Here is a 52214-nt window from a genome sequence, read left to right as displayed (position 1 = left end):
CCGCGCGCCCGTGCAGCGCTGGGCCGACCACCAGATCCACAATCGCCGCGTGCGCGCCGTGCTGGGGTTAACCGGACCTGCGCTTGTCACACTTGGCGGGATAGTTTTACTCGCCCTGACCGTCTAATCTGACACAATCGTCAGGATTTGGTTTTTTTTGCCTTCCTAACGATCCGCCTTGCTGCTGGGTGGAAACTCCCGTAAGCTCGTTGCTGGGATGGCGTATCGTGTGGGAAGTGACGAGTGAGTGTACTTTTCACCGGCGCCGCATTCGGCAGGTTTTGAGCTGGATGCGCGCAGGAAGAAGAGAGGAGGCAGGGCCGGATTTCGGTACCCTGCATTCGATCGGAAGTTCTTCAGGGCGGCGGTAATCCGATGCAGGGTTAAGCGCCAACAGTGCGTAGCAATCACGTTCAAATTCGGTCGGAGCGACATTGTGCGTCAGGCAGGGGACGCGCAACCTGTCTCAGTTCGCCCGGCCAAAAGTTGACTAGTCCGCCGTTCGGCGGTTGTACGGAGTTTGTCGGTTCATGATGCGCAAAGGGTCTTTTTCTTCCTCGTCTGCTCCCCGTCCGCCGATGGCGACGGAACGTCTGAGCGGCGCGGTCACGTGGTTCTCGGCCACCAAGGGTTTTGGCTTTATTAAGCCGACCGATGGCTCGGAAGACGTGTTCGTTCACGTGTCGGTGGTTCAGCGCGCCGGTCTGGAGCAGCTCAAGGAAGGGGCCACGGTTTCCTGTGAAGTCGCCCCCGGCAAGAAGGGCCGCCAAGTCACGCGCATGCTGGAAGTCGACGACTCCACGGCCGTTGAAAATCCGCAGGGCGAACCGCCCCGCAGCCCGCGCCCGCCGCGTGGCGATAGCTATGGGGATCGCGGCGGCTTCGGCGGCGGCTTTGACCGTGGGGATCGCGGCGGCTTCGGCGGCGGTTATGACCGTGGCGACCGCGGCGGCTTCGGCGGCGGTTTCGACCGTGGGGATCGCGGTGGTTTCGGTGGCGGCGGTTTCGACCGTGGCGGCCCGGCTGGCGAACCCGGCGAAGGCACCGTGAAGTGGTTTAATGCCACCAAGGGCTTCGGCTTCATCACCCCGGATTCGGGCGGGAAGGATGTGTTCCTGCACGCTTCCGTGCTGCGCCGCGCCGGTCTTGTCGATGTGCAGCCGGGTCAGCGCGTCCGCTTCTCCTCGATTGAACGCGACAAAGGCCCGGAAGCCCGCACCCTGGAACTGGATGGCGAAGCCCCGGCTCCCAGCGGCGATTCCTACTAAACTCCGTCTGTATCACGCGCTGTAGGACTGAATAGTCTTTCAGGGCGTGCTAAGGTTAGACCCTGCCGATACTGATCGGCAGGGTTTTTCTTTTTCCGCGGATTGCCCATGCTGCCCCGTTTGAAGCGCCGATCCTTGCTGACTGCCGGTCTTGCCGCCGGGACACTGGCTTTTCTACCGCGCGGGGCCGCAGCCCAAACCGACGCTGCGCCGCTGACCGACGGGCCGGAACTCTACCCGGGCGAACGGGCGCTGGCGGAGGCCGCCGCTAAGGAAGGCGTCGTCATCTCCGCCAATACCGCCCTCGGCTGGGCCAATTGGGGCGCGGTGGGGCGCGCGTTCGGGCAGCGTTACCCCGATGTGCCGCTGGTCTATTCCGACCTTGGCTCGACTGCGACCGTCACCCAGCTTGACCGGCTGCGGGAGCGCCCGCCCGCCGATACGGCCTATTTCTACTCCCTGGTCGCGCTCGATGCCGCCAGCCGGGGGCTGCTGGCGCCGCACCGCCCGGTCAACCTCGATCGGTTGCCCGGGGCGGCCAAGGATGCCGAAGGCCTGTGGGTCGGCGTGCATACCTTGCCGATTGCCTTCGTCGTCAACCGCAAGCTGGTGAAGACCCTACCGCGCACCTGGGCCGATCTGCGCAAGCCGGAGTTTAAGGGCGCGATCACCTACCCCGACCCGCAGACGACCACCGTGGGCCTGACCCTGGCCTTTGCCGCTAATATCGCGGCGGGCGGCAGTCTCGATTCGGTGCGGCCGGGGATCGAGTATTTCACCGCGCTGCATAAGACCGGCAACGTCCAGCGCATCGACCCCGGCTCCGCCCAAACGCGCTTTCTGCGCGGTGAAATCCCCGTGTGGATTACCTTTGAGGCCGATGGGCTGCGCGTGAAACATCTCGACGGGATGGACGAAGCCGAGATCATCCTGCCCGCCGACGGCACCGCCAGCGCCGCCTATACACTCTCGCTGGTCAAAAACGCCCGCAATGCGCCGGGCGGCAAACTATGGATGAATTTTGCGCTGACCGAAACGGCCCAGCGCCTGTTCGCCGAAGGGTTCGTCCGCCCAATCCTGCCGAACCTCACCCTGCCCCCCGACCTCGCCCCCCGCTTCGCGCCGCTGCCGCCGCGCAGCGACATCGTCGATAGCCTGCGGGCGACGCTGCGCAAGGCGGATATTGACCGGGCGTGGCCGAAGTTGTGAAGAGCGACCATCAGGGGCTTTGCCCCTGAGCCCCAGCCAAGGGCCCCGTCCCTTGGCAATCCCGTTTCTGCTTGAAAGACTTTCAGGCTTCTCATCAGAAACCCGGTTTCTTAAGGGGCGGTTGCCCCTTAAGCGGAGTGCGGAGGCAGCGCCTCTGCCCTCCTCACCCCGCCAGAAGCTCCCACACGCTGCCGTCCATCGGCGCGCGCTCAATCTGCGCGCGGTGCCAGAGGGCGTAGAACAGCAGCGACCAGAGGGCGAAACCGGCGTGCTTTTCCTTGGAGTGCGCCAGGGCGGCCACGCGCTCCGGTCGGGCGATTTCGGCAAGGCACGGTTGGCGGGCGAGCAGCGGGCCAAGGCGCGCGCCTTCGGCGGTCAACCAAGCCCCAACGGGAACGGTGAAGCCCTTCTTGCGGCCCAAAGCGTCGGCCTGCGGTAGGCGCTTTTCCAGCAGGCGGCGCAGGATCCATTTGCCCTTGCCGTCGCGGACTTTCAGCGTATCGGGCAGGCGGAACCCGGCGGCGACAACGGCGGGATCAAGGAAGGGTGTGCGCCCTTCCATCCCGTTGCGCATCAGGCAGCGGTCGAGCTTGGTCAGCAGATCATGGGGCAGCCAATCGGTGCAATCGACCGCCTGGGCGGTTTGCAGGCGGGTGCGCCCCTGAGTTGCCGCGTGGATTTCCGCCGTGGCGATGCCGTCGCGCCACGCGCCGCCCTCGTTGCGCAGCACCCCCAGCCGGGCGAAGGTGCCCTTGCCGCGCAGCACTTTTCCGCCCAACCACCAGGGCCGCATCACCGACCGGTAGCGCCCGTAGCCGCCGAAAATCTCGTCCCCACCCTCGCCGGTCAGCACGACTTTTAGCGACTGCCGGGCGGTTTGCGCCAGCAGGAAGGTCGGCAGCGTCGCGTAATCGGCGGCGGGATCGTCCATCGCCACCGCCACGCGCGGCAACAGCGCCCAAAATTCGCGCGCGCCGAACCCAACCTCGTTGAACTCCGCCCCGCAGGCGGCGGCGACCGCGCGGGCGGCGGCGCGTTCGTCGGCGGCGGCCCCGTCAAATCCCACGGTGAAGCATTGGACCGGGCCGGGATGCACGTCGCGCATATAGCTCAGCACCAGCGCCGAATCGATGCCGCCCGACAGGAACAGGCCGTAGGGCACGTCGGACCGGCAATGGACGCGCACGCTGTCGGCCAAGGCCTGATCCAACCGGTCGAGCGCGGTTGCCTCGTCGATCGTCTCCGGCCCGCCGTCGGGCAGCGCGGCACGGCGGTTGCGCTCGGTAACGCGGCCATCGACGGCGACGAGGGTTTCGCCGGGCAGCAGGCGGAACACGCCCTCGAACATCGTTTCGGCGCCTGTGGTGAACTGCATTTGCAGCAGCTCATCGCGGGCGCGGGGGTTGAGGCGCGGGGCGATCCAACCGCTGGCGAACAGCGCCTGCGGTTCGGAGGCGAAGATCAGCCCCTCCGCCACTTCGGCATAATACAGCGGCTTAATGCCGAACGGGTCGCGCGTCAGGACCAGCCGCCCATCGGCGGCGGCGATGGCCAGCGCGTACATGCCGCGCAACCGATCAGCATAGGCGAGGCCTTGGCGGCGGAAGAGGTGCAGCGGCGGTTCGCAGTCGCTGGTCGTGGTGAAGGTGACCTGCCCGGCCAAATCGGCGCGCAGTTCGATATAATTATAAACCTCGCCATTGCCGATCAGCGTGTTGCCCGCCGGATCGTGAAACGGCTGATCGCCGGTTTGCAGGTCGATGATCGACAGGCGGCGGTGCGCCAGGGCGACCGCCCCTTGCAGGTGAATGCCTTCGCCATCAGGGCCGCGATGGGCCAGCGCGTCGATCATCCGTTGCACAATGGCCCGGTCAGCCGGGGCACCGCCCCGCCGCATGATCCCCGCAATGCCGCACATCAGCCTCTACCCTCCGGTGCTATCCGGTCGAAAAAATCACGATAGCGCGCGACGACGGCGGCTTTCGAGAAATTCCGCTGTAAGCTTTCGAACCCCGCCGCCGCCAGATCGCGGCCCGCATCGGCGGAGTGCAGCGTTTCGCGCACCGCCGCCGCCAGCGCCCCGGCATCCTCGACCGGCACGAGACGGCCAGAAACCTTGTCCACGATCAATGACGCCGGACCTGCCGACGCCGCCGCGATCACCGGGCAGCGCTGCGCCCAGCCTTCCAGCACGACATTGCCAAGCGGCTCGTGACGGGAGGGGACCAGCAGCGCATCGACCGAAGCTAGCAGCGCCGGTCCATCCGACCGCCAGCCGAGAAACCGCACGCGGTCCGCCACGCCCAGGCGGTCGGCTTGCGCCTTCAGCGTCGCGTCCTCCGGCCCTTCCCCGGCAATCAACAGGGTCGCATCGGGAATCGACGGCAGGGCTTCGAGCGCCACATCGAAGGCTTTATTCGTGTGCAGCCGCCCCAGCATCAGCAGCAGCGGCCCGGCGCGATCGGTCAGCGCTTCGCGCGGCAGCGGTGCAGCATTCTGCGGTTCGACGAAATTCGGCAGATAGATTACGCGATCCGCTGGGAACCCTTGGTCGCGCAGCCAGCGGCAAATATCCTCGGTATTACCGACCAGATAATCGCAGCGGCGATAGTATTTCGGATCGTAATAGCCGCCCAGGCGCGCCACCAAGCGAGTGCGCGCCGTGGGACGGGCAAAGCGCGTCGCGCGGTTCATCCAGGTCAGCAGAATATCGGCCTCGCGCGCCAACCGGGCGAGGCCGCGCCCGGTCGAAAGATCGAAGAAACCGCCGAACGGCAGGGTTTCCACGGTAACGCCGCCCTGGCGCAACCGCGCTTCCCGCGCCGTGTCGGGCCGAATCACCAGACGTTGATCGACCCCGGCTTCGGTGAAGGCGATCGCGAGCCGCTCGAAAAACGCCTCCGCCCCGCCGTGCTTGGCCCCGGCCATCGCTTGCAGCAACCGCATTAGCCGTGCCCCAATAGGGTTTCGATTTCGGCAGCGGCTTGATCCCAGCCCCAATTTCCTTGGTCCGCCAAGGCTGCACGGTGTTGGGCGGACCAGAGCGCATCGTCCCGCAACAGATCGAGCGCCCGCGCCGCCATCGCGGTATCATCTTGGGCGACGAAGCCGGTCTGCCCGTCGCGCACCCGCTCCGCCAGCGACCCGATGGGCCGGACCACGGCGGGCAGGCCGAGCGCCTGGGCTTCGGCCACCGCGAGGCAGAAGGTTTCGCCCACATCCCCGGCATAGAACATCAGCCGGGCGGCTTTCAGCACCGGGATCAGTTCCGCACGCGGCAGCGGGTCGCGGCGGATCACGCCCTTGTCGGCAAGACTATCGGCCTTCGCCAAAGCCGCTTCGATGGCCACCCGGTGCCGGTCAGCACCGCCGCGATAGGTACCGAGTCCGGCGTGGATCAGAAACCGCGCTTCGGGCATGACGGGGTGAATGCGCGTCGCCCATAGGTCGAGCAGGGCTTCCAGCCCGCGCAAGGGATTGGAGGTGAAAACCGCTACCGGCGCGGGCGGCGGACGTTCGGTTTTATCGGCGCGGAACACTTCCGGCAGCCCATAGGGCACGATCTTCCGCCCGCCTGACGGCGCCCACGCCGGATAGGTGCTGGCGTGATAGACCCCGGAAAACACGATCACCGGCTTGGTCCGCCACAAGGGCCACAGGTAGCGCGGCTTCAGCAGATAACCCGCCGGATTGTGAATCCAGAACATCCGGCGTTTCGCCTGCGGGCAGGCGGCGATCAGATGATGGGAGCGATTGGCGATGTAAAGATCGGCCCCGTCCGGGATGCCCCCGGCAATCGGCTGCCAGTGAACGCCGCGTACCGTTACGGGGGCGGAACAGCGGGTCAGCGCCGTCACCACATGCCCGCGCGCGGCTAAGGCTTCGGCCAAGCCGACAACCGCAGCCTCTGCCCCGCCGAGGGGGCCGGTATCGGGGCTGGTGCCATCGAAAGACACGCCATCGTCGGTGATCAGAATCTGCGCCATCAGCGGCCCCGTGCCAGCAGGTTTTCGGCAGCGGCCAAGGCGCGCGCCACGGGCAAATCATCCATCATATGTTCGACGAAACCGGGGTCCTGCTTCAGCCGCTCCCAATGGGCCGGATAGGGCCGGTCGGTCGCTACAGAGGCCGTCGGCCCGAGGCCGGACCAGGGGCCGTAGAGATCGGGCGGGCTGGGGCCGAACAGCCCGAGCGTCGGCACCCCAGCGGCAGCGGCCAAGTGCATCAACCCGCTGTCATTGCCGATATACAGCCGGGCCGCTTCCAGCACGGCGCCAACCCGGCGTAGATCACCGAGCGCAAAGCCATCTTCCGCTTCCGGCAGGGCCGCGAACAACGGATCGGCAGCAGGACGTTCGGCAGGCGCGCCAACCAATAGCACCCGCGCCCCCGCCAAGGCCCCGCCCGGCTGGATCAGGGCCCGCGCCAGTTCGGCGAAGCGCTCCAGCGGCCATTGTTTGCCGATGAAATTGGCGGTCGGACCGAGCACCAGCAGCGGCCGGTGGTCGGGCTTCAGCCACGTCTGAACCGCCTGTCGGCTTTCCTCGCCGATCCACAGGCGCGGGGCGGGAATAGGATCGAAACCGAAGCATGCGGCAAGTTGTTCGACCCGGTGACCGTGCGTCCCCGGCGTTCCCCAGCGCTGCACCCGGCCCGCGCGCAGGCAATAGCCGATCAGGGAGCCGCGCAGGTCGATCACCCGGTCCCAGCGACGGCCAACCACGCGCTTCCACAGGGAAAACCAATGGCCGCCACGCTTCTGCTTGGGCATCGGAATAAACTCATCCAGCCCCGGAACATCGGCAAATAGGCTTGCCGCGACCGGTCCGCCCGCCACCGTCACCCGCGCGCCGGGATGCGCCGCCAGCAGCGCGCCGAGCACGCCGGTGGACAGAACCGCATCGCCGAGACGGGTGGCGGTGATGAACAAAATCCGCATGATCCTGCGGTGTATAGGGCTTCCCGGCCTAGGCGTCCAGAATCCCGTCAAGCCCCCGGCGCAGCCCGAAGAAGCTCCGGACCTTGCGAATGGCCAGCAGCGTTCCGGCGACATAGGGCGCGGCGGAGGTGCCCGCATCGTGCCGGATCGTCAGCCGTTCGCCTGCCAGACCGAAATGGGTTTCGCAGGACAGCACATAGGATGGCAGCCTTACAGAATGCACGGGGACGGATCCGATGACGGCGCCGCGCGCTTCCTGCGGCCCCAAAATATCGGCGACGGGTTTGGCCGTCGGCGGCAGTTGCCGGGCATTGTCGAGCGCTTCCGCCAGCTCGCGCGCCGTGCCGCTCGGCACATCCGGCTTCTGCGGTCCGGCATAATCGATGATCTCGACATCGCCGACATATTGCGCCGCCATCAGCGAAAAGCGCTTGAGCAGCATCGCGGTGACGGAGAAATTCCCAGCGGCGGCCACCCCGAGCGACCGGGCGCGGGCCATCGCGTCGATCTCGAAATAATCTTGCGCCGTTAGGCCGGAGGTGCCGATCACCGCCGATACCCCCGCATTCAGCGCGGCGGACACATGGGCGCGCACGGCTTGCGGCTTGGTGTAATCGACCAGCACATCGGCCCCGGCGTCCAACGCCTCCGTCACCGTCGCGCGGATGGTGACGCCGAGAGGATCGGGCAAACCGGCTACCGTTCCCGCGTCCTGCCCGCAGATGCCGCGCGCCACCGCGCCCGTCAGCACCAGATCGGGGGCGGCATGGATCGCCTGGATAAGCTCCCGGCCGACCCAACCGCTCGCCCCGGCCACGATCACCCGCAGCGGTGTCCCCTCAGTCTTGCCCATGATCCAGCCTCTCCTCTGCTTCCGCCAAATCGGCGGGGGTGTTGATGTTGAAAAACAGCGGCGCTTCGTCGGCCGAAAAAGCAAGGGGCACAGCCCCCACCGCGCGCAAAGCCCCAGCGAGCGACCAGCGCCCCGCTGCCAAAAAATCGGCGATCACAGGCGCCAGACCGCGCCGCCAGACCGCACAGGCAGGTTGCCAGCCGTCCGGTGTGACCGCCACCGCCGCCGCCCGATCCCCCAGCGCGGCCAGCAGCCGTTCGCCAAGATCGCGGGGCAGAAACGGTGTATCGGCGGGTACCGTCAGCACAGCGTCGACCCCCTCAGCCTCGGCCCGGCGCAACACCGACCATACCCCCACCAGCGGCCCTTCCCCCGGCGCGGCCAGATCGGGGACCAGCGGTCCATAGTCGGCAAGACGGGGATCGGCGGCATTGATCCAGATCGGCGCGGCACAACGATCTGTTACATGCGCAATCAGCGGCCGCCCGCCCAGCAGGCGCAAGGGTTTATCCCCACCGATCCGCACCCCTGCCCCGCCTGCCAGAATGACCGTGGCGATCCGCATCCGTCTGACGATTCCCTCTGTTCCTGCGCTCAAGCGTGCCTATATTAGACGCATGCTTGACGCCGTTCACCAAGCCCCCGCCCCTTTGATCGACCCGTTCGGGCGCGCGATCACCTACTTGCGCATTTCCGTAACAGATCGCTGCGACTTCCGCTGCGTCTATTGCATGGCGGAAGATATGAGCTTTCTGCCGAAAGCCGATCTGCTGACCCTGGAGGAATTGGAGCGGCTGGCGGGCAGCTTCATCGCCCTCGGCACCCGCAAGATTCGCCTGACGGGCGGCGAGCCGCTGGTGCGGCGGAATGTGATGCAGTTGATCGACCGCTTGGGCGCGCAGATCGGCCAAGGGCTGGACGAATTGACCCTGACCACCAACGGCTCGCAGTTGGTGAAATATGCCGAAGGTCTGGCCAAGGCCGGGGTGAAGCGCATCAATGTCTCGCTCGATACGCTCGACGCGGATAAATTCACCGCCCTCACGCGCTGGGGCAAGCTCGGCCCGGTGCTTGAAGGGATCGCGGCGGCAAAGGCGGCGGGCATCGCGGTTAAGATCAATGCCGTCGCCCTCAAAGGCGTGAACGAGGATGAATTCGACCGGATGATCGCCTGGTGCGGCGCCGAAGGCTTCGATCTGGTCTTCATCGAAGTTATGCCGATGGGCGAGATCGGCGGCGAGATGCGCCTGGATCAATATTTACCGCTCAGCCGTGTCCGCGCCGATCTGATGGACCGCTGGACGCTGACCGAGACCGATTATCGCACCGGCGGCCCGGCGCGCTATTGGCGCGTAGGCGAAACCGGGCAGCGCTTGGGGTTCATCACCCCGCTGACGCATAATTTTTGCGAAAGCTGCAACCGCGTGCGCCTGACCTGCACCGGCACGCTCTACATGTGCCTGGGGCAGGAGGATGCCGCCGACCTGCGCGCCCCCTTGCGCGATGGGCGCGACGACGCCGGGGTACAACAGGCCGTGCGCGCGGCCATCGCCCGCAAGCCCAAGGGTCATGATTTCATCATCGACCGCGATCATACTGCCCCCGCCGTGCCCCGGCATATGAGCGTGACGGGCGGCTGAGAGTTTTCATGACCTTTCCTCCGTCCGACCCAAGCCAGCTCCGGCTTGCCTTCGTCGCTTCTGATGCCGACCCGGCGCAGGACGCGCTCGCCCGCCTGACCGAAAAATACGGTCAGGCCGACCCGTGGGACGCCGATGTCGTCGTCGCCCTCGGCGGCGATGGGCTGATGCTGGAAACCCTGCACAGTAACCTTGACCGCAATATCCCGATCTATGGGATGAACCGCGGCTCCATCGGCTTTCTGCTGAACGAGTATCACGACAGCAAACTGCGCCAGCGGATTGCCAGCGCCCAGCAGGTGACCCTGCACCCGTTGCGCATGCGGACGATCCGGCGCGACGGCAGCACGCGCGACGCGCTGGCAATTAACGAAGTCTCCCTGCTGCGGCAAACGCGCCAAGCAGCCAAGCTCCGCGTTTCCATCGATGGGGTCGAACGGCTGCCGGAGTTGATTTGCGACGGGCTGCTGATCGCCACCCCGGCCGGAAGCACCGCCTATAATCTCTCGGCGCATGGCCCGATCGTGCCGCTGGGTGCGGGCGTGCTGGCCTTGACCCCGATCAGCCCCTTCCGGCCCCGGCGCTGGCGCGGCGCGCTGCTGCCCCATACCGCCGCCGTTACCTTCGAGATTCTAGAAGCCGATAAGCGGCCCGTCAGCGCGGTTGCCGATTACACCGAAGTGCGCGACGTGGTGAAGGTGGAGGTGCGGGAAGACCGCAGCCTCGGCCTGACCCTGCTGTTCGACCCGGATCACACGCTGGAAGAGCGCATCCTGAAGGAACAGTTTCTGCCATAGCCGCCGTGCAGCTTTGGAATTGGTCGCAGTCGCAGTGCCATGCCAGGATAGGCGCATGTGTGACAAATTGACCGATCCGGCCCAACCCGGACATCCCATCCGCGCCCAATGACCGCGCCCCGCCCCGCGCCAAGCCGGTCCGAGATTATCAAGCGCAGCAGCCTGACCCTCGCCTTGGGCACGATGGGCGGCATTCTCTTTTATCAATTGCACTTTCCGCTGGCTTTCATGATCGGCGCGCTGGTCGCGGTGACGATTGCCGCCGTCGCCGGGGCAAATGTGCGGGCGATGCCGAAGCTGCGGGTGGCGATGGTCTCTATCCTTGGGGTGATGCTGGGCAGCGCTTTCCGCCCCGATATTATCCAGCATCTCGGCGCTTGGACGGTTTCGCTGATCTGGCTGGTCCCGTTGATTGCCGTCACCGTCTGGCTGGGCAAGCTGGTGATGCAGCGCTGGGCCAAGCTCGATGCCGTTACCTCGTATTTCGCCTCGGTCCCCGGCGGGCTGATGGAAATGACGATGATCGGTGGCGCGGAGGGCGGCGATGAAAAGCGCCTGTCGATGCTGCACGCCTTGCGCATCGTCATCGTCGTGCTGATCCTGCCTTTCTGGTTCCGCTTCACTACCGGCTATATCAGCCCGAGCATCAGCCTTTCGTTCAGCAGTTGGCCGCCGATGGTCGATCTTGTGATCCTCGGCGTTTGCGCGCTGTGCGGCTATCCGTTCGCCCGCCTCTGCCGCCTGCCCGCGCCGCAGTTGACCGGGGCGATGCTGCTGTCGGCTGCGGCGCACCTCAGCGGTCTGACCCAATCCAGCCCGCCCGCGCTGTTGGTGGCGACGGCGCAAACGATCATCGGCGCCAGCCTGGGGGCGCGCTTTCGCAATACCCCCGTGCGCTTCTTCGCCCGGACCTTCGGCATTGCTTTTGTGTTGACCCTGGTAATGGTAGCGATCTGCGTTGCCGTCGCCGGGATCGTTCATTGGATGACCGGGCTGCCGTTCAATTCCGCCTTACTGGCCTTCGCCCCCGGTGGCCTTGCGGAAATGAGCCTGATCGCCCTGTACCTCGGCGGCGATACCGCCTATGTCGCAGCCCATCACATCGTGCGCATCACGATGGTGGTCATGCTGGTGCCGCCATCCTATAAGCTGCTGAAACGGCTGTTCCCACGGTGGTTGGAGCGGCCTGCGTCGCAGTAGAGGCCCTTCCGATGAACCTATCGCCCACCCGCCCGCCGCTGTGGCTCTTGATCGCCTGGGGGATCGCCGCGCTCGTCCTGGTTCTGCGCGCCGGTCTCTATCCGGCCGCCATGACGGGCGACGAGATTTGGTTTACCGAAAGCGCCTATCAGTTTATCGCCACCGGCACGCCGAAGCGGCTGATCCACCCCGATCTCGTCGGCAGCGCCACCGCCGATTTTCTGCCGCCGGTAATCATGCTGCTGCAAGCGGCGTCCCTGGCCGTTTTTGGGGTTTCGGCGCAAGCCGTGGGCCTGCCGAGCGTGGTGCTGATGCTGCTCGCCTCCACCCTGGTTTATACCGTCGCCCGCCGCGCGGGGGCTGGGCCAACGGCGGCAGGCTTGGCGGCGCTCAGCGTCTTCGCCGCGCAGACGATTTTACGCGGCGCCCTCTATGTCCGTTACGAAGGTGCCGTGCTGGCGGCCTTTTTCGGCTTTCTCGCCCTGGTGCCGGTGCCGGGGACTTTAGCCGCCGTGGGACGCGGCGCCCTGGTCGGCATCGCTGGGCTGGCCTATTACCCGACGGCGCCCTTCGTGGGGCTTGCCGCCCTCTTGATCGAAACCGGCGCGCTGCGGGTGTTTCCCACCCGCCCCAGCCTGCGGACCCTGCCGGGAACTGCGCTGGGCTTTCTAATCGCCGCCGCGCCCTTCCTCCTCTATGTCGGACGCTATCCGCAGGAATTCGCCGCGCAAATTCTGTCGAACGGTGCGCAGAACTATGGGACCGCCGAACTGCTGCACCGCTTCGCCGATGCCGCCTTCTGGCAGGGCCAGCGCGAAACCCTGCCGGAAACTCTGGCGTTGATCCTGGGCCTCGTCGGAACGCTGCTGCTGCCGGGGAAACGCGCTTGGGCCGGGGCCATTGCTCTGGTCGCCCTGCCCGCGCTGATCTTCCCGTTCAATCCAAGGTTACTCGGCGTGGCGGTCGCGCTGCTGCTATGCCTTATCGCTGTCTGGGCCAGTCAGCCCGGCCCGTTGAAACGGCTCGCCCACCTCGGCCTCGCAGCGGGAACCCTGGGCGGGGTCGCCATGCTGGCGCTGATGGGCACGGTCGGTCTGCTGCAAGCCGATGGGCGCGATGGCGCCGCCCTCGGCCCGCTGTTGAAACCCTATCTAACCGCGCCGGGGCCGATTGCCGCCGATCAACGCGCCTGGCTGGCCCTGCGGCGGGATTTCCCGGAGCGGGAATTCTTGCACGCGCTCCCCTCCTGGGCGCCGCCACAGGTCAGCGTGTTCGAACCCGCCGCCCTGCGCGATCCCAATTTCCGCGTGACCTATGCCTTAGTGCAGACGGAGATCGCCGAGGCCACGCTCGCCCGCGCCCCTGCGCTGGCCCATGCCCGCGCCGACGGCCGCTTGGTCCCTCTCGCCCGGCTGGTGCTGCCGGTGCGCCCACTGCCGTTAGCCAAGGCCGTGCCCTTCGACCTCACGCTCTACGGGCCACCGCGCTAAACGGTCAGGGAAACAGCTTTCCCAGAGCTGAAGGACGCCGTAACCGCGCCGCCGGTGGAAGTATAACCGGTCACGCTGGGGGTCTCGATCGCGCCGGCATCCTCGCTCGACACATAGTCGCGCCAATCGATCACCCCGTCGCCATTGGTATCTAAGAGTTCTTCCAGCGGGGTCAGCGTGTCAGAAGATGAACTGCTGGAAGCGGAAGGTCCGGTTGGTCCGCCCCCCCCGGCAGGGCGCGCGCCGCCGCTCTGTTCTTGCGCCGCCAGAACGGTGCGGGCGGACCCAGCGTCTAAGGCCTGTCCCGCCCGGCCACCGCTCGCCCCAGTTTGGGCTGCGCCTGCGGTGACGGGGGCCGACGCCTCGTCTGCCGACGCCGCTGCCCCGGCTACCGGGGTGACCGGCCGAACCGCAGATACGCCCGACAGGCTACCGAGTGCAGAAACCATTCGTCCCCCCCGTCACGGTAAACGCATTACCTCTTCCGTGATACGGGCGGCGTGATCGGTCCCTGCGCGGCAGATTCTAATTTTTAGGCGAGGGTCGAAATCATCTGCCCCGCCGGGGTTGCTTCCGGCGCGGCGCGCGACAGAGCGGAATAGCCGATAATGCGATTGGCGGGCGCTTGCTCCGCCTGCGCTGGCGAAACCCATCCACGAACCGGCGCTTCAGACTGCACGGGGGGCGTCGAGGGGCTTTCCGTCGCCGCCGCCAGCACCGCCTGAAACCCGCCCCAGCTCAGCGGGGCACCCGCCGAACGGTTTAGGGTGGGTTGAGAAACCCCGGCGTTGGAGGCATCAGCCCCCGGTTGGCGCAGTCCTGCAATCGGCGGCACTGGCGCGGTCGGCGCCAGATCGGCGCGGGCCGGGATGGATTGAACGGGGGAGAAAGCCCCCAGTGGGTTGAGTGGCAGAACCATCTGTCCCTCCTTCCATATCGGACCGAGAGGGGCGAAAAGAAAACCGCCCCCTTTCAAGGCGCAAAGGGGGCGGTCTTCCCCCAAAGGCATCGGCCCCTGGGAGACAGTATCGAAGCGAAATGCGGAAAAATTACGGTCAGGCGACCAGGGAGGTCGTACTGTCGTTTTTCGACGACGTATTCGTATTGCTCGACTGGAAGTCGAGGCTATTCACCACGCCATCGCCGTTAACATCGAGGTTGGTGAACAGATCGGCCACCGCCTTGGTGAACGCATCCGCCGTATCGTCAGTTTCGGAGGCTTCGGTCGACGTCGCGTCCTTCAGGAAGGAGGTAAACTCCTGCTCCGTCAGATCGCCATCGCCGTTGCTGTCGGCTTTTTCCAACAGTTTCAGCAGCGCTTGCGTGCTTTCTTCCTGGGCCGATAGCAGCGTGGAGGCGGTATCGGGGGAGAATTTACCGCCCTTGGGCGGCGGCGGGGCGGCTTCGAACTCGGCCTGGCTAACGGACCCGTCGCCATCCGTATCGAGCTGCGAAACAATATCCGCCGCACTCGGCGGGGTCTTACCGGAAACGCCCTGCGGCCCGTCCTTGGGGGCGTTGGCGGCAAGATCGGCTTCGATCTCGCTCGTATCCAACTTACCGTCGCCATTGGCGTCGGCCCGGCTGAAAATATCCTTGCGGCTGGGCGGCTGAAACGCGGATACGCTATAGCCGCCGCTTCCAATGCTGGAAACCATGGGTCTACCTCAGAAAATGGGATGATGGGGCCGACTTTCTGTCGGTACTTCTAGTACGGCCCCCCACGGCAGACCCTGCGTCGCGTAATACCGTCATTTTCAAATGTCTTGATCTCAAGTGATCAAGACAGCCCTCAAACGGCGGGCGGGTTTCGCTGAAACCCTTGCCTTCCGCGCTAAAAAGCGCGCGGCGCAGTCGCGCCGGTCCAAGCCTGCGGTACCACCCTCAGGCTTGGTCTTAGCGCGGATGCGGCGGCGGGGGCGGCATGGGGCCGCGCCCGAATTCGGCCAGAACCTTGCGGCCTTCCGGCGATAGTTTTTCGGCGGCCGCGACGACGCTGTCCAAGCGCTCCCGCCCCAACGATTGAAAATGCAGTTCCATCGCCTCGAAAACCGCCCGAAACGCCGCCGGGTCGAAGGGGTCGGACTGCAAAGCCTCGACCGAGCGCCGACGCAAAACGTCGATTGCTTCGAAATCTTTCCGCACCTTGCCGTCCGGCCCATCCAAGACGGTGCGCAGGATGGCCTGATCGCGTGTGGATAGGGTGGCAAGCTGCTTTTCGAACTGCTCCCCAAACGGGGGCCCAAAGGGCGGCTTCATCGGCGGGCGTAAGCCACCGCCGACCAGCACGCCACCGAGGAAAAGATTCCCGGCCAGCGAGGCAATAAGGGAGATTTTTAGCCAAGGGCGCATTCTGCGAAACTCCAGCGGGGCCGCTCAGCCCGGTTTTTTAGAGGTAGCCGAACCAGCCGGACAAAAGTTCGGCATGGCCGGGGGTCAGGGCTGCCAATAGCGGCAGGCTGCCGGGCGCCTCGGTTCCAGGGGTCAGGGCATAGCCGGTCATCAGCCCCAGCAGCAGGCTAGCGGCCAGCGCGGCGGCGGGCAGCAGCCAAGGGCGGCGCGGCAATGGCGCCCGCATCGGCACGATCCGTTCGGCGGTGGCGATGATCCGCGCCTCAAGCGCGCTTGTATCGGGCGTCGGCGGGGCGGCGTTCCGTAACAAGGCGCCAAGCGTGTCTTTGGATGGATCCGTCATTCTGCTTCCCCCTCCTCTAGCCAAGATAAAAGATGCGTGCGAAGCGTGCGGCGCGCCCGGACCAGCAGCGCTTCTAACGCCGAGACCGAAACGCCGAGATGCTCCGCCACCACCGCGTTACTCAACCCTTCCTGATAGGTCAGCACAACGGCGGCCCGCTGCCGGTCGGGCAGCGCGGCGATGGCAGCGGCGACCTGCCGGTCGCGCGCTTGGGTTTCAAGACCGGCATCCGCCATCGGGCTTGGGTCGGGGGGGTCGAAATCCTCCGCCCAAGGCACCGTTGGTTTCGGGCGCCGCAACCGGTCGAGACAGAGATTGGTGCAGATCGTGTAGATCCAGGTTTCCGGCTGGCCGCGCGTGGCATCCCACAGCGCCGCCTTGGTCCAGACCTTCAGCAGGGCTTCCTGAACCACCTCCTCGGCATCGGCTTGATTGCCGAGCAGCCGGGTGGCAAGGCGCGTCAGCCGGGGCGTCTGCTCCGCCACCAACTCACGGAATGCCCGCGCGTCCCCCTCGGCAATCCGGGCGAACCGCTGCGCTGCCGCCGACCCGGCGGGATGCTCTGGCCGCGCGTCGGATTTCCCGAAACGCGGCCAGGCTCGGCCAAACGCCGAAAGAACCATTCAGAACCAGCCTCTCTCATCGACCGTCTGCCCTTCTTTACGGGCGGTGGTCGGCAAAACCTGCGCAGGGATCGGCAATTTTTTCCGATCCCGGCCGAGAGGCGTGCAAGCTTTAGGCAGACTGGATAAAGCTGGCGATGCGCGGGGCGATCTGTTCGCGGAACTTGCGGCCATTGAATACGCCGTAATGGCCAACACCCTGTTGCACATAGTCGATCCGCCGATCCGACGGAATGCCGGAGCACAGAATATGCGCCGCCTGGGTCTGGCCCGGGCCGCAAATATCGTCGTCGGCGCCTTCCACCGTCATCAACGCCGTCTTTTCGATGGCCGAGGGGGTGATCAGCATGTCCCGATATTTGAACTTGCCTAGCGGCAGATCGTAGTTCTGGAACACCGCCTTCAGGGTTTGCAGGTAGAAATCCGCCGGCATATCCATAACCGTCAGATATTCCTTATAGAATTTCTTGGTCGAGGCGACGCTTTCGCCGTCGCCCTTCACCAGATTGCGGAACATATCGAGATGGGCGCGCACGTGGCGACCGATGTTCATGCTCATGAAGCCCGAAAGCTGCAAGAAGCCCGGATAGACGGCGCGCATCATCCCCGCATAGGGCGGCGGCACGTGAGTGATGACCATCTGCTTAATGGTATCGATCGACCCAGACTGCGCGAACTCGTTCACTTTAGTCGGGCTAACGCGGGTATCGAGCGGCCCGCCCATCAGCACCATTGCCTTGGGCTGCTGCGGATCGCTCATCTGCGCCATCGCCGAGACGGCAACCAGCAGCGGCACCGCGGGCTGACAGACGGCCACCGCCGTCACATCAGGCCCCAAGAAGCGCAGAAACTCGATGGTATAATCGATGAAATTATCAAGATCGAAGCGCCCCTGCCACAGCGGGACATTGCGGGCGTTGATCCAGTCGGTCACATAAACATCATGCTGTTGCAGCAGCATTTCGATGGTGCCGCGCAGCAGCGTGGAAAAATGGCCCGACATCGGCGCGATGATCAGCACGCGCGGCTGGTTGCCCACGCCCGGCTTTTTGAAGTGCAGCAGATCGCAGAAGGGCTTGCGCAGCACAACTTCCTCTTCCACCGCAACCAGATGACCATCGACCGGCACCGTGCGGATGCCGTAATCGGGCCGGTCGTGTTCCGGTTTGGCGTCGGCTACCACGTCGCAGGCGGCCGTGAACGCATCGATTAGCGGGTTAGAGAAAGTGGAAGAAATCCCAGCGCGCCCCGCAAAGGTCCGCACCTCGTTCGCCAGCCAGCGCACCGGCTCCATCGCAGCCTGCTGAGCATTATACGCTTGATAGAGGAACATTCCCGTAATCCCTTCCCGATGGCATCCGTGTGGCCGGATAGAGAGAGTGCGGCACTCTCGACCGACAAGGTGCCAAATTCAATATGACGACAGAGTCAGTTACTAAACAGTTGATAGACGAACGAAGGATGCTGCAAGCGCGGGATCAAAAGAAACCTCTTCGCTTTCGACATGGCTGACCCGTGCTGAAATCGGCCCGCGCCGACAGTCTGCAACAATTTGCTGCACCTGCACAACCGTTCCCTGAAAAATAGCCTCGACGCTGCCATCGGCGCGATTGCGCACCCAACCTGTCAGACCATTTGCCCGCGCCGTCACCTCCACCCACTGGCGATAGCCGACACCCTGGACCTGCCCAAAAATCCGCACCCGAACCGCCTGCATTAGACGGCAATCCCGAGCGCCCGGAAAATGAACGCATAGGTTTCGGCGATTTCTTCCAAGGCCTTATAGCGGCCCGAGGCGCCGCCGTGCCCGGCGCTCATTTCCGTGCGTAGCAGCAGCACCGCGTCCCCCGTCTTGGTCGCGCGCAGTTTCGCGGCCCATTTCGCCGGTTCCCAATAGGTCACGCGCGGATCGGACAGGCCCGCCGTGATCAAGATCGGCGGATAGGCCTGGGCCGAAACCTGATCATAGGGGCTATAGCTCTGCATATACGCGTAATAGACGGGATCGTTGGGATTACCCCATTCCTCATACTCGAAGGCCGTCAGCGGCAGGCTGTCGTCGAGCATCGTCGAAAGCACATCGACGAAGGGCACCTGGGCGACTGACGCGCCCCAAAGGTCCGGGCGCAGGTTCAGCACGGCCCCCATCAAGAGGCCCCCAGCACTGCCGCCCATGCAGGCGATCCGGCCCTTCGCCGTATAGCCCGCCGCAATCAGTTGCTCCGCTGCCGCAATGAAATCGGTGAAGGTGTTTTTCTTATTCAGGAACTTACCGTCTTCATACCAGCGCCGCCCCCGCTCTTCCCCGCCGCGAATATGGGCTAGGGCGTACACGAAGCCGCGCTTGAGCAGGCTTAGCCGATTAGCGCTGAAGGCGGCGTCCATGCTGGCGCCATAGGAGCCATAACCGTAGAGCAGCAGCGGTGCCGAACCATCCACCGGCACATCTTTCCGGCGCACGACCGAGAGCGGTACCCGCTCCCCATCCGGGGCGGGTGCCCATAAGCGTTCGACGATATAGGCCTCGGGATCATGGCCACCGGGGATGGTCGTTTGCTGGATTACCTCCAGCCGCCGTTCGGCAATGTGATAGTCGAAATAGGTCTTGGGCCGGGCCAGCGTTTCATAGCGCAGGCGCAAGGTGCCGCGCTGCCAGTCAGTACCGTCGAGCACCCAAAGGGCATAGGCGGCATCGGGGAAGGCCACTTCCTCCGCCCGGTCGGCGTTTTCCTGCCCGCCGGAGACGATGCGAACCCGCTTGCGGGCTTCGTCGGTGCGTTCGCTAAGATACCAGAAGCCCGCCGCCCCGCCGATGCTTTCGATGAAAACAGCATCGGACGGCGGCACCACTTCCTGCCACGCCGCTTCCCCCGGCTGGTCGAGCGGCGCCCGGACGACGCGGAAATTGGCGTGACGGTCGTTGGTCAGGATCAGCCATTCGCCATTGCGGTCGAAGGCGGCATATTCATGGTTTGCCCGGCGCGGATTGAGGCAGACGGGCTGCGCCGCCGCATCGTCCAGATCAAGCGCCCATTGTTCCGAGGCCGTCTTCTGGGCGACCGAAATGAACAGATATCGCCCGCTCGGCGCCCGTTCGATCCCCAGATAGAAGGTCGGGTCGGCCTCGTGGTACATCAGCGCATCAGTGGCCGGATCGCTTCCCAACTGATGGGCGTAGACCCAGCGCGGGCGCTGCTGTACGTCCTGCTTCACATAGAAAATCCGGGCGCTGTCGTTCGACCATTCCAGGCCATAGGTACAGTCGCCGATCTCGACGGGCAGAAAGGCGCCAGTCGATAGATCCTTCACCCGCAGCACCAACCGTTCGGACCCGTCGGTATCTTCCAAGACCGCCAGATAGCGCCGGTTCGGCGATAGGGCGAGGCCACGCAGGGCGTAATATGGCTGGCCCGCCGCCCGTTCGTTCTGATCGAAGATCACCGTGCCGCGATTGGCTTTCGCGTCGTCCAGCGTTTCGGCAAGGCAGGTCTGGCTATATTGTTGACCGGGCTGGAAACGGCCCCACAGCCAGACGCCGTGGTCCCAGTCTGGGGGCGTGCGCTCGTCCTCGATCACCCGGCTTTTAAGCTCGGCCAGCAAATCCGCCCGCCGATCCCCCGGCCCGCCCAGTATGGTTTCCACATAGGCGTTTTCGTCGGTCAGATACTGAAGGATTGCGGGGTCCGTCACCTCAGGATAGGCCGGATCGCGCAACCACGCCCAGGGATCGGGCCGCCCATCGGGATGGGTGAAAGGCTTCGGGGCGGCGTGGGGCGGGGCCGGAAAATCGCTTTGGCGCAGCATGGGGCTTCCCTTCTTGGGGCGGACCGCCGCGCTTAGTTCGGGCGGCAATCCAATAAAATGACGTCGAAAATCGGATGTTCGAGCGGATGCAGCGCCGGGGAGGACGCAAACATCCAGCCCGTAAACACCGTACGGTCGAGTAGTGCTTCGAATGGATCGGCCTGCGGGGTCGGCACGGCCTTTTGAGTCGCACTCTCCGGCGGTGGCCGGTCGATGATGCGCAGAAAAGCGGCGCTTTCCGGCGGCTCCTCCGGCGGGCGTTTCACGCAGGCATCGACATGGATGGTTAGGCTGCCGAAGGTTGCCGCCGCGCCAACCTTCACGGTCAGCTTCGACACATGGGCCGTGACCTTATCCAGCCCTTGCAGCACGGCAACCGGCACGGCCGGGGCTTGCGGCGGTTGAGGGGCAGCGGCTTGCGGCGCGGGTTTTGCCGGTGAGGGCTGCTGCGCGACAACGGCCCCAGCGAGTAGCAGGAGCGGCACGGCCATCAGAAGGGGTTTCACGGCTGCGTCGAACCCGCCGCCGGGGCCGCCCCGGTCTTGCCCTTATCCTCGGTCGCCGAGAATAGGAACTTGCCGATCATCTGCATGAAATCCGCTGACGATTTCGTGTACTTCACGGCCTGCCCCGCCGCCAAAATCGTATCGGCATTGCCAGGGTTCAGGTTCAAATAGCGCCCGCCCAGCAGCCCTTCGGCGGCGATTTCGGCCACCGTATCGTCCGGCAGTTTCACGTCCGAGCGCAGAGCGAAGCGGATATTGGCGAAGAAGGTCGCCGGATCGAGGGTGATCGCCGTCACCGAGCCGACCTTGATGCCGCTGACGCGCACATCGGTCCCGATGGCCAGCCCATCCGCCCGGTCAAACCGCGCGGTCAGCTCATAGGCGCCGCGCGTTCCCCGAATGGAGGTCGTGGAATAGGCGTACCAGCCGAAGCCGAGGGCCACGGCCAAAACCGCCGCCCCGACCAGCGTTTCCACGAGATTCCGTTGCATCCCTGCGCCCCTTAGGCGTCCGGCGTCCAGGCTTCGTAATCGCCCGTCGCCTTCTCGCGCTTGTTGCCCGCCAGAACATGGCCCGGCGGACGATAGGCAAGATCGGTGCCGGTCAGGTTCGGCAGATGCGGCTTTTGCCACGGGCGCAGGTTCAGATCCTTCGACGGAACCTCGTCAGTGGTCTTATGCAGCCAACGGTGCCAATGCGGCGGAACCTTGGAGGCTTCCGGCTCGCCCTTATACATCACCCAGCGCTTGCCGCCGTCCCGCCCATGCGGGGCGCCTTTTTCGCGGTAATAGCGGTTGCCGAATTCGTCTTCGCCGACCAATTCGCCGTGACGCCGGGTATAGAGCCAAGTGCCGAACGACATGCTGATCCCTTACGCAATGCACAATCCAAATCAGGGGGCGACTATGGCACTAGCCGCCGGATGAATCCAGCCCGTCGTTCCCGCGTTTGAACGGCGATAAGGGCAGGAGTTCCGCCATCTGCTCGGCCACCGCCGGACGTTCCTTATCCAAAAACCCAGCGACGGCGCGGCGAAAGCTGGGATTCCCGATCCAATGGGCCGACCGCGTGCGCACCGGCACATAGCCGCGCTGCAATTTATGCTCCCCCTGCGCCCCGGCTTCGACCTTCGGCAGCCCTTCGGCAATCGCGTAATCAAGGGCGCGGTAGTAGCAAAGTTCGAAGTGCAGAAAGGGCACATCGACCACGGCGCCCCAGTTGCGGCCATAGAGCGTATCGGCGCCACGCAGGTTCAGCGCCCCTGCCACCGGCGTACCGCCCGCCTCCTCCGCCACCATCAGAACCACCTTCTCCGCCAACGTCTCGGCGATCTGGTCGAAAAACGGCCGGGTGAGATAGGCCGACCCCCAGCGCTTATCGACCGTAGCGAGGTAGAAATCGTAGAAGGCATCCCAATGGCGCGGTTCGATCTGCCCGCCAACCAACGTGCGCAGGGTCAGGCCGCTGGCTGCCACCGCCTCCCGCTCTTTGCGCAGGGCCTTGCGTTTGCGGCTGGCGAGATCGTTCAGGAAATCGTCGAAATGCCCATAGCCGCGATTATGCCAGTGGAACTGATAGCCATGACGCACCAGAAACCCCGCAGCTACCAAAGCATCGATATCCGCATCCTCGGCAAACGTGACATGGACTGACGATAGGCCCAGCCGATCCGCTACCTCAGCCAAACCTTCCGCTAAGCGCTGCCGCGTCTCCCCTGGCGCGTCGGGTGCCACAAGCAGGCGCGGCCCTGGTACGGGGGTAAAGGGCACCGCCGCCTGAAGTTTGGGATAATAGCTGCCGCCCGCCCGCTGGAACGCATCGGCCCAGGCGTGATCGAAGACATATTCGCCCCAGGAATGGCCTTTCAAATATAGCGGCACACAGCCGACGATGCGGCCCGCCGTATCTTCCGCAACGAGATGCCGGGGCACCCAGCCGGTGCGGGAGGAGACCGACCCGCTGGCTTCCATCGCGTGCAAAAAGGCATGGCTGACGAAAGGATTGGCGGCACCCGCGCAGGCATCCCAAGCCAAAGCGGGAATATCGGCAATCGCCTCCACCAGCTTCAGGCGGGCGACGGTCGGCTGCGGCTTGGGAGCGGGCGGCGTCGGAAACAGCATGCCCCTATCGTGGTGCGTCCAAGGCCGCACGGCAAGGGGGGTATGCCCGTCAGACTGTCATATTCCCCAGCTAGAACAAGACGCTTTTTGGCTAAAACCGTTTCCCGCAGGAGGAATATCATGCGTCTTCTGTCGCTCGCCGCGCTGCTCGGTGGTCTCTCGCTCGCCGCGCTCGCCCAAGCCCAGGCCCCGCAGACTGCCCCGAAGGTGGACATCACCGTCTTCACCTCGACCGATCCGGCCCTGAAGGACGCGCCCTATACCCTGCGCACGTCGACCAAGGAAATGTCGCTGACCATCGGTATTGGCTCTGGTGCGTTCCGCCGCCAGGGTGACGCACCGTTCCGCTTCTTCACCCTGTCGGATCGCGGCCCGAACATCGCCTGCGGCGATCTCGACGGCTATGGCGCCAATAAGGACGAGCTGTGCAAGGAAGCACCGAAGAATGGCCGCGTTTATCCGCGCCCCGGCTATAGCCCGTCCTTCTATCAGGTCGAACTCGACCCGGCGACCAAGACCTTCAAGCTGGTCGGCGTCACCCCCGCCAAAACCAAAAGCGGCAAGCCAACCTCTGGCCTGCTCAACCCGCTGACCGTCGCCTCCACCGAAATTCCGCTCGACGGCACCGGCAAGAAGCTGGAGCAAGACCCGAACGGCGTCGATATGGAAGGCCTCGCCGTGCTGAAGGATGGCACGATGTGGGTCGGCGATGAAAACGGCCCCAGCCTGATGCAGTTCGATGCCGAAGGCCGCCTGCAACGCCGCCTGGTGCCGACCGGAACCGAGAAAGATTATGCCGCCGCCGATTACGAAACCATCGGCGCGCTGCCCGCGATCTTGACCAAGCGCAGCCTAAACCGGGGGATTGAGTCGCTCAGCATCTCGCCGGACGAAACCCACCTCTATTTCCTGCTGCAAAACCCGCTGGCGAACCCGGACGCCAAGACCTATCAGGCCGCTACCAATGCGCGCCTGTATAAGATGGAACGGGTGAGCGGCAAGATCGTTGGTGAATGGGTCTATCCGATGGACCCGGTGGCGACCTATCCGGGCGAAAAAAGCCCGAATAATAGCACGGTGCGCATTTCCGAAATCATGGCCCTCTCGGGCGACCGGCTGGTCGTGCTGGAACGCACCGAAAAGACCACCCGGCTTTACGAAGTGGCGCTAACGGCGGACGGTAATATTCTGGGGTCGGCCTGGGATGATGTCGCCACTACCCCGTCGCTGGAAGCAACGCCCTCCGACGCTCCCGCCGTGAAGGCGCTGAAGAAGACCATCCGCTTCGATACCGCAGCCTACCCGGAAGCGCCGGTGAAGCTCGAAGGCATGGCGTTGGCGGGCGACGGGCGCCTGATGCTGATCAACGACGATGATTTCGGCATCGACGGCGCGACGACGAAGATTCTGCTGATCGACGGCACGGGTATCCGCATGAACTAAGGGAATAAGCCCTTAATTCAGCAGAAACTTTTGTTTCAGGGGCGCTTCGGGCCAAGGCTTGGAGCGCCCTTTTACCGTTGCTATGCTCCCCCCGCCTGGGTTTCGCCCCCGGGCTAACCAAGGGATGCTTGACCAAATGCCGACCCCCTCCCCGATCCGCCGGGAAACAATCGCCCTCCCCGAAGCCTCGCTAGGCACCCAGCGGACCTGGACCGCCCTGCACTACGGTACGCCGGGCCAGGGACCAAAAGCCTATATTCATACCGGCTTGCACGCCGATGAACTGCCGGGCCTGCTGCTCTGCGATCATCTCGGGCGGCTGCTGGATGCGGCGGCGGCGCGCGGCGAGATTCTGGGCGAGATTATTCTGGTGCCCTTCACCAATCCCATCGGCCTCGGGCAATGGGTCAATGGCACGCACCTCGGGCGCTTCGAAATGGGCGGCGCCGGCAATTTCAATCGCGGCTATCCGGTGCTGGGGCCGGAGGTGGCACAGCGCATCGGCCATCAGCTAACCGACAATGCCGCCGCCAATGTGACGCTGATCCGCGCGACGATGAAGACCATTCTGGCCGACCTTCAGCCGGTCAAGGAAATGGACCACTTGCGCCTGACGATCATGAAGCACGCCATCGACGCCGATATCGCGCTTGATCTGCATTGCGACACGCGGGCGCTGATGCACCTCTATCTCGGCACACCGCTTTGGCCGGACGCCAAAGACCTCGCAGCCGACCTTGGATCGCACGCCACGCTGCTGGCCGAAGACTCGGGCGGTTCGTCGCTGGATGAAGCTTTGGGTGGCCCCTGGTGGCATCTGGCGAAAGCCTTCCCCGATAAGCCGATTCCGCCCGCCTGCCTGGCCACCACGGTCGAATTGCGCGGCGAAAGCGATGTGACCGACGCGCTTGCGGCCCAGGATGCAGCGGCGCTGTTCCGCTTCCTGCAACGGCGCGGCGTGCTGGCGGGTGATCCTGGCCCATTGCCCGCACTGATCAATGACGCCAGCGACCTGACCGCGTCCGACCTGCTGGTGGCGCCGGTGCCGGGGGTGCTGGTCTATAAGGTCGGCCTGGGGGATCGGGTGAAGAAAGGCGATCTCGTCGCCGAAATCGTCAACCCGCTGACCCATGGGCGCACGCCCATCACCGCGACCACCGATGGGTTCATTCTGGTGATGCGCCATACTCACAATGTCCGCCCCGGTTTCCAGGTGGCGAAAGTCGTCGGGACCGAACCGCTCGCCCATCGGCAAGGATATCTGCTGAGTGATTGAGCTAACGGTCACCATCCCTGACCATCACCCCGCCCTTACGGCCTGGACGCTGCCGCCGGAGCAGTTGGAGTTTACCAGCCTGCCCAGCCAGCTTTTGCCAAAACTGGCGCGGCAGACCGAGCGCTTCCCCGTGACGGTTCTGGACGAGGGGCGCCCCATCGGCTTCTTCCTTCTGGCGGCGGGGGAGCATCGGGATAAATATCTACCGGAGCCGGACCCGGCGGCGCTGGCGCTCACCTCGCTCAGCATCGATCCCGCCTGCCAAGGGCGCGGCATTGGGCTTGCGGCCATGCAGGGAGTACCAGGGTTCGTACAACGGCACTTCCCCGATACCCGGCGCATCGTGCTGGCAGTGAACCAGCGCAATCACACCGCCCTGCGGCTCTATGCCCGCGCCGGGTTCGTCATCAGCCATACCCGCGAGGGGCCGGTTGGCCCGCAATGGGTGATGGAACTGCCCCTCACCCCCGCGTAAGGACCAAGAAGCGGGCGATATCCTGAAACTCGCGCAGTAGGTCGGCCCGACGATCGGCGGCCTCGTAATCTTCGCCCCACTGTTCGATCTGATAGGTTTCGTCGAGCTGGCTGACGGCAAAAGCCTCCTCCGCGCTCAAGCGGCCCTCCAGAAACGCGAGGCCGATCACCAAAGACCCCGCCGCCGGGGCGGCCAGGGCGAGCGCTGTCAGGTCGGCATCGGAGAGGGTTGCGAGTTTTTCGGCCAGCGGCGCCAGCGCCTCCGGCGCTTGTGCCACCGGCATCAAGCCCGCCGTTACCGCCAGGGTAACGCCGTAGCGCGCGGTGAGCCAATCGAGCAGCGGGTTCCAGAGGGTGTTCTGCCGGTCGGCCAAGGCGGTTTCTTCGGCCCGGTAGCAGAGAAGATCGCTGCCCGCATAGCCCAGCAGCTCCGCCGCCACCTCTGCCCGGCGCGGCGCCACCCGGTCGATTTGGGTGAGGACCAAACGGGTCATCGGCATGCCCAGTGGGCGCACCTCCCCCGTTTGCTCCGCCCATTCCGCCGCGACCGCCGCCGCCAAGCTTTCGGTCGGCACGCTTAAAACGGCACCGCCGGGGGTGCGGACCGGCTTACCGTCGAGGGCGACGCCAAACCCGCTGTCGTGGGCTGATACCGTTGCTTCCTTATAGAACCGCTTCATGCCGTCTCACTGTTTCGAGCCGCCGAGCAGGCCCTTGAACAGGCCTTTGATCGCCCCGGCGGGGTCATTCTGCGCCGGTTGGGTCGGCTGGCTGGGGATTTGGCCCGGCTGCGCCGGCACCTGGGTATTGGTCGGCGTGCTGGCGACGCGCTGGCCGCAGGGCACCGCCGCTGTCGGCACCGGCCCGCCCTGGCTGCCCTGGCCGAGCAACGCCCCGACGATTCCGAGCGCGCCCTGCGTCTTCTGCCCGCCAACGCCAAGCTGCTGGGCGATGCCCACCGCCGTGCGCGCCGTCGCCGCCGCATCGGGTGTGACCGAGGGCTTGCCGAAACTGCCACGTACATGGAAGGGCACTGCCGCCGCTGCGGCCGGATTGCCTTCGGCTAAGTGCGGTTCGAAGCGCAGGTCGAGGGTTTCGCTGGCCAGCGACAGGCCGCCGCTGCCGCGCACGGTCAGGCCGGGCGTATCCAGGGCCAATTGCTGCACGCTGCCCTGCCCGCGCACGAACTGCGTGCGCACCACCGAACAACTGATCTGCGTCACATCGGCGGGCTTCAGCGATAGGAAGGTTAGCCATTTGCTCGACAGCGCCTCCGCCGCCGACCCGACCAACTGCCCCGGCCCCGTCGCAAGCCCGACCGACCCGTCGAGGCTGGCGGCGAGCGCGCGCAGGTTCTTGCCTTCGGCCGAAAATTTGAACGACAGATCAGCCTTGGTCTTCAGCACCGGCTCCTCCCCCAACAGGGCCGAAAGCTGCGCGGTATCCACCGCCGCCGCCTCGCCGGTCATCCACAGCTTGCCGCTCGGTTCGATGACCACATCGGCGGCCAGCTTCCCGTCTGCTGCGGTTAGCCGCAGCGGGCGCAGGGTGAATTGCCGGTTCCGCAGGGCGACGGCGAGCGAAACATCCTTCACTTCGCCGCGCCCGGTCTTCAGCCGCGCCACCGCCAGCTTAACGTCCCCTTCGACCGGCGCCTGGGCAATCTCCGTGAGATCGACGGGCATATCCGGGATTACCCGGTCGTCACCCGATTTCGCCGGGGCGGCACTGCCGCCCGAACTGCCCGAAGCTGCGGCCACACGGGGCTTACCAATGAACGCCGAGAGATCGATTTCCGGGCTGGCGAGATCGGCGGTCACGCGCAGCACGCGGCTGCCAAGATCGGCCCCCAACCGCCCGGTGACGCGGGTTGCGCCCCAATCCAGCACCAGATCGGCCAATTGCGGCGCAGTCGTCGTGCCCGTCAACTTACCAGTAAGCGAAGCCCCCGCTTCGGGCATGATATAAACAAAATTAGTAGGGAACTTACCGACTAAAGATCGCAAATCCGGCGCGCGCGCCGTCAGTGTCAGCCCGAAGCTGGGACCGCTGAGGCCGACCGTACCGGTCGCCGTCACCTCCGTCTTGCCCGTGGTCAGCACGGCGCGGGTTAGGGTCAGCTTATCGCCCGCCAGCGCGCCTTGCGCGGTCAGGGAGAATTTCGGCAGCTTCTCTGGCCAGTCGGCGGCATTGATGCCGAAGCCCGGCGCGGCTTTCTTCAGCACGGTCAGCGATTCGCCGCTGACCGTCAGCGTCCCGTCCGCCTGGCCCTGCTGCTTGCCGAGGCCGAGCGTGCCGCTGGCATCGAGATCGAGGCCCGCCACCTGCCCCTTCAGTTTCACCGGATAGGCGCCCTCGGCGCTCATCAGGCTGGTGAGCGCGCCGATTTCCCCGGTCAGATCGAGCGGCGCATCGTTCAGCACCGCTTTCACCGCCACCGGCACGGGTTTGCCAGCATCGGGCAGGGCGAAGCTGAGGCGGGTCAGATCGAGCCGCTGCTGGGTCTTGCCGCTACGGTAGACGATGCGGCTGTCGGTGATCAGCACTTCCTTGAGGATCGGCAGCGCGCCGCCGCTTTTTCCGCCGCCGCCCGCCGCCGGGGCAGGCGTGCCTTGCGGGGCCGAGGGGGAGGGTTCGGGCATAAACACCCAATTGCCCTGCCCCTTGGCATCGGTTTCCAGCAGAATATCGGCCTTGGCGAGGTTGAGACGTTCAACCTCCAGCCGCCCGTTCAGGATCAGCGGCAGCAGCGCCACTTGCACGTCGAGCTTGCCGATGCTGGCCATCTGCGGGCGCGATCCGCCGGGCATGTTGGCAATCGTCACGCCTTCGACCACCAGGGCGGGGGAGAGGGAGCGCGACAGACTGATCGGCCCGGCCAGCGTCACCGCCCGGCCGGTCGCCGCCTGCAACTCCGCCGCAATCCGGTCGCGGTGGGCATTGGGATCGACCAGAAACAGCAAGGCCCCAGCGCCAACCACCACCAGCCCAACGCCGCCGCCCGCGATCAGCAGGCCGGTGCGCAGCAAGTTGCGGGGGGGCTTCGCGGAAATGGGTTTTTCAGGGCGCGGTTCCTTAGGGGCCGGGCCGCTCAGAATCGGGCGTTCGTCCATCATGGGCCTCTCCTGTCGGTCAGGTCAGATAGGGAGCGAGATCGTCCCAGGTCTTTAAAATCGTCCGTGCGCCTTCTGCCGTCAAAGCCTGCGGTGCGTGATAGCCCCAATCGACCCCCACGGCCACAGCGCCCGCCGCGCGCGCCATTTGCATATCATAGACCGTATCACCGATCATCAAGACCCGTGACGGAATGGTCCCGGCTTCAACGGCGGCTTGCCGAACCATCGTCGGATCGGGCTTGCCCGGCGCGGTATCGACCGTTTGCTGCGTGACGAAATGCCGGTGCAGCCCGTGAGTTTCAACGAATACCCGCATGCCCCGGTTGCTCTTGCCGGTGGCAACGCCCATCAGCCGGTCTTCGGCCAGCAACCGGTCGAGCAAGGCACGCGTGCCGGGATAGAGCGGATCGGGCGCCGGGGCCGGGGTCGCCGTTCGGCGGGCGAGATACGTATCCTTATAGGCTTCGGCGACGGCATAGGGATCGACCCCCGCGCCTTCCGGCATCGCGGCCAGCAGTTGCGCCACGCCATCGACCAGCGCCAGCCCGACCGTATGGCGAATGGCCGCTGCCGAGGGGATTGGCAGGTCGTAGCGGATGAAGGCCGCTTCCATGCAGGCGATGATCGTGCGCTGGCTATCGACCAGCGTGCCATCGACGTCAAACAAAATGAGATCGAAGGCCGCCATGCTAAGCCCCCTTGGGAACGCTGAAACCGAAATAGGCGAAGGTTTTTTTCATATGGGGCGGCACCGGGGCCGTCACCTCCAGAAACCCGCCGCGCGGGTGCGGAATTTTCAGTCGCCGGGCGTGCAGGTGCAGACTGCGCGAAAATTCGACGCCGTGGATGATCGCATCGGCCTGGCCATATTTCACATCGCCCAAAATCGGGCAACCAATCGCGGCACAATGGACGCGCAACTGATGGGTACGCCCGGTGATCGGGCGCAGGCGCACCAGCGCAGCGCGCGGCGGGGCCGTGTCGATCACCTCATAATCGGTCACGGCGCGCTGGCCTTCCTCGTCATCGACCGCCACCCGTTCGCCCTGCGGGCCGCCCTTTTTAGCGAGGCGCAGAGTGATCGAGCCTTCTTCCGGCGCAGGCACGCGGGCGGTGACGGCCCAATAGATCTTCTCCGTCTCGCGCGCCTTGAAGGCCGCCGCCAGCTTCGTCGCCGCCAGCGCCGTGCGGGCAAGAACGAGAATGCCGGAAGTGTCGCGGTCCAAGCGATGCACCAGACGCGGGCGTTCGTCGAGGTCGAACTTCAGCGCATCCAGCATGCCGTCGAGGTGCTTGCTCGTCCCGGTCCCGCCTTGCACAGCAAGGCCGCTCGGCTTGTTCAGCACCAGCACATCGGCATCGCGGTGGATGACCATCTGGTGCAGGTCTTTGATCTCGTGTGGATCAAGGGTGCGCGGCGGCGGCGGGCTGTCGAGATCGCCCAAGGGCGGAACGCGGATGATCTGGCCGGGTTCCAGCCGCTCCGCCCCATCCACCCGCTTGCCGTCGAGGCGAATTTGCCCCGTGCGCATCAGCTTCGAGAGGCGCCCGAACGGCAGTTGCGGGAAATGGCGCTTAAACCAGCGGTCGAGCCGAATATCCGCCTCATCCGGGCTGACGGTGCGTTGCTCGACGGCCATGATCTTTCTCCTAACTCCAGAGCCGAATAAACGCGGCCCCCAACCGGACCCCGGCATACCCCAAGGCGACCGATCCCGCCAGATACAAGAGCGCAGCCCCACTATCCCCCTTATCGAGAAGGCCGGAGGCATCGAGACCGAAGGCGGAAAAAGTGGTGAAGCCCCCCAGGATACCGGTGGTGAAAAACAACCGCGTTTCGGCGGAAACCGGCAGCGGCCCCGTGAACAAAGCCGTCAGCAACCCCATCAAAAAACAGCCGATGAGGTTGACCGACAGGGTGCCCCAAGGAAACCCCGTCCCCAGCCAGCGCCCGACGCCCAGCACCATCAGATAGCGCGCCATCGACCCCAAGGCTCCGCCGAGGCCGACCAGAAGAACACTACTCATCGGACGTCTCCTGCCGTTTGGCGCGCAGCCGGTCCCAATAGTCCAACCGTTTGCGAATATCGCGTTCGAACCCACGTTCGGGCGGATCGTAGAAGCGGGTGCGCGGCAGGTTTTCCGGGAAATAATTCTGGCCGGAAAACCCATCCGGTGCGTCATGGTCATAGGCATAGCCCGACCCATAGCCGATATCCTTCATCAGCCGCGTCGGAGCGTTGAGGATATGTTTAGGCGGCATCATCGACCCCGTGTCGCGCGCCGCTTTCGCCGCCGCCTTAAAGGCGCGGTAGACGGCGTTGGATTTCGGCGCAGTCGCCAGATAGACCACGGCCTGCGCCAGCGCCAGTTCCCCCTCCGGCGACCCGAGGCGGTCATAGGTTTCCCAGGCGGCAATTGCCTGGGTCAGCGCCGCCGGATCGGCCATGCCGATATCTTCCGCCGCAAAGCGCGTTAAGCGGCGGGCGACGAAATGCGGATCTTCGCCGCCCAGCAGCATGCGCTGAAACCAATAGAGCGCCGCATCAACGTCCGACCCGCGCAGGGATTTATGCAGGGCGGAGATAAGATTGTAATGCTCCTCCCGGTCCTTATCGTAGAGCGGCGCGCGCTTCTGAACCGAGGCGAGCAGCCCCGCCGCATCGAGCACCGGCCCGTCTTTGGCGGCAAAGAGCGCTTCGGCGAGGTTGAGCAGATAGCGCCCGTCGCCATCGGCCAGGGTTAGCAGCAGCGCCCGTGCCTCCGCCGTCAATGGGAGGGGCCGTTCCATCAGCGCTTCCGCCCGGTCGAGCAGTAGCGCCAGCCCGGCTTCCTCCAGCCGCTTGAGCACAAAGACCTGCGCGCGCGACAGCACCGCGGCATTGAGGGAGAAGGAGGGGTTTTCCGTCGTCGCGCCGACCAGGATCACCGTGCCATCCTCCACCACCGGCAGAAAACCATCCTGCTGGGCGCGGTTGAAGCGGTGGATTTCGTCGATGAATAGCAGCGTGCCTTTGCCCTGCGCCCGGCGTTTCGCCGCCGCCTCGAAGGTCTTGCGCAACTCGGCAACGCCCGATAGCACCGCCGACAGTGGCTCGAACGTCAGCCCCGCCTCCGCCGCCAGCAGCCGCGCCAGCGTGGTCTTGCCGCAGCCGGGCGGCCCCCAGAGGATCATCGAACCTAAGCGCTTTGCCGCCAGCATCCGCCCGATGGGACCGGACGGCCCCAACAGATGATCCTGCCCCACAACCTCCGCCAGCCGCGCCGGGCGCAGCCGGTCGGCCAGGGGTTGCGTGTCGGCGCCGGGCAGCAGGGCGGGCGGGAACAGGTCGGTCATCGCTGGCTGAACGTGTCCGTCAGAACCTCGTCGCCTCGCTTAATGCTGATGCGCCAAGATTGACCGCGCCCGAGGGCCGCCACGGCATCGGTCACGCTGGCGATGGGCGTATTATTGACCTGCTGCAACACGTCGCCCTGTTGAAAGCCGACGCGCGCCGCCGGGCTGCGGGCGGCAATATCCAGCAGGATCACCCCGCGCGACGGGCCGGGAATGCCCAATTCCTCCACGAGCGCTGGGGAGAGGTTGGCCACCGTCGCCCCGGCCAGCGGTTGCTGGCCCTTTAGCACGGTTGCCTCGCGCTTCGGGGTTTCGGGCGGTGCAATCAGCTTTGCCGCCGTGGTGATCGGCTGGCCGCGCCGCATGACGGTGAAGGTCGCCGTCTCGCCAATCGGCAGGGTGGCAATGCGGAAGCGCAGCGCCTCCGGGTCCGGCACTTCATTCCCATTGATCGCGGTAATCACGTCGCCCGACCGAATGCCCGCCTGCGCCGCCGGGCTATCCGGGTGAACCTCGGCGATCAACACCCCCGCCGGGCGCGGCAGGCCAAGGCTGGCGGCGACCTCCGGCGTGACCGGCTGGCCCGACCCGCCGAACCAGGCGCGGACGATCTTACCATTGCGCGCCGCATCGTCCGACAGGACCGTGCGCACCATATTCGCCGGAATGGCAAAGCCAATGCCGATGGACCCGCCGGAGCGGGAGTAGATGGCGGTATTGATCCCCGCGAGCCGCCCGTCCATCGTCACCAGCGCGCCGCCGGAATTGCCGGGGTTAATCGCCGCATCGGTCTGGATGAAGAAATTATAGTCGGTGATCCCGGCATTGGTCCGCGCCAGCGCCGAGACGATCCCCTGGGTCACCGTCTGCCCGACGCCGAAGGGATTACCAATCGCCAGCACCAGATCGCCAACCTGCAACTGATCGCTATCGGCGAGCGGCAGCGTCGGCAGTTGTTCGCGACCGGCGTCGATCTTCAAGACCGCAAGATCAACCCGCTCGTCCGACCGCAGCACTTTGGCGTCGAACTCCCGCCGGTCGGACAGTACGACGCTGATTTCGTCGGCATCCTTGATCACGTGGAAATTCGTGACGATCAACCCATCCGGGCGCAGGATAACCCCCGACCCCAGCGAATTCTGCACCCGTTCCCGCGTTTGCCCCTGGGGCAGCCGGTCGCCGAAGAACTGACGGAAAAAGGGATCGTTCAGTAGCGGCGACAGGGCGGCCTGTTCGCGCACGCGCTTCTTCGTATAGATATTGACCACGGCGGGCGTCGTCTGCCGTACCACCGGGGCGAAAGACAGGCTGATCTGCTCGCGGCTTTGGGGCGTGATCCTCTGGCTTTGCGCCGCAGCGGGGAGCGATCCCGCCAGCAATACCGCGCCTAAAGCGAGTATCGTTAGCGTTTTAGCGTATCCAAGCGCCGAACGCGCACCGACGGGACCGTTTTTTCCACCCATTCGTTCCTCACTATGCCAAGCTCTCGACCAAATATCCCGAAGGGGGACGCCATGTCCGAGCAATACGCCGCTTTGATCACCGAATTCTACCGGAGTTTCCAGACCCGCCAAGCGCAAGCGATGGCGGACTGCTATCACCCGGACGCGATCTTCTCCGATCCGGCCTTCCCCCGGCTGCAGGGGGCGGAGATTGGGCGGATGTGGGGCATGCTGCTGTCCCGCGCTACCGATTTGGACATTGAATTCGGCGACATCAAGGCGGACGGTATGACCGGCACCGCCCGCTGGCAGGCGCGCTACACGTTTTCCGCCACAAAACGCCCGGTGGTAAACCGCATCGCGGCAGAGTTTCAGTTCAAGGACGGTAAGATCTTCCGGCACACGGACCGGTTCGATTTCTGGAACTGGGCCTCCCAGGCGCTCGGCCCGACCGGGTTGATCCTGGGGTGGACGCCGATGCTGAAAAACAAAGTTCAGCGCCAAGCCGCCGAGGGCCTGCGCCGCTATAACCAAAAACTCAGCGCCTGAAAAACGGGGGCCGCAGCCCCCGCCGTTCTTTAGGCTGCTGTCTTGCTACTGTGCTGTAGCTGAGTGATGAAGGCGCCGACAGCCCCCTGCAATCCGGTTGCGCGGTCCTTCAGGTCGATCGCGACCGAATGCAGCGCCTCCGCGGCCCCTTGGATCGAAGCCGTGGTTTGGCCAAAGCTGCCCACATGCTGCGTCACCTGATGGGTGCCGCTGGCGGCTTGTTGGACATTGCGGGCGATTTCGTCGGTTGCCGCGCCCTGTTCTTCAACGGCGGCGGCGACACTGGTGGCGATTTCGCTGATCTGTTCAATGGTGCCGGAAATCCCGCCGATGGTCGCCACCACATGATTGGTTTCGGCCTGGATGCCCGCGATCTGCGACTGAATTTCGTCCGTCGCCTTCGCCGTTTGCGCCGCCAGGGATTTCACCTCCGACGCGACAACGGCAAAGCCCTTACCCGCCTCGCCCGCGCGCGCCGCTTCAATGGTTGCATTCAGCGCCAACAAGTTGGTTTGCCCAGCGATATCGTTGATCAGGCGCACAACTTCCCCGATCCGGTCTGCCGAACGCGCCAATTCCTGCACCGTGGCATTGGTCGAAACCGCTTCCGACACCCCCCGCCCCGCCGTATCCGCCGCCCGGGCCATCTGGCGCGAGATATCGCGGATCGACCCCGAGAGTTCTTCTGCCGCCGCCGCGACCGTGCCCACATTCGTTGACGCTGTTTCCGCCGTATTCAGGATTGTCCGGCTGTTGTGCTCCGCAGCGGTGACCGAGCTGCGCAGATCATCGACCCGCTTCAGCAGAAATTCCGCGGCTTGCCCGATGCTCTTCGACAGGCCTTCCATCTCGCCGGAGAATTGGGCCGTTGCGGCTTCAAGCTGTTTCTGACGCTGCTGGGTTTGCTCCGCCTCACGCGCGGCCTCCGCCATCGCGGCTTGGCGATCTACCGTCGCCCGGCGGAAACTATCCACCGCCCGCGCCAAGGAGCCGATTTCATCGACGCGCTCGGTATAGGCAACCGTCGACTGCACATCCCCCGCTTCAACCGCTTCGATCCGGTCGCGCAGCACCGCGAGGCGCTTCACTTCCCGCCCCAGCGCAAACCAGAGGGAGAGGCCTGACAGGACTAGCATACCAAGTGCAATCGCCCCCTGCTGCCAAACGATGACATCCATCGCTTCCATGAAATTTTTGGCCAACATACCAAGGCCAATGGCTCCGATAACCTTGCCGCTCGCATCCTTAATCGGCTCATAGGCAACATAGTAGAGCGTGCCTTGCGAGTTAGATGTGCCGCGGTAGGACTTCCCTTCGATGAGAACTTGGGTCTTGATCGGCCCGTCCACCAGTTTCGTACCGGTTTGGCGCTTGCCGTCCGGGAAGCGCAGGCTGGTGGACACGCGGGTATCGCCGACCAGGATCGACATTACTGCCCCCGTCGCCGCCGTCACCCGGTCGGTCGCTGCGGTATCCTCCGCCGTCACCGTATAGTCACCGATCATCATCTTGCCATCGACCAACCGGTAATCCTTACCGTATTGCGACAAGACATCTCGGAACACCCGGAAGGCCGAATCGACCGATGCCGTCGCCAGCCGGTCGAACTCGCCGATAGCGCGGTACATGCCATAGCCACTGGTTAAGGCGATCCCTAGCGTGCAAACCGCAACCGCGATAAAGAAAATCCGCCCAGACAAACCTAATTTAAACGAAATCTTACGCGCCATGCTGTCATTCCCCCAGTATCCCGCCAGCCCCGCCGCGCTGGAACCATGAGGATATTGAAATGACAAAGACGGCTAATTTTTCCTTAACAAAAAACAATGTAATGCCACTTACAAAATCACCGTCAGGCGTTTTTTATCTCATAACCGTTTTGTGATTGCATCCTTTCGCTCCGATATGATCAAAATCATTCTATATTCAATTTTAATTACATCATGCTGAATTTTAAGGAAAGTGCTGCACCAACCTGCGGCAACAGGGCACCTTCCCTGCGTTCCTCTTATTAGGGGATTGGCAACAGCGCAGCTTCCAAAGCGGCTGTATCCTCATAGAAATGATAAAAACGGATCATGCCGTTGTCGATCTGCGCCACGAGGGCCCAGTCGCTCAAGAACGGACGACCTGTCTTACGGGCGCTGTGACAAAACTTCCCAAAGAAGGTGACGTAGCCCGCACCGCCGAAGCGCCCGATAACCTCAAAGTCTCCGGGGATCAATAGTTCGGCAAAAGTCCGAAAGAAATGCTCGGCACCTGCCCGCCCCTCATGGGTGCCATAAAGCGGAACACGCGCATCCCCCGTGGGGCGGGCGCCGATAAAGCGGGCCTGGGGGTGCACGAGCGCAAGTGCTTGAGCCATCTCGCCCGCGAAAATATGCCCCAGAAACTGCTGAACCAAATCCACATCAGACATTCTTATCTCCTTCGGCAGGGTGAGCCCCCGCGATCCGCAAGAGATAAAACAGCCAGTTAACATCGATAAGACTGGAAGAGCGCCGACCTTAGGTGCAAAAATCCACCGATGGCGTCCTTCGACTGGAATGATATTCGCTTTTTTCTGGCCGTTGCCCGCGATGCGAGCTTATCAGCGGCAGCGCGCCGCCTGCGCGTAGATCATACCACCGTCGCCCGACGTATCGCGGCCCTCGAAGCCCATCTCGGCCTGCACCTCTTTCACCGTTTGCCTCGCGGTTGGAAACTAACGCCGCAAGGCCAGGCGTTGCTGCCCAAGGCCGAACGGTTGGAAGCGGAAGCTTTAAGCGTAGGGCGTGCGGCCCTTGAGGTTGGGCCACTCACCGGCCCCATCCGCCTAACCGCACCGCCCATCCTGGCAAACCGCGTGCTCTTACCCGCCCTCCATGCCTTTCAGCAGAAGAATCCTGGTATTACGCTGGAGTTTGATACCAGCGCCTTTCATCTGAACTTGAGCCAAGGTGCCGCCGACCTAGCGGTGCGCGTCGGTTGGCCTCAGGAAACCGGGCTGATCGCGCGTAAGCTCTGCGACATCGCCTATGGGGTCTATGCGCGCACCGAACTGGCGGAGGCTGACCTGCCGCTCCTCGGCCTCGGCGACGGCTGGCAGGGAAGCAGCCAACAGACATGGCTCGATACCCAACGCGCGGGGAGGCTGGTGCCCTTGGCGGCGGGTGACGTCAGCACGCTCTTAGCGGCCGCACGCCTCGGGTGGGGCGCCGCGCTTCTGCCCTGCTTTGCTGCTGCGGATGCCCCAGACCTGAGCCTTGTCGCCGGCCACCAGCCACCCGACCGACCGCTTTGCCTGATCCTGCACGCCGATGTGCGCCGGGCACCCCGTATCCGCGCCCTGGCCGACCATCTGATCGCAACGCTTACGGCAGCAGCACCGATGCTGGGACAGCGCCCGCCGGTCCGCGAAAGCCCATAAAAAAAACGGCTCCCGAACCCGGGAGCCGTTCTTCCTCAATCAGACAGAAACGGGCGTTAGGCCGCCACGTCTTCCGCTTCGATCTGGCCCGAATCCAGGCCCTTCGCGGCCGGATCGCGGTCAACCAATTCGATCACCGCCATCGGGGCAGCATCGCCGTAGCGGAAACCCGCCTTCAGCACGCGGGTGTAACCGCCAGCGCGCGCCTTATAGCGTTCCGCAACCGTATCGAACAGCTTGCGGGTTACGGTTTCGTCCTGCAGCACGGCCAGCGCCTGACGGCGCGCATGCAGATCGCCACGCTTGCCGAGGGTGATCAGCTTTTCAACGATCGGACGCAGATCCTTCGCCTTCGGCAGGGTGGTGGTGATCTGCTCGTGCTTAATCAAAGCCACGGCCATATTGGCGAACATGGCCTTGCGGTGGCTGCTGGTGCGGTTCAGTTTCCGACCGCTCATACCGTGACGCATCTTCTTCTACCTCTTCAGCGGACCTACCGGCGGGGGGCTGCTCACCAGCGCCGCGCGACAGGGGTTTCCGTTAACCCATGAACCGATCAATAAGGCTCTTCGAGCCGTTTTGCCAGTTCTTCGATGTTTTCCGGCGGCCAGCCGGGGATCTCAAGACCGAGGTGCAGGCCCATCTGAGCCAGCACTTCCTTGATTTCATTGAGCGACTTACGACCAAAGTTCGGCGTGCGCAGCATTTCGGCTTCGGTCTTCTGCACCAGGTCGCCAATGTAAACGATGTTATCGTTCTTCAGGCAGTTGGCTGAGCGAACCGAAAGTTCCAGCTCGTCCACCTTGCGCAGCAGGTTCTTGTTGAACGGCAGATCGTTGGCGCGATCTTCTTCGGCCGGGGCCTGCGGTTCTTCGAAGTTGATGAACAGCGCAAGCTGGTCCTGAAGAATGCGGGCAGCGAGCGCAACCGCATCTTCCGGCGAGACCGCGCCGTTGGTTTCGATGCGCATCGACAGCTTGTCGTAGTCGGTCTGCTGACCAACGCGGGTGTTTTCCACCTTATAGCTGACTTTGCGGACCGGCGAGAACAAGGCATCGACCGGGATCAGACCGATCGGCGCATCTTCCGGACGGTTCAGCGAGGCCGGGACATAGCCCTTGCCACGGCTGACCGACATTTCCATCGACAGCTTCGCGCCCGCATCAAGGTGACAGATCACCAGATCGGGGTTCATCACTTCGATGTCCGCGCCGGTTTCGATCATGCCAGCCGTGACGGCACAGGGGCCGGTGGCGCGCAGACGCACGCGCTTCGTATCTTCGGAGTGCATCCGCAGCGCCAGCGCTTTGATGTTCAGGACAACGTCCGTCACATCTTCGCGCACACCCGGCACCGAGGAGAACTCATGCAGCACGCCGTCGATATGGATCGACGTCACCGCCGCACCCTGCAGCGAGGACAGCAGGATACGACGCAGTGCGTTCCCCAGCGTCAAGCCCAGGCCGCGCTCCAGCGGGTCGGCAACCACCGTCGCAACGCGCGCCGGATCGTCGCCAGCCTCGACGCTCAGCTTGTTCGGCTTAATCAAGCCCTGCCAATTCTTCTGGATCACGGGACGTTTTCCTTATCAGCACCACGCCAAACTCTACCGGTCGAAACCGGCAACCCACGCCTGAGAACGGCAACCGGCCCGCCGCCGAGAGGTTACCCCCCAGGCAACGAGCCGCTTGACCGACTTCAATCAGACGCGGCGCCGCTTCGGCGGACGGCAGCCATTGTGCGGGATCGGGGTCACGTCGCGGATCGACGTCACCGAGAAACCCACCGCCTGCAACGCGCGAAGCGCGGATTCGCGGCCAGCGCCCGGACCCTTCACTTCGACTTCCAGCGTGCGCATGCCATGTTCCATCGCCTTGCGACCGGCATCTTCGGCAGCAACCTGGGCAGCATAGGGGGTAGACTTGCGGCTGCCCTTGAAGCCCTTCGTGCCCGACGACGACCAAGCAATCACATTGCCCTGCGCATCGGTGATGGTGATCATGGTGTTGTTGAACGTCGAGTTGACGTGCGCCACACCCGACGTAATGTTCTTGCGCTCGCGGCGGCGAATGCGCGTAGCAGGAGCCTTGGCCATAAAACCTTATCCTTACTTCTTCTTGCCGGCGATCGGCTTCGCCTTGCCCTTGCGGGTACGGGCATTGGTGTGGGTCCGCTGACCGCGCACCGGCAGGCCCTTGCGATGACGCAGACCGCGGTAGCAGCCGAGATCCATCAGCCGCTTAATCTGCATGGCGACCTGACGACGCAGATCCCCTTCAACGGTATATTCCCGGTCGATCAGCTCACGAATGCGAAGCACTTCTTCGTCATTCAGCTGATGCACCCGGCGCTCGGTTGCGAAACCGAGTTTCGCACAGATGTCGCGGGAGGTCTTGCGGCCAATGCCGTAAATATAGGTAAGGCCGATCTCCACGCGCTTCTGCGTCGGAATGTTCACGCCTGCAATGCGCGCCACGCTCTAACTCCTTAAAAAGAGGGTCAACGATGTTCCGCCGACCCTACTCGTAACCGTCCGATTGAGGGGCGGCATTATAGGAAGGCAGACTTAAGAGTCAACTCATTCACACCTTGCTCGGCTGAAGAATCTCTTCAAGCGAGCGGGTCACATCGGCGATGTCCGCCATGCCATCGATCGTCCGTAACACCCCGCGCTCCCGATAGTAGGGAAGAATGGGGGCCGTCTGATCGTGGTATACTTTCAACCGGGCCGAAACAGCTTCCACCGTATCATCGGCCCGCCGCACAAACTCTGTTCCGCCGCAGCTATCACAGACCCCTTCGGTCTTGGGCTGCTTGAACAGATCATGATACCCGGTCCCGCAGTGTTTGCAGGTATAGCGCCCGGTAATCCGTTCGGTCAGCGCGGCTTCATCAACCTTCATTTCGATCACGTGATCGAGCTTCAGGCCCTTCTCGACCAGCATCGTATCCAGGCCTTCCGCCTGGGCAACCGTGCGCGGAAAACCATCAAGGATGAAGCCCTTGGCGCAGTCCGGCTGGGCAATACGGTCGGCGATCATATCGATCATCAGCGAATCGGGCATCAATTGACCAGAGGTCATGACGCGCTTCGCTTCCTGCCCCAAGGCGCTACCCGATGCCACAACAGCGCGCAGCATATCGCCCGTCGAAAGCTGCACCAAGCCATAGGTATCCTGCAGATACCGCGCCTGCGTCCCCTTACCCGCCCCCGGCGGACCTAAGAGAATGATGTTCATCCACGCCTCCCTCGCAGTTTGGCCTTTTTGATTAGGCCTTCGTATTGATGCGCCACCAGATGCGAATGGACTTGGGCAACCGTATCCATCGTCACCGTCACTACGATCAGCAGGCTTGTGCCGCCGAAGTAGAAGGGCACCGAGTACTGCGAGATGAGAATTTCGGGAAGCGCGCAAATTGCCGCGATATACAGCGCACCGAGAACCGTTAACCGCGTCAGAATATGATCGAGGTGATTGGCCGTATTCTGACCGGGCCGAATCCCCGGAATAAAGCCGCCGTGCTTCTTCAAATTCTCTGCCGTCTCTGCCGGATTGAACACAATCGCGGTGTAAAAGAACGAGAAGAAGATGATCATCCCGACATAAAGCGCCAGATATAGCGGTTGGCCGTGGGCGATATTCTCGCTAATCCACCGCAGCACCGGCGGCAGATCGACCGTCGATTGCCCCGAGAAACCGACCAAAGTGCTCGGCAACAGCAGCAGTGAGCTGGCGAAAATCGGCGGGATAACCCCGGCGGTGTTCAACTTCAGCGGTAGGTGACTCGACTCGCCGCCAAACACCCGATTGCCGTGCTGACGCTTGGGGTATTGGATCAAAATGCGACGCTGGGCGCGTTCCATGAACACGATGAACAGGATCACACCGACAACAACGCCTAGCAGCACGATGATAAAGGCCGCCGACATCGCCCCGGTGCGCCCCAGCTCCAGCAATCCGGCCAGAGCACTCGGCAGGTTCGCGACGATCCCCGCGAAGATAATCAGCGAGATACCATTGCCGACACCGCGGGCCGTAATCTGCTCGCCCAACCACATGACGAACATCGTGCCGCCCACCAGGGTAATCACGGCGGTCAGACGGAAGAAAAGGCCCGGATCCAGCACTGCCGACCCAGACGGTCCTTGGAAACTCTCAAGACCAATAGCAATGCCATAAGCCTGCCCGGTCGCTAGCAGCACCGTAAGATACCGCGTATATTGATTAAGCACCTTGCGGCCGCTCTCGCCTTCCTTTTTCAAGGTTTCAAGGCGTGGGCTCACCGCGGTCATCAATTGAATGATAATCGACGCTGAAATATAGGGCATGATATTGAGCGCGAAGACGGTCATACGACCCAACGCACCCCCGGCCAGCATGTCGAACATGCCGAGAATGCCGCCCGCATTCTGCCGGAAAATCTCGTTCAAGACCTGCGGGTCGATGCCCGGCAGGGGAATATACGTCCCCAGCCGGTACACGACGAGCGCGGCCAGCGTAAACCAAATCCTCGCCTTCAACTCCGTCGCCTTCGAAAAGGCGCTGAAGTTGATGTTTGCAGCTAATTGTTCTGCCGCCGATGCCATCAGGTTTTAACCGCCAACCGTTATCGAAGAACGCTTACGCTTCTACCGGAGCCGGCAGGACGACCGAGCCGCCCGCCTTTTCCACCGCCGCCACGGCTGCCGGGCTGGCAGCATCGAGCTGGATGGTGACCTTCGCCGTCAGCTCGCCCTTGGCCAGCAGACGGGTCGGCGCATCGGCGATCCGAATAAGACCAGCCGCCGCGAGAACCTCGCCGGTAATGGTCTGATCGGCCGGCAGACGGCCTTCGGTCAGGGCTTTCTGAATCGATCCGACGTTAATGACCTGATAGGTCACGCGGAACAGATTGTTGAAGCCGCGCTTCGGCAGACGGCGATGCAGCGGCATCTGACCGCCTTCAAAGCCACCGATCGAAACGCCGGTACGGGACTTCTGCCCCTTCACACCGCGGCCCGAGGTCTTGCCCTTGCCCGACCCGATACCGCGACCGACACGCATCCGGCGCTTACGCGCGCCTTCATTGTCCCGGAGTTCGTTAAGTTTCATGATGTTCTCCTCGGAAGAAGGCGCGGGGCGTTTCCGCCCCGCCCGATCCAAGCGCGCCCTTGCGGGTTACGCCTGGTCTTCGACCTTCACCAGATGCTGAACCGTCCGGATCATACCGCGGACCGCCGGAGTATCCTCCAGCACGCGGCTGCGGTGCAGCTTGTTGAGCCCAAGCCCCTTCAGCGTATCGCGCTGATAGGCTTCGCGACCGATCGGCGAACCGATCTGGGTGACCTTAACGGTCTTAGCCGTGCCACTCATGATCTTACGCTTCCTTCGCAGCGGCGGCTTCACCGTCGCGACGACCGAGGATGTCGGCAACCTTCTTGCCGCGACGGTTGGCAACCGCGCGCGGCGACACCGTGCCCGACAGGGCATCGAAGGTGGCCTTAATCATGTTGTGCGGGTTGGAGGTGCCCAGCGACTTCGCAACCACGTCCTGCACGCCCAGCGCTTCGAACACTGCACGCATCGGACCACCGGCGATGATCCCCGTACCGGCGGCTGCCGTGCGGAGAACGACGCGGCCCGCGCCAAAGTGACCATTGGCGTCATGATGCAGCGTGCGGTTTTCCCGCAGCGGCACCTTCACCATGTTGCGCTTAGCCTGTTCGGTGGCCTTGCGGATGGCTTCCGGCACTTCACGCGCCTTGCCCGCCCCATGACCAACGCGGCCCTTACCATCGCCCACGACCACCAGAGCGGCGAAGCCGAAGCGACGGCCCCCCTTCACCACTTTGGCGACGCGGTTGATACCAACCAGCTTTTCAACCAGTTCCGATTCTTCGCGTTCGCGCGGCTGACGCTCGCGGTCCCGACGATCTTCCCGTGCCATATGAAAAGCCCCCCTTAGAACGCCAGCCCGCCTTCGCGGGCGGCGTCGGCCAGGGCCTTCACCCGGCCGTGGTAGATGTAACCGCCACGGTCGAAGACGACCGTCTCAACGCCCTTCGCCAGCGCACGCTTGGCGAGGAGCGTACCGACAGCCTTGGCGGCTTCGATATCGGCACCGGTCTTCAGTTGACCGCGCAGTTCTTTGTCGATTGACGATGCGGCGGTCAGGGTGATGCCCTGCGCGTCGTCGATCACCTGCGCATAGATATGCTTGCTCGAGCGGAATACCGACAGCCGCGGGCGGCCGTTGGACGTTGCCCTCAGTCGCGTACGGACGCGCTGACGACGACGCTCGAAGAGTTCTTTCGGCTTCATCATGGTCCGCGTCCTTACTTCTTCTTGCCTTCCTTACGCAGGATGGTCTCTTCCTCAAACTTGATCCCCTTGCCCTTGTAGGGCTCGGGACCACGGAAGCGACGAATCTCTGCGGCGACCTGGCCGACCTTTTGGCGGTCGGCACCGGAGATGGCCAGCAACGTCGGCTTTTCAGCAACGACGGTGATGCCTTCCGGCAGGTCGTAATCGATATCGTGGGAATAGCCGAGCTTCAGCTTCACGACCTTGCCCTGCACATCGGCGCGGTAACCGACGCCGTTGATTTCGAGCTTACGGGTGAAACCGGTGCTGACGCCCTTCACCATGTTGTTGATATGGGCACGGGTCGTGCCCCACATGGCGCGGGCCTGCTTCGTTTCCGAAACCGGCTTGACGGTGACGGAGTTGCCGTCAACCGTGGTTTCCACATCGCTGGACAGGGTAAGGCTCAGCGTGCCGAGCTTGCCCTGGGCTTCAAGGACGCCGTCCTTCACCGAAACAGTGACGCCGGCCGGAACCGAGACGGGATACTTACCAACTCGTGACATTGGTGAGCCTCCCTTAGAACACGCGGCAAAGCACTTCGCCGCCAACATTGGCAGCGCGCGCTTCGGCGTCGGACATCACGCCACGGGGCGTGGAGAGGATCGAAATGCCAAGACCATTGTAGAACTTCGGCAGATCTTTGATCTTGGTATACACGCGGCGACCGGGTTTGGAGACACGCTTGATCTCCTTAATCACGGCCTGGCCTTCGTGATACTTCAATTCGATACGCAGTTCCTGGACGCCGGCCCGCACGTCGGCCTGAGTGTAGTCGCGGATGTAACCTTCACGCTTCAACACTTCGAGCACATTCGCCCGCAGCTTCGATGCCGGGGAATTGACCACCGACATACGCGCATGCTGGGCGTTGCGGATGCGCGTCAGCATATCCCCTAAGGGATCGCTCATCGCCATATCCTAAACTCCTCTTACCAGCTCGACTTGACCAAGCCAGGAATCTGGCCGGCCGACCCCAGTTCGCGCAGTGCATTACGGCACAGCTTGAACTTGCGATACACGGCGCGCGGGCGACCCGTCGCCTCGCAGCGATTGCGCACGCGAACCTTCGCCCCATTGCGGGGCATTTCAGCCAGTTTCAGGGTGGCGGAGAACCGTTCTTCCAACGGTGCATCCTTATCCTGAATGATCGCCTTCAGCTTAGCACGACGGTTGGCGTGCTGAGCCGAGAGCTTCTCCCGGCGCTTGTTCTTTTGAACAGAACTCGTCTTAGCCATTGACCTTCTCCGCCTTTACGACGCGAACGGCATTTGAAAGCCCTTAAGCAGGGCACGCGCTTCGTCGTCGGTCTTAGCGCTCGTGACGATGATGATGTCCATCCCGCGGATATCGCTAACTTTGTCGTAGTCGATTTCCGGGAACACCAACTGTTCCTTGAGGCCGAGGGCATAATTGCCGCGACCGTCAAAGCTCTTGGCGTTCACACCGCGGAAGTCACGCACGCGCGGCAGCGCAATGGTGATCAGGCGGTCAAGGAATTCATACATCTTCTCGCGACGAAGGGTGACCTTCGCACCGAGAGCCATACCTTCGCGGATCTTGAAGCCGGCGATCGACTTCTTCGCATAGGTCTTGATCGGCTTCTGACCGGTGATCAGCGCGATTTCGCCGACGGCCGCATCCAGCTTCTTCGAATCCTGGACAGCTTCACCGACACCGACGTTGATCACGATCTTTTCGATCTTCGGAACCTGCATGGGGTTCTTATAACCGAACTCTTCGATCAGCTTCTGGCGAACAACGTTCTTGTAATGGTCTTGCAGACGGGTAGCCATGCTGCACCTCAAACGTCGATTTGCTCGCCGGAGCGCTTGGCGTAACGCACCTTGCGACCATCGGCGAGGAATTTGTAACCGACGCGGGTCGGCTGCTTGGTCTTGGGATCGATATGGGAAACGTTGGAAACGTGAATAGCCGCTTCCTTTTCGACAATCCCGCCCGCTTGCATCTGCGTTGCGCGCGTATGGCGCTTCACAATGTTGATGCCCTGGACTTTGACCCGGTTTTCTTTCGGCAGAACTTCGATGACTTCGCCAGTCTTGCCGCGGTCACGACCGGTGGTCACAATGACCTGGTCGCCCTTCTTGATCTTCAGTTTGACGGACATCACAGAACTTCCGGCGCCAGCGAGATGATCTTCATGAAGTTCTTCAACCGCAGCTCGCGCGTCACCGGCCCGAAGATACGGGTGCCGATCGGCTCGTTCTGCTTGTTGATGAGAACGGCGGCATTGGTGTCGAACCGAATCGACGACCCGTCCGAACGGCGCACTTCCTTCGCAGTCCGCACGATCACAGCCCGATGCACGTCGCCCTTCTTCACGCGGCCGCGCGGAATGGCTTCTTTAATCGACACGACAATAATGTCGCCGACCGCAGCCGTCTTCCGCTTCGAACCGCCCAGGACTTTGATGCACATGACTCGGCGTGCGCCGGAATTATCGGCGACGTCCAGGTTAGTTTGCACCTGAATCATGGGTTACGCTCCTTCGCCCGTCACGACCGCATCATCGGTCACGACTTCCCAGGTTTTCGACTTCGAGATCGGGCGGCACTCGCGAATCTTCACGAAATCGCCGGTCTTGAAGCTATTGTTTTCATCGTGCGCGGCATATTTCTTCGTCCGCGTGATGAACTTCTTGTAGACGGGATGCATGACGCGACGCGACACCAAAACCGTAACGGTTTTGTCGTTCTTATCGCTCACCACCCGCCCTTGCAAAACGCGCCTTGGCATTTAAGCAGTCTCCATTCGGAAAGCGACCCTTTTAGCGGGTCGCGGCCCGTTCCGCCAGCACTGTTTTGATGCGAGCGACCTGGCGCCGCACATGGCGGACCCGCGCCGTATTCTCAAGCTGACCGCTGGCCTGCTGAAAGCGCAGATTGAACTGCTCTTTCTTGAGGTTGACCAGCTCATCCTTGAGCTGGTCGTCGGTCTTCGTGCGGATATCTTCGGCCATCGTTAAGCTTCCTCACCGATACGCTGCACGAACTTCGTGCCGACCGGCAGCTTGGCGGCGGCCAGTTCGAACGCCCGTTCGGCGATTTCGCGCGGCACACCGTCCATTTCGAACATGATGCGACCCGGCTTAATACGGGCGACCCAGAATTCCGGCGACCCCTTACCGGAGCCCATGCGGACTTCGGCAGGCTTCGACGAAACCGGAACGTCCGGGAACACGCGGATCCAGATACGACCGACGCGGCGGATATGACGCGACATGGCGCGACGGGCCGCTTCGATCTGACGGGCCGTGATCCGGCCCGGCTCCAGCGACTTCAGGCCGAACGACCCGAAAGCCAGCTGCGTCCCGCCCTTGGCATTGCCATGGATTCGGCCCTTGTGGGCCTTGCGGAACTTCGTGCGCTTTGGCTGCAACATCGTTTTATTCCCTTACGCCTTAGCGGGCCGGCTGCTGTTCAGCAGCGCGCTTGTCCTGGGCCATCGGGTCGTGCGCCATCACTTCGCCCTTGAAGATCCAGACTTTGACACCGCAGGTGCCATAGGTGGTCTTCGCGGTACCAACGCCGTAATCGACATCGGCACGCAGGGTGTGCAGCGGCACGCGACCTTCGCGATACCATTCCATGCGGGCGATTTCCGCACCGCCGAGACGACCCGAGCAGTTGATACGGATACCCTGGGCGCCGAGACGCATGGCCGACTGCACGGCGCGCTTCATGGCGCGACGGAAGGCGACACGGCGTTCCAGCTGCTGGGCAATGCTTTCCGCAACCAGCTTGGCGTCGAGTTCCGGCTTACGGATTTCGACGATGTTGAGGTTCACTTCGCTCTTCGTGAACTTCGACAGTTCCTGACGCAGCTTTTCGATATCCGCGCCCTTCTTGCCGATCACCACACCCGGACGGGCCGAATGAATGGTGACGCGGGCCTTCTTGGCCGGACGTTCGATGACGATGCGGCTAACGCCAGCCTGGGCCAGACGCTCCGAGAGCATCTTGCGCAGCTTCAGATCCTGGTGCAGCAGGTCGGCATAATCCTTGTTCCCCGCGAACCAACGCGAGTCCCAAGTGCGGTTGATCCCGAGCCGAAGCCCGATCGGATTAACTTTCTGACCCATTACACCGTCTCCTCGCGCTCGCGCACAACGATGCGCAGGTGGCTGAAGGGCTTTTCAATGCGCGACGCACGGCCACGCGCCCGGGCATGGAAGCGCTTCAATTCGAAGCTCTGCCCGACCGAGGCTTCCTTCACATACAGCTTGTCAACGTCAAGCTGATGGTTGTTTTCGGCATTCGCGATGGCCGACTGCAGAGCCTTCTTCACGTCCTTCGCGATGCGACGGGTGCTGAAGGTCAGTTCGGCCAAGGCCACATTGGCCTTTTTCCCACGAATGAGCTGAGCCACGATGTTCAGCTTCTGTGCCGAGATGCGCAGATTGCGCACCACGGACAGGGCTTCGGTGTCGGCAAGCTGCCGCGGCAAGGGTTTCTTGCTCATCGCCTTACTTCCTCTTCGCCTTCTTGTCGGCGGCGTGACCGTAGAACGTGCGCGTCGGCGAGAATTCGCCGAACTTGTGCCCGATCATATTGTCCGTCACCAGAACGGGAATGAACTTCTGGCCGTTATAAACGCCGAACGTCAGACCCACGAATTGCGGCAGGATCGTCGAACGACGCGACCAAATCTTGATCACTTCATTCCGGCCCGAAGCCCGAGACTTATCTGCCTTCTTCAGAAGGTATCCGTCAACAAACGGACCTTTCCAAACGGAACGCGCCACGGCGGTTCTCCTTACTTCGCGTGACGACGGCGGACGATCAGACGATCCGTCGCCTTGTTATTACGGGTCTTCTTACCCTTCGTCGGCTTACCCCACGGGGTAACCGGATGACGGCCGCCCGAGGTACGGCCTTCACCACCGCCGTGCGGATGGTCGATCGGGTTCATGGCAACGCCACGGACCGACGGGCGACGGCCAAGCCAGCGCATACGACCGGCCTTACCGTAGTTGACGTTCTGCTGATCCGGGTTCGACACGGCGCCGATGGAGGCCATGCACTCACCGCGCACCATGCGGAGTTCGCCCGAAGCAAGGCGCAGCTGAGCATAGCCCTGGTCGCGACCGACGAGCTGGGCGTAGGAACCCGCCGCACGGGCCAACTGACCACCGCGACCGATCTTCATTTCCACATTGTGGACGATCGTGCCGACCGGGATGTTGCGCAGCGGCATGGCATTGCCCGGCTTCACGTCGGTCTTTTCACCGGCGATCACCGTATCGCCCGCCTTCAGGCGCTGCGGGGCCAAGATATAGGCCTTTTCGCCATCGGCGTAGGTGATCAGGGCGATGAACGCCGAACGGTTCGGATCGTATTCGAGACGGTCAACCGTCCCAACCACGTCGTACTTACGGCGCTTGAAATCGACCAGACGATAGCGGCGCTTGTGACCACCACCGCGGGTGAAGGCAGTGATACGACCGGTATTGTTGCGACCGCCGGTCTTCTTCAGACCTTCGGTCAGCGTCTTTTCCGGCTTGCCTTTCCACAGTTCCGAGCGATCAACCAGCACAAGCTGACGCAGGGACGGCGTAATCGGTTTGAAAGTCTTCAAGCCCATAGCTTACACCCCCGTCGTCAGGTCGATGGTCTGGCCGTCAGCCAGCTTGACCATCGCCTTTTTATAGTCCGAGCGCTGACCGGGACGGCCCTTGAACAGCTTGCGCTTGCCCTTGACGGTCACGGTATTCACGGCCTTCACCGTCACGCCGAACACCATTTCCACAGCGGCTTTGATTTCCGGCTTGGTGGCGTCCGTCGCAACCTTGAAGGTCACGAAGTTCTTGTCGGTGATGAACGTCGCCTTTTCGGTGATGACCGGCGACAGGATGATGTCGTAGGCGCGTTCACGGCTCAGCGCCACGCCCTTCTTCGCCTCACTCATTTCAGGCGAGCCTCCAGCTCCTGAACGGCGGCGCGGGTCAGGACCAGCGTGTCGCGACGGATGATGTCGTACACATTGGCGCCCTGCTGCGGCAGCACGTCCACATTCTTGATGTTCCGGGCGGCGCGGGCGAAATCGGCGGCAACGGTCGTGCCATCGATGAACAGCACCGACGACCAACCGCGCTTCGCGAACGCATCGGCGACGGCCTTGGTCTTATCCGCACCCAGCAGCGTATCGACGATGATCAGCTTGCCTTCGGCTTGCTTCGTCGACAGCGCGGTCCGCAACCCGAGGGCGCGCACCTTCTTCGGCAGCGAATAGCCATGATCGCGCACGACCGGCCCGTGGATCACAGCACCACCGCGGAACTGCGGCGAGCGCAGCGAACCTTGGCGGGCGTTACCGGTGCCCTTCTGCGAGTACGGCTTCTTGGTCGTCCCGGCGATATCCTTAATGCCCTTGGCCTTATGGGTACCGGCGCGACGCTTCGCAAGCTGCCAATGGATGACGCGGGCGAGGATATCCTTGCGGGGCTCGAGGGCGAACACTTCGTCCGCCAGATCGATCGTCCCGGCCTGTCCGGTGAACAGGGTTTCGACTTTAACTTCCATCGCTTACGCCTCCGCTGCGGCTTCGGTCTTCAGCGCGGCCGGGAAGGGCAGGCCTTCCGGCTGGGCGCGCTTCACCGCGTCGCGAACCAAAACGAACCCGCCGGCCGAACCCGGAACGGCGCCCTTCACGAGGATCAGGCCGCGTTCGGCATCGGTGCCGACAACCTTCAGGTTCTGAGTGGTCACGCGGACATCGCCCATGTGACCGGCCATCTTCTTGCCTTTGAAGGTCTTACCGGGATCCTGACGGTTACCGGTCGAACCGTGCGAACGGTGCGACACGGAAACACCGTGCGAAGCGCGCAGACCACCGAAGTTGTGGCGCTTCATACCCCCGGCGAAACCCTTACCGATCGAGGTGCCCGTCACATCGACGAACTGGCCCGCAACGAAATGGGCGACCGACAGTTCGGCGCCGACATCCAGCAGGGCTTCCGCATCGACGCGGAATTCCACGACCTTGCGCTTCGGCTCGACCTTCGCGGCAGCGAAAGTGACGCGCTGGGCCTTATTGACGTTCTTCACCTTAATCGCGCCTGCGCCGAGCTGGACGGCATTGTAGCCATCGCGCTCTTCCGTGCGCACGCCGACGACCTGGCAGGCATCAACCTTCAGGACGGTCACGGGGATATGCTCACCCGCGTCGTCGAAGATCCGGGTCATGCCCAGTTTCTGGGCGATCAGACCAGACCGCTTCATTGTCATCCCTCCGGCTTACAGCTTGATCTCGACGTCGACACCCGACGCCAGGTCGAGCTTCATCAGCGCGTCCACGGTCTGCGGGGTCGGATCGACGATATCCAGAAGGCGCTTATGGGTGCGCACTTCGAACTGTTCGCGGCTCTTCTTATCGATATGCGGCGAACGATTGACGGTGAACCGTTCGATTTGGGTCGGCAGCGGAATCGGACCACGGATGCGGGCGCCAGTGCGCTTCGCCGTGTTCACAATCTCGCTGGTCGACTGGTCAAGCACACGATGATCGAATGCCTTCAGCCGAATACGGATGTTGGTGCTGTCCATTTCACTTCTCCGGCTGGGTGCCGGGGCAAGAACACGCCCCGGCCCTATCAGCCATGGTTCTTTAGGAGTTACGCGACGATTTTAGCGACGACGCCGGCGCCGACGGTACGACCGC

67 protein-coding genes (1 of these 67 running past the window's edge) are annotated in these 52214 nt (G+C 63.6%); 12 read left to right on the top strand and 55 right to left on the bottom strand.

Translation table 11 applies throughout. The features are described from left to right. The 3 genes from CHR90_RS04905 to CHR90_RS04895 all read left to right on the top strand — a co-directional run. Positions 1-127 carry the 3' end of a nickel/cobalt transporter gene (locus CHR90_RS04905; RefSeq protein WP_094407875.1) on the top strand. The gene continues 818 nt to the left of window position 1, outside the view, so the window shows 127 of its 945 coding nt (coding positions 819-945); its start codon lies beyond the left edge, outside the window; the stop codon is at positions 125-127. Between the two features lie 451 nt (positions 128-578). Beyond that, positions 579-1268: a cold-shock protein gene (locus tag CHR90_RS19815; protein WP_094407874.1), complete on the top strand. Its 690-nt coding sequence runs from the start codon at positions 579-581 to the stop codon at positions 1266-1268. A 108-nt stretch (positions 1269-1376) separates the two neighbouring features. Then, a complete protein-coding gene (locus CHR90_RS04895) occupies positions 1377-2477 on the top strand; it encodes an extracellular solute-binding protein (RefSeq protein ID WP_094407873.1) in 1101 nt (366 codons plus the stop codon). 163 nt (positions 2478-2640) lie between these two features. On the opposite strand, the gene asnB is transcribed toward CHR90_RS04895, so the two are convergent. Genes asnB through mobA form a run of 6 tightly spaced genes read right to left on the bottom strand, consistent with a single transcriptional unit; the run spans position 2641 to position 8834 of the window. Further along, positions 2641-4395 (bottom strand): asparagine synthase (glutamine-hydrolyzing), encoded by a 1755-nt coding sequence (gene asnB / locus CHR90_RS04890; protein WP_094407872.1) that lies wholly within the window; start codon positions 4393-4395, stop codon positions 2641-2643. Then, positions 4395-5423 carry a glycosyltransferase gene (locus tag CHR90_RS04885; protein ID WP_094407871.1) on the bottom strand — a complete coding sequence of 343 codons (1029 nt, stop codon included), beginning with the start codon at positions 5421-5423 and terminating at the stop codon, positions 4395-4397. The genes asnB and CHR90_RS04885 overlap by 1 nt, the downstream gene beginning before the upstream one ends. After that, positions 5423-6463 (bottom strand): glycosyltransferase family 4 protein, encoded by a 1041-nt coding sequence (locus tag CHR90_RS04880; protein WP_094407870.1) that lies wholly within the window; start codon positions 6461-6463, stop codon positions 5423-5425. The genes CHR90_RS04885 and CHR90_RS04880 overlap by 1 nt, the downstream gene beginning before the upstream one ends. Continuing rightward, positions 6463-7416: a glycosyltransferase family 9 protein gene (locus tag CHR90_RS04875; RefSeq protein WP_094407869.1), complete on the bottom strand. Its 954-nt coding sequence runs from the start codon at positions 7414-7416 to the stop codon at positions 6463-6465. The genes CHR90_RS04880 and CHR90_RS04875 overlap by 1 nt, the downstream gene beginning before the upstream one ends. A 28-nt stretch (positions 7417-7444) precedes the next feature. Beyond that, complete coding sequence (dapB, locus tag CHR90_RS04870) at positions 7445-8269, bottom strand: 4-hydroxy-tetrahydrodipicolinate reductase (protein ID WP_094407868.1); 825 nt, start codon at positions 8267-8269, stop codon at positions 7445-7447. After that, positions 8256-8834: a molybdenum cofactor guanylyltransferase gene (mobA, locus tag CHR90_RS04865; protein ID WP_094407867.1), complete on the bottom strand. Its 579-nt coding sequence runs from the start codon at positions 8832-8834 to the stop codon at positions 8256-8258. The genes dapB and mobA overlap by 14 nt, the downstream gene beginning before the upstream one ends. Positions 8835-8886: 52 nt before the next feature. On the opposite strand from mobA, the gene moaA reads away from it, so the two are divergent. The 4 genes from moaA (at position 8887) to CHR90_RS04845 (ending at position 13396) form a co-directional block, all read left to right on the top strand. Then, complete coding sequence (moaA, locus tag CHR90_RS04860) at positions 8887-9909, top strand: GTP 3',8-cyclase MoaA (RefSeq protein ID WP_094407866.1); 1023 nt, start codon at positions 8887-8889, stop codon at positions 9907-9909. 8 nt (positions 9910-9917) lie between these two features. Continuing rightward, on the top strand, positions 9918-10706 hold the full coding sequence (locus tag CHR90_RS04855; protein ID WP_094407865.1) for an NAD kinase: 789 nt from the start codon (positions 9918-9920) through the stop codon (positions 10704-10706). A 108-nt stretch (positions 10707-10814) separates the two neighbouring features. Continuing rightward, positions 10815-11906, top strand: a complete 1092-nt coding sequence (locus tag CHR90_RS04850) for an AbrB family transcriptional regulator (RefSeq protein ID WP_094407864.1) — start codon at positions 10815-10817, stop codon at positions 11904-11906. Between the two features lie 11 nt (positions 11907-11917). Beyond that, entirely contained in the window at positions 11918-13396 is a 1479-nt protein-coding gene (locus tag CHR90_RS04845; protein WP_094407863.1) for an ArnT family glycosyltransferase, read from the top strand. On the opposite strand, the gene CHR90_RS04840 is transcribed toward CHR90_RS04845, so the two are convergent. From CHR90_RS04840 to CHR90_RS04780, 13 genes are all read right to left on the bottom strand, one after another. Next, complete coding sequence (locus CHR90_RS04840; protein ID WP_094407862.1) at positions 13393-13845, bottom strand: hypothetical protein; 453 nt, start codon at positions 13843-13845, stop codon at positions 13393-13395. The two genes, CHR90_RS04845 and CHR90_RS04840, sit on opposite strands and share 4 nt — an antisense overlap. A gap of 83 nt (positions 13846-13928) precedes the next feature. Then, complete coding sequence (locus CHR90_RS04835) at positions 13929-14315, bottom strand: hypothetical protein (protein ID WP_094407861.1); 387 nt, start codon at positions 14313-14315, stop codon at positions 13929-13931. 136 nt (positions 14316-14451) lie between these two features. After that, entirely contained in the window at positions 14452-15054 is a 603-nt protein-coding gene (locus CHR90_RS04830) for an EF-hand domain-containing protein (RefSeq protein WP_094407860.1), read from the bottom strand. Between the two features lie 238 nt (positions 15055-15292). Next, the gene (locus CHR90_RS04825) at positions 15293-15748 is read right to left on the bottom strand and encodes a periplasmic heavy metal sensor (protein WP_094407859.1); all 456 of its coding nucleotides are present in this window, start codon (positions 15746-15748) and stop codon (positions 15293-15295) included. A 37-nt stretch (positions 15749-15785) separates the two neighbouring features. Beyond that, entirely contained in the window at positions 15786-16091 is a 306-nt protein-coding gene (locus CHR90_RS04820) for a hypothetical protein (protein WP_094407858.1), read from the bottom strand. Continuing rightward, positions 16088-16714 (bottom strand): sigma-70 family RNA polymerase sigma factor, encoded by a 627-nt coding sequence (locus CHR90_RS04815; protein WP_094407857.1) that lies wholly within the window; start codon positions 16712-16714, stop codon positions 16088-16090. Before CHR90_RS04815 ends, CHR90_RS04820 begins: the two co-directional genes overlap by 4 nt. Before the next feature lie 112 nt (positions 16715-16826). After that, a complete protein-coding gene (locus CHR90_RS04810; RefSeq protein ID WP_094407856.1) occupies positions 16827-18047 on the bottom strand; it encodes a polyhydroxyalkanoate depolymerase in 1221 nt (406 codons plus the stop codon). 102 nt (positions 18048-18149) lie between these two features. Further along, the gene (locus CHR90_RS04805) at positions 18150-18431 is read right to left on the bottom strand and encodes an acylphosphatase (RefSeq protein ID WP_094407855.1); all 282 of its coding nucleotides are present in this window, start codon (positions 18429-18431) and stop codon (positions 18150-18152) included. Further along, a complete protein-coding gene (locus tag CHR90_RS04800) occupies positions 18431-20518 on the bottom strand; it encodes a S9 family peptidase (RefSeq protein WP_141210871.1) in 2088 nt (695 codons plus the stop codon). The genes CHR90_RS04805 and CHR90_RS04800 overlap by 1 nt, the downstream gene beginning before the upstream one ends. 32 nt (positions 20519-20550) lie before the next feature. Next, the gene (locus CHR90_RS04795) at positions 20551-21009 is read right to left on the bottom strand and encodes a DUF2155 domain-containing protein (protein ID WP_094407853.1); all 459 of its coding nucleotides are present in this window, start codon (positions 21007-21009) and stop codon (positions 20551-20553) included. Between the two features lie 11 nt (positions 21010-21020). Next, positions 21021-21515, bottom strand: a complete 495-nt coding sequence (gene mlaD / locus CHR90_RS04790) for an outer membrane lipid asymmetry maintenance protein MlaD (RefSeq protein ID WP_094407852.1) — start codon at positions 21513-21515, stop codon at positions 21021-21023. A gap of 11 nt (positions 21516-21526) precedes the next feature. Next, the gene (locus CHR90_RS04785) at positions 21527-21886 is read right to left on the bottom strand and encodes an NADH:ubiquinone oxidoreductase subunit NDUFA12 (protein WP_094407851.1); all 360 of its coding nucleotides are present in this window, start codon (positions 21884-21886) and stop codon (positions 21527-21529) included. 49 nt (positions 21887-21935) lie between these two features. Then, a complete protein-coding gene (locus tag CHR90_RS04780) occupies positions 21936-23144 on the bottom strand; it encodes a GNAT family N-acetyltransferase (protein WP_094407907.1) in 1209 nt (402 codons plus the stop codon). A gap of 120 nt (positions 23145-23264) precedes the next feature. On the opposite strand from CHR90_RS04780, the gene CHR90_RS04775 reads away from it, so the two are divergent. The 3 genes from CHR90_RS04775 (at position 23265) to CHR90_RS04765 (ending at position 26338) form a co-directional block, all read left to right on the top strand. Beyond that, on the top strand, positions 23265-24587 hold the full coding sequence (locus tag CHR90_RS04775) for an esterase-like activity of phytase family protein (RefSeq protein WP_170941292.1): 1323 nt from the start codon (positions 23265-23267) through the stop codon (positions 24585-24587). 136 nt (positions 24588-24723) lie between these two features. Beyond that, positions 24724-25863 carry a succinylglutamate desuccinylase/aspartoacylase family protein gene (locus CHR90_RS04770; protein WP_170941291.1) on the top strand — a complete coding sequence of 380 codons (1140 nt, stop codon included), beginning with the start codon at positions 24724-24726 and terminating at the stop codon, positions 25861-25863. After that, the gene (locus CHR90_RS04765) at positions 25856-26338 is read left to right on the top strand and encodes a GNAT family N-acetyltransferase (protein ID WP_094407848.1); all 483 of its coding nucleotides are present in this window, start codon (positions 25856-25858) and stop codon (positions 26336-26338) included. The genes CHR90_RS04770 and CHR90_RS04765 overlap by 8 nt, the downstream gene beginning before the upstream one ends. On the opposite strand, the gene CHR90_RS04760 is transcribed toward CHR90_RS04765, so the two are convergent. From CHR90_RS04760 to CHR90_RS04730, 7 genes are read right to left on the bottom strand one after another with little or no spacing between them, the layout of a single operon-like run. After that, positions 26325-27017, bottom strand: coding sequence for an ATP12 family chaperone protein (locus CHR90_RS04760; protein WP_094407847.1), 693 nt, complete (start codon positions 27015-27017; stop codon positions 26325-26327). The two genes, CHR90_RS04765 and CHR90_RS04760, sit on opposite strands and share 14 nt — an antisense overlap. Before the next feature lie 6 nt (positions 27018-27023). Next, a complete protein-coding gene (locus tag CHR90_RS04755; protein ID WP_094407846.1) occupies positions 27024-29453 on the bottom strand; it encodes an AsmA family protein in 2430 nt (809 codons plus the stop codon). 16 nt (positions 29454-29469) lie between these two features. After that, positions 29470-30141 carry an HAD-IA family hydrolase gene (locus CHR90_RS04750; RefSeq protein ID WP_094407845.1) on the bottom strand — a complete coding sequence of 224 codons (672 nt, stop codon included), beginning with the start codon at positions 30139-30141 and terminating at the stop codon, positions 29470-29472. Position 30142: 1 nt separating this feature from the next. Continuing rightward, positions 30143-31093 (bottom strand): RluA family pseudouridine synthase, encoded by a 951-nt coding sequence (locus tag CHR90_RS04745; protein WP_094407844.1) that lies wholly within the window; start codon positions 31091-31093, stop codon positions 30143-30145. 10 nt (positions 31094-31103) lie between these two features. Beyond that, on the bottom strand, positions 31104-31481 hold the full coding sequence (gene crcB, locus CHR90_RS04740) for a fluoride efflux transporter CrcB (protein WP_094407843.1): 378 nt from the start codon (positions 31479-31481) through the stop codon (positions 31104-31106). Beyond that, the gene (locus CHR90_RS04735) at positions 31474-32790 is read right to left on the bottom strand and encodes a replication-associated recombination protein A (RefSeq protein ID WP_094407842.1); all 1317 of its coding nucleotides are present in this window, start codon (positions 32788-32790) and stop codon (positions 31474-31476) included. The genes crcB and CHR90_RS04735 overlap by 8 nt, the downstream gene beginning before the upstream one ends. Beyond that, positions 32787-34253, bottom strand: coding sequence for a DegQ family serine endoprotease (locus CHR90_RS04730; RefSeq protein WP_094407841.1), 1467 nt, complete (start codon positions 34251-34253; stop codon positions 32787-32789). Before CHR90_RS04730 ends, CHR90_RS04735 begins: the two co-directional genes overlap by 4 nt. A gap of 51 nt (positions 34254-34304) precedes the next feature. On the opposite strand from CHR90_RS04730, the gene CHR90_RS04725 reads away from it, so the two are divergent. Next, positions 34305-34781, top strand: a complete 477-nt coding sequence (locus tag CHR90_RS04725) for a nuclear transport factor 2 family protein (RefSeq protein WP_094407840.1) — start codon at positions 34305-34307, stop codon at positions 34779-34781. A gap of 29 nt (positions 34782-34810) precedes the next feature. Here CHR90_RS04725 and CHR90_RS04720 read toward each other — a convergent pair whose 3' ends face one another. After that, on the bottom strand, positions 34811-36511 hold the full coding sequence (locus tag CHR90_RS04720; RefSeq protein WP_094407839.1) for a methyl-accepting chemotaxis protein: 1701 nt from the start codon (positions 36509-36511) through the stop codon (positions 34811-34813). 281 nt (positions 36512-36792) lie between these two features. Then, positions 36793-37200: a nuclear transport factor 2 family protein gene (locus CHR90_RS04715; RefSeq protein WP_170941290.1), complete on the bottom strand. Its 408-nt coding sequence runs from the start codon at positions 37198-37200 to the stop codon at positions 36793-36795. Positions 37201-37308: 108 nt separating this feature from the next. Between CHR90_RS04715 and CHR90_RS04710 the strand changes: the two genes are divergently transcribed. Next, positions 37309-38190, top strand: coding sequence for a LysR family transcriptional regulator (locus CHR90_RS04710; protein ID WP_094407837.1), 882 nt, complete (start codon positions 37309-37311; stop codon positions 38188-38190). A 56-nt stretch (positions 38191-38246) separates the two neighbouring features. Here the strand turns inward: CHR90_RS04710 and rplQ are convergent, their stop codons facing one another. The 27 genes from rplQ to rpsJ form a co-directional block, all read right to left on the bottom strand. Next, positions 38247-38660: a 50S ribosomal protein L17 gene (rplQ, locus tag CHR90_RS04705; RefSeq protein ID WP_094407836.1), complete on the bottom strand. Its 414-nt coding sequence runs from the start codon at positions 38658-38660 to the stop codon at positions 38247-38249. 86 nt (positions 38661-38746) lie between these two features. After that, positions 38747-39763 carry a DNA-directed RNA polymerase subunit alpha gene (locus CHR90_RS04700; protein WP_094407835.1) on the bottom strand — a complete coding sequence of 339 codons (1017 nt, stop codon included), beginning with the start codon at positions 39761-39763 and terminating at the stop codon, positions 38747-38749. 129 nt (positions 39764-39892) lie between these two features. After that, positions 39893-40285 (bottom strand): 30S ribosomal protein S11, encoded by a 393-nt coding sequence (rpsK, locus tag CHR90_RS04695; RefSeq protein WP_094407834.1) that lies wholly within the window; start codon positions 40283-40285, stop codon positions 39893-39895. A 12-nt stretch (positions 40286-40297) separates the two neighbouring features. Next, positions 40298-40666 carry a 30S ribosomal protein S13 gene (gene rpsM / locus CHR90_RS04690; protein ID WP_094407833.1) on the bottom strand — a complete coding sequence of 123 codons (369 nt, stop codon included), beginning with the start codon at positions 40664-40666 and terminating at the stop codon, positions 40298-40300. Between the two features lie 106 nt (positions 40667-40772). Continuing rightward, positions 40773-41429 (bottom strand): adenylate kinase, encoded by a 657-nt coding sequence (locus CHR90_RS04685; protein ID WP_094407832.1) that lies wholly within the window; start codon positions 41427-41429, stop codon positions 40773-40775. Then, positions 41426-42778, bottom strand: coding sequence for a preprotein translocase subunit SecY (secY, locus tag CHR90_RS04680; RefSeq protein WP_094407831.1), 1353 nt, complete (start codon positions 42776-42778; stop codon positions 41426-41428). The genes CHR90_RS04685 and secY overlap by 4 nt, the downstream gene beginning before the upstream one ends. A 34-nt stretch (positions 42779-42812) precedes the next feature. After that, positions 42813-43283, bottom strand: a complete 471-nt coding sequence (gene rplO / locus CHR90_RS04675; RefSeq protein WP_094407830.1) for a 50S ribosomal protein L15 — start codon at positions 43281-43283, stop codon at positions 42813-42815. A gap of 66 nt (positions 43284-43349) precedes the next feature. Next, a complete protein-coding gene (gene rpmD / locus CHR90_RS04670) occupies positions 43350-43544 on the bottom strand; it encodes a 50S ribosomal protein L30 (RefSeq protein WP_094407829.1) in 195 nt (64 codons plus the stop codon). Between the two features lie 4 nt (positions 43545-43548). Further along, a complete protein-coding gene (gene rpsE, locus CHR90_RS04665; RefSeq protein ID WP_094407828.1) occupies positions 43549-44118 on the bottom strand; it encodes a 30S ribosomal protein S5 in 570 nt (189 codons plus the stop codon). Between the two features lie 14 nt (positions 44119-44132). After that, positions 44133-44495, bottom strand: coding sequence for a 50S ribosomal protein L18 (rplR, locus tag CHR90_RS04660; protein ID WP_094407827.1), 363 nt, complete (start codon positions 44493-44495; stop codon positions 44133-44135). A gap of 11 nt (positions 44496-44506) precedes the next feature. Beyond that, positions 44507-45040: a 50S ribosomal protein L6 gene (gene rplF, locus CHR90_RS04655; protein WP_094407826.1), complete on the bottom strand. Its 534-nt coding sequence runs from the start codon at positions 45038-45040 to the stop codon at positions 44507-44509. A 13-nt stretch (positions 45041-45053) separates the two neighbouring features. Continuing rightward, positions 45054-45452, bottom strand: a complete 399-nt coding sequence (rpsH, locus tag CHR90_RS04650) for a 30S ribosomal protein S8 (RefSeq protein WP_094407825.1) — start codon at positions 45450-45452, stop codon at positions 45054-45056. 14 nt (positions 45453-45466) lie between these two features. Beyond that, positions 45467-45772, bottom strand: a complete 306-nt coding sequence (rpsN, locus tag CHR90_RS04645; RefSeq protein ID WP_094407824.1) for a 30S ribosomal protein S14 — start codon at positions 45770-45772, stop codon at positions 45467-45469. A gap of 15 nt (positions 45773-45787) precedes the next feature. Continuing rightward, complete coding sequence (rplE, locus tag CHR90_RS04640) at positions 45788-46330, bottom strand: 50S ribosomal protein L5 (protein ID WP_094407823.1); 543 nt, start codon at positions 46328-46330, stop codon at positions 45788-45790. Positions 46331-46338: 8 nt separating this feature from the next. Then, complete coding sequence (gene rplX / locus CHR90_RS04635; RefSeq protein ID WP_094407822.1) at positions 46339-46662, bottom strand: 50S ribosomal protein L24; 324 nt, start codon at positions 46660-46662, stop codon at positions 46339-46341. After that, entirely contained in the window at positions 46662-47030 is a 369-nt protein-coding gene (gene rplN / locus CHR90_RS04630; protein ID WP_094407821.1) for a 50S ribosomal protein L14, read from the bottom strand. Before rplN ends, rplX begins: the two co-directional genes overlap by 1 nt. A gap of 3 nt (positions 47031-47033) precedes the next feature. Next, positions 47034-47291 (bottom strand): 30S ribosomal protein S17, encoded by a 258-nt coding sequence (gene rpsQ, locus CHR90_RS04625; protein ID WP_094407820.1) that lies wholly within the window; start codon positions 47289-47291, stop codon positions 47034-47036. A 31-nt stretch (positions 47292-47322) separates the two neighbouring features. Continuing rightward, positions 47323-47514, bottom strand: a complete 192-nt coding sequence (gene rpmC / locus CHR90_RS04620) for a 50S ribosomal protein L29 (protein ID WP_094407819.1) — start codon at positions 47512-47514, stop codon at positions 47323-47325. Positions 47515-47516: 2 nt separating this feature from the next. Further along, positions 47517-47936 (bottom strand): 50S ribosomal protein L16, encoded by a 420-nt coding sequence (gene rplP, locus CHR90_RS04615; RefSeq protein WP_094407818.1) that lies wholly within the window; start codon positions 47934-47936, stop codon positions 47517-47519. Between the two features lie 19 nt (positions 47937-47955). Next, positions 47956-48636: a 30S ribosomal protein S3 gene (gene rpsC, locus CHR90_RS04610; protein ID WP_094407817.1), complete on the bottom strand. Its 681-nt coding sequence runs from the start codon at positions 48634-48636 to the stop codon at positions 47956-47958. Then, a complete protein-coding gene (gene rplV, locus CHR90_RS04605; protein ID WP_094407816.1) occupies positions 48636-49016 on the bottom strand; it encodes a 50S ribosomal protein L22 in 381 nt (126 codons plus the stop codon). Before rplV ends, rpsC begins: the two co-directional genes overlap by 1 nt. Before the next feature lie 4 nt (positions 49017-49020). Then, positions 49021-49299: a 30S ribosomal protein S19 gene (rpsS, locus tag CHR90_RS04600; RefSeq protein WP_045777292.1), complete on the bottom strand. Its 279-nt coding sequence runs from the start codon at positions 49297-49299 to the stop codon at positions 49021-49023. An 11-nt stretch (positions 49300-49310) separates the two neighbouring features. After that, positions 49311-50138: a 50S ribosomal protein L2 gene (gene rplB, locus CHR90_RS04595; RefSeq protein WP_094407815.1), complete on the bottom strand. Its 828-nt coding sequence runs from the start codon at positions 50136-50138 to the stop codon at positions 49311-49313. A 3-nt stretch (positions 50139-50141) separates the two neighbouring features. Continuing rightward, the gene (locus tag CHR90_RS04590; protein WP_094407814.1) at positions 50142-50462 is read right to left on the bottom strand and encodes a 50S ribosomal protein L23; all 321 of its coding nucleotides are present in this window, start codon (positions 50460-50462) and stop codon (positions 50142-50144) included. Continuing rightward, positions 50459-51076 (bottom strand): 50S ribosomal protein L4, encoded by a 618-nt coding sequence (gene rplD, locus CHR90_RS04585; protein WP_094407813.1) that lies wholly within the window; start codon positions 51074-51076, stop codon positions 50459-50461. Before rplD ends, CHR90_RS04590 begins: the two co-directional genes overlap by 4 nt. A 3-nt stretch (positions 51077-51079) precedes the next feature. Next, positions 51080-51775: a 50S ribosomal protein L3 gene (rplC, locus tag CHR90_RS04580; protein WP_094407812.1), complete on the bottom strand. Its 696-nt coding sequence runs from the start codon at positions 51773-51775 to the stop codon at positions 51080-51082. Positions 51776-51790: 15 nt separating this feature from the next. Further along, entirely contained in the window at positions 51791-52099 is a 309-nt protein-coding gene (gene rpsJ / locus CHR90_RS04575; RefSeq protein WP_094407811.1) for a 30S ribosomal protein S10, read from the bottom strand. Between the last annotated feature and the right edge of the window lie 115 nt (positions 52100-52214).

This window comes from Elstera cyanobacteriorum, from assembly GCF_002251735.1.
Lineage (GTDB): Bacteria > Pseudomonadota > Alphaproteobacteria > Elsterales > Elsteraceae > Elstera > Elstera cyanobacteriorum.
Note: the sequence above shows the minus strand (reverse complement) of the source record. Positions and strands in the feature narration are given on the sequence as shown.

Excerpts from the sequence above, each read along its gene's own strand:
- CHR90_RS19815 (WP_094407874.1), top strand. The coding sequence starts at position 579 with ATGGCGACGGAACGTCTGAGCGGCGCGGTCACGTGGTTCTCGGCCACC.
- CHR90_RS04895 (WP_094407873.1), top strand. The coding sequence starts at position 1,377 with ATGCTGCCCCGTTTGAAGCGCCGATCCTTGCTGACTGCCGGTCTTGCC.
- asnB (WP_094407872.1), bottom strand. The coding sequence starts at position 4,395 with ATGTGCGGCATTGCGGGGATCATGCGGCGGGGCGGTGCCCCGGCTGAC.
- CHR90_RS04885 (WP_094407871.1), bottom strand. The coding sequence starts at position 5,423 with ATGCGGTTGCTGCAAGCGATGGCCGGGGCCAAGCACGGCGGGGCGGAG.
- CHR90_RS04880 (WP_094407870.1), bottom strand. The coding sequence starts at position 6,463 with ATGGCGCAGATTCTGATCACCGACGATGGCGTGTCTTTCGATGGCACC.
- CHR90_RS04875 (WP_094407869.1), bottom strand. The coding sequence starts at position 7,416 with ATGCGGATTTTGTTCATCACCGCCACCCGTCTCGGCGATGCGGTTCTG.
- dapB (WP_094407868.1), bottom strand. The coding sequence starts at position 8,269 with ATGGGCAAGACTGAGGGGACACCGCTGCGGGTGATCGTGGCCGGGGCG.
- mobA (WP_094407867.1), bottom strand. The coding sequence starts at position 8,834 with ATGCGGATCGCCACGGTCATTCTGGCAGGCGGGGCAGGGGTGCGGATC.
- moaA (WP_094407866.1), top strand. The coding sequence starts at position 8,887 with ATGCTTGACGCCGTTCACCAAGCCCCCGCCCCTTTGATCGACCCGTTC.
- CHR90_RS04855 (WP_094407865.1), top strand. The coding sequence starts at position 9,918 with ATGACCTTTCCTCCGTCCGACCCAAGCCAGCTCCGGCTTGCCTTCGTC.
- CHR90_RS04850 (WP_094407864.1), top strand. The coding sequence starts at position 10,815 with ATGACCGCGCCCCGCCCCGCGCCAAGCCGGTCCGAGATTATCAAGCGC.
- CHR90_RS04845 (WP_094407863.1), top strand. The coding sequence starts at position 11,918 with ATGAACCTATCGCCCACCCGCCCGCCGCTGTGGCTCTTGATCGCCTGG.
- CHR90_RS04840 (WP_094407862.1), bottom strand. The coding sequence starts at position 13,845 with ATGGTTTCTGCACTCGGTAGCCTGTCGGGCGTATCTGCGGTTCGGCCG.
- CHR90_RS04835 (WP_094407861.1), bottom strand. The coding sequence starts at position 14,315 with ATGGTTCTGCCACTCAACCCACTGGGGGCTTTCTCCCCCGTTCAATCC.
- CHR90_RS04830 (WP_094407860.1), bottom strand. The coding sequence starts at position 15,054 with ATGGTTTCCAGCATTGGAAGCGGCGGCTATAGCGTATCCGCGTTTCAG.
- CHR90_RS04825 (WP_094407859.1), bottom strand. The coding sequence starts at position 15,748 with ATGCGCCCTTGGCTAAAAATCTCCCTTATTGCCTCGCTGGCCGGGAAT.
- CHR90_RS04820 (WP_094407858.1), bottom strand. The coding sequence starts at position 16,091 with ATGACGGATCCATCCAAAGACACGCTTGGCGCCTTGTTACGGAACGCC.
- CHR90_RS04815 (WP_094407857.1), bottom strand. The coding sequence starts at position 16,714 with ATGGTTCTTTCGGCGTTTGGCCGAGCCTGGCCGCGTTTCGGGAAATCC.
- CHR90_RS04810 (WP_094407856.1), bottom strand. The coding sequence starts at position 18,047 with ATGTTCCTCTATCAAGCGTATAATGCTCAGCAGGCTGCGATGGAGCCG.
- CHR90_RS04805 (WP_094407855.1), bottom strand. The coding sequence starts at position 18,431 with ATGCAGGCGGTTCGGGTGCGGATTTTTGGGCAGGTCCAGGGTGTCGGC.
- CHR90_RS04800 (WP_141210871.1), bottom strand. The coding sequence starts at position 20,518 with ATGCTGCGCCAAAGCGATTTTCCGGCCCCGCCCCACGCCGCCCCGAAG.
- CHR90_RS04795 (WP_094407853.1), bottom strand. The coding sequence starts at position 21,009 with ATGGCCGTGCCGCTCCTGCTACTCGCTGGGGCCGTTGTCGCGCAGCAG.
- mlaD (WP_094407852.1), bottom strand. The coding sequence starts at position 21,515 with ATGCAACGGAATCTCGTGGAAACGCTGGTCGGGGCGGCGGTTTTGGCC.
- CHR90_RS04785 (WP_094407851.1), bottom strand. The coding sequence starts at position 21,886 with ATGTCGTTCGGCACTTGGCTCTATACCCGGCGTCACGGCGAATTGGTC.
- CHR90_RS04780 (WP_094407907.1), bottom strand. The coding sequence starts at position 23,144 with ATGCTGTTTCCGACGCCGCCCGCTCCCAAGCCGCAGCCGACCGTCGCC.
- CHR90_RS04775 (WP_170941292.1), top strand. The coding sequence starts at position 23,265 with ATGCGTCTTCTGTCGCTCGCCGCGCTGCTCGGTGGTCTCTCGCTCGCC.
- CHR90_RS04770 (WP_170941291.1), top strand. The coding sequence starts at position 24,724 with ATGCCGACCCCCTCCCCGATCCGCCGGGAAACAATCGCCCTCCCCGAA.
- CHR90_RS04760 (WP_094407847.1), bottom strand. The coding sequence starts at position 27,017 with ATGAAGCGGTTCTATAAGGAAGCAACGGTATCAGCCCACGACAGCGGG.
- CHR90_RS04755 (WP_094407846.1), bottom strand. The coding sequence starts at position 29,453 with ATGATGGACGAACGCCCGATTCTGAGCGGCCCGGCCCCTAAGGAACCG.
- CHR90_RS04750 (WP_094407845.1), bottom strand. The coding sequence starts at position 30,141 with ATGGCGGCCTTCGATCTCATTTTGTTTGACGTCGATGGCACGCTGGTC.
- CHR90_RS04745 (WP_094407844.1), bottom strand. The coding sequence starts at position 31,093 with ATGGCCGTCGAGCAACGCACCGTCAGCCCGGATGAGGCGGATATTCGG.
- crcB (WP_094407843.1), bottom strand. The coding sequence starts at position 31,481 with ATGAGTAGTGTTCTTCTGGTCGGCCTCGGCGGAGCCTTGGGGTCGATG.
- CHR90_RS04735 (WP_094407842.1), bottom strand. The coding sequence starts at position 32,790 with ATGACCGACCTGTTCCCGCCCGCCCTGCTGCCCGGCGCCGACACGCAA.
- CHR90_RS04730 (WP_094407841.1), bottom strand. The coding sequence starts at position 34,253 with ATGGGTGGAAAAAACGGTCCCGTCGGTGCGCGTTCGGCGCTTGGATAC.
- CHR90_RS04725 (WP_094407840.1), top strand. The coding sequence starts at position 34,305 with ATGTCCGAGCAATACGCCGCTTTGATCACCGAATTCTACCGGAGTTTC.
- CHR90_RS04720 (WP_094407839.1), bottom strand. The coding sequence starts at position 36,511 with ATGGCGCGTAAGATTTCGTTTAAATTAGGTTTGTCTGGGCGGATTTTC.
- CHR90_RS04715 (WP_170941290.1), bottom strand. The coding sequence starts at position 37,200 with ATGTCTGATGTGGATTTGGTTCAGCAGTTTCTGGGGCATATTTTCGCG.
- CHR90_RS04710 (WP_094407837.1), top strand. The coding sequence starts at position 37,309 with ATGGCGTCCTTCGACTGGAATGATATTCGCTTTTTTCTGGCCGTTGCC.
- rplQ (WP_094407836.1), bottom strand. The coding sequence starts at position 38,660 with ATGCGTCACGGTATGAGCGGTCGGAAACTGAACCGCACCAGCAGCCAC.
- rpsK (WP_094407834.1), bottom strand. The coding sequence starts at position 40,285 with ATGGCCAAGGCTCCTGCTACGCGCATTCGCCGCCGCGAGCGCAAGAAC.
- CHR90_RS04685 (WP_094407832.1), bottom strand. The coding sequence starts at position 41,429 with ATGAACATCATTCTCTTAGGTCCGCCGGGGGCGGGTAAGGGGACGCAG.
- secY (WP_094407831.1), bottom strand. The coding sequence starts at position 42,778 with ATGGCATCGGCGGCAGAACAATTAGCTGCAAACATCAACTTCAGCGCC.
- rplO (WP_094407830.1), bottom strand. The coding sequence starts at position 43,283 with ATGAAACTTAACGAACTCCGGGACAATGAAGGCGCGCGTAAGCGCCGG.
- rpmD (WP_094407829.1), bottom strand. The coding sequence starts at position 43,544 with ATGAGTGGCACGGCTAAGACCGTTAAGGTCACCCAGATCGGTTCGCCG.
- rpsE (WP_094407828.1), bottom strand. The coding sequence starts at position 44,118 with ATGGCACGGGAAGATCGTCGGGACCGCGAGCGTCAGCCGCGCGAACGC.
- rplR (WP_094407827.1), bottom strand. The coding sequence starts at position 44,495 with ATGATGAAGCCGAAAGAACTCTTCGAGCGTCGTCGTCAGCGCGTCCGT.
- rplF (WP_094407826.1), bottom strand. The coding sequence starts at position 45,040 with ATGTCACGAGTTGGTAAGTATCCCGTCTCGGTTCCGGCCGGCGTCACT.
- rpsH (WP_094407825.1), bottom strand. The coding sequence starts at position 45,452 with ATGGCGATGAGCGATCCCTTAGGGGATATGCTGACGCGCATCCGCAAC.
- rpsN (WP_094407824.1), bottom strand. The coding sequence starts at position 45,772 with ATGGCTAAGACGAGTTCTGTTCAAAAGAACAAGCGCCGGGAGAAGCTC.
- rplE (WP_094407823.1), bottom strand. The coding sequence starts at position 46,330 with ATGGCTACCCGTCTGCAAGACCATTACAAGAACGTTGTTCGCCAGAAG.
- rplX (WP_094407822.1), bottom strand. The coding sequence starts at position 46,662 with ATGTCCGTCAAACTGAAGATCAAGAAGGGCGACCAGGTCATTGTGACC.
- rplN (WP_094407821.1), bottom strand. The coding sequence starts at position 47,030 with ATGATTCAGGTGCAAACTAACCTGGACGTCGCCGATAATTCCGGCGCA.
- rpsQ (WP_094407820.1), bottom strand. The coding sequence starts at position 47,291 with ATGCCAAGGCGCGTTTTGCAAGGGCGGGTGGTGAGCGATAAGAACGAC.
- rpmC (WP_094407819.1), bottom strand. The coding sequence starts at position 47,514 with ATGGCCGAAGATATCCGCACGAAGACCGACGACCAGCTCAAGGATGAG.
- rplP (WP_094407818.1), bottom strand. The coding sequence starts at position 47,936 with ATGTTGCAGCCAAAGCGCACGAAGTTCCGCAAGGCCCACAAGGGCCGA.
- rpsC (WP_094407817.1), bottom strand. The coding sequence starts at position 48,636 with ATGGGTCAGAAAGTTAATCCGATCGGGCTTCGGCTCGGGATCAACCGC.
- rplV (WP_094407816.1), bottom strand. The coding sequence starts at position 49,016 with ATGAGCAAGAAACCCTTGCCGCGGCAGCTTGCCGACACCGAAGCCCTG.
- rplB (WP_094407815.1), bottom strand. The coding sequence starts at position 50,138 with ATGGGCTTGAAGACTTTCAAACCGATTACGCCGTCCCTGCGTCAGCTT.
- CHR90_RS04590 (WP_094407814.1), bottom strand. The coding sequence starts at position 50,462 with ATGAGTGAGGCGAAGAAGGGCGTGGCGCTGAGCCGTGAACGCGCCTAC.
- rplD (WP_094407813.1), bottom strand. The coding sequence starts at position 51,076 with ATGGAAGTTAAAGTCGAAACCCTGTTCACCGGACAGGCCGGGACGATC.
- rplC (WP_094407812.1), bottom strand. The coding sequence starts at position 51,775 with ATGAAGCGGTCTGGTCTGATCGCCCAGAAACTGGGCATGACCCGGATC.
- rpsJ (WP_094407811.1), bottom strand. The coding sequence starts at position 52,099 with ATGGACAGCACCAACATCCGTATTCGGCTGAAGGCATTCGATCATCGT.